Below are 56,441 nucleotides of genomic sequence, written 5' to 3' on the forward strand. Positions count from 1 at the left end.
CCCATCATCGCCTCAGTTTGTCGCCTCGCTTCGCAGCCAATCCAGAACTCAATCCGTCCCAGCCGCTCCATCCAGCCCCCCAACAGCACCTCAGCGCCGCCGGTGAGGGGCTATTTACGTACTCCCATCGAACCTTGCAACCCCTCTTTTCAAAAAAAACACAAAACATCGCAACCTCAGTTAAAATCATTATTTTTCAATCAGGTAAAAGAACTTCAGAAACCTGACGCCGGCAATAAAGCGCGAAACTTGATGAAAAAAGGAAAGCCAGCGCCGACTCGGCCACGCAAAGGCGGAATACGGTGCCTCACGCATATCGGCTTTTTGCGTTGCCGCAGCAAGCTCAACGGTGCTCATTGTCAATATACCTGTAGCGAGCATGGCAATTCAAAAGGCATGAATCCGCAGATCAAAGCCGTTCAACAACATCAAGAGTTTTCTCTCTGGCACTCGACCCATTCGTTCTTTCGTTTATCGGGCCTGGCTCAAATTCACCCGCGCCCACGCTTGCAGCCTCAAGGGCATGCAGCGCCACACGACCCAAATATCAGCTAGCGTCGCGAATATGCGGGAGACCAACATGAAACCGCTTGTCTCTGTTACGGGCCAGTACTATAGAGAGGCCCGGCGCGATCGCATCCGACTTGGAACAAGAAACTGCACATGATCAACGCCCGACTCGCCAAGGACAGATTTTGTCCGAGAGACAGGGCCACTGCTCAGCAGCCAGTGAAGATGGGAAGGCCGTACAAAAGGTTGCCGCTGTAGCTCAGCTGGTAGAGCACGTCATTCGTAATGATGGGGTCGGGGGTTCGAGTCCCTTCAGCGGCACCAGTTATTCCCTGAAAACAATAACTTAGAAAATGCGCGACGCTCATAGAGCGAAAGTTTCAATGTATCTACAATGAGGTGTGGCGCAGGTTCTAGGGCAACGGGGTGCACGTCTCCGTCTACCCCTTGCGCCAAGCCGCCCTTCGCCGGTCCCGAGGCGGTGCTGGCCTGTCTGTGCCGATACATCCATCGGGTGGCGATCTCAATTCAGCGCTTGATCTGCGCCGACGATGATACCGTGGCCTTCCGCTGGAAAGGCTACCGGATCAAATCGGGTGATTGCATGAAGGTCATGCGGCTCGACACGGGCGAGTTCATCCACCGGTTCCACATGCAGCCCTGCCCGATCGGTACCACCGCATCCGCCGCTACGGCCTGCTGGCAAGCGCCGCCCGCAAGGCCAACATCGCGAAGATCCGCACGTTGCTGGGCGAGGAAGCGACCGCGCAGGAAACAGGCCGCATGATGAAACGCCCGGCGATCCCATCCACCGCTCACCGGTTGCTTCGGTCAACTCGGCCGACCCCCCTTGTCCGCGGTGATGAGGAATGCCGCGCAGAAGGCGCCATCCCGCCTCTATCGCGCATAAATTCAGACCAGACCCACAGGCGGAACTCGCAGTCTGCTGCCTCAAGATCCAACACCATCGCCGCCTTCGCATTCACAGCCCCAGCCGACAGCGCTCTTTCCCCATTGGCAGAACCCAGACACTGCGGCTTCCTCCCTGAGAGGTTTGTCAACGCGAGCCGCGGTCAGTTCCAGCCAATCCCGCACGCAAGGGCCCGCGTCGAAAATCCTTCATTTTTCCAGACGTTTTTTGCATGCGCAGCCCCTTTTTGCCAGATGACCTGAAGGTCAAAGTCATCTGGCTTTCTCCTGCCTTACGGGATCAATCGTAGGACCAGATCCCCTGCCCCAGCGCTTCGATGGCGACGGTGATCCGTTCGAAACTGTCACGGGCGCGCCCGACGGAGGTTCGCGCCCGCAGATATCCGTGAACCAGCCCGGCTTCGTTGATCCACTGAACCAAACCGTCCGTTTCCTCGATCCGGTCCCGATAGGCTTTTCCATCGTCGCGGAGCGGGTCGCAATCGGCGGTGAAAATCACCGTGGACGGCAGGCCGGAATAGTCCTGATCCTGCAACGGTTCATAGGTCGGATCACCGGACGGTTCCGCGTCTTCGTGGCGGATGCTTTTGTAGAAAAGCACGTCGTCGCGCGTCAGCATCGGTGCTTGCGCATGTTCGATGTAGGAGCCGCTTTCAACATCTCCGCCCAAAAGCGGATAGATCAGGACCTGCCCCAGGATGCTGTCCAGACGCCCGCGCGCATGGTGGGCGACACAAGCCGCCAGAGTGCCCCCGGCGCTGTCACCGGCCAATATCAGCGGCTCTGCAAATTCGGAGGCGGCCCATTCCACCGCGGTCCAGCTGTCCTGAAACTGGGCCGGGTGGCGGTGTTCCGGGCACAGGCGATAGTCCACGGCGACCACCCGGTAACCGGTCTGGGCGCAGATATCGGCGCAGGTATCGTCGTGGCTGTCCAGCCCGCCCAAAACGAACCCGCCGCCATGGAAATAGACAACTGTCCTCGTCGGATCACCTGCCGAATAGACGCGAACCGGAACGCCATTTGCCGCCCGGTCCTCGGATTCGACGCCATAGGGGCGTTCCTGCCGGAACTGGCGGCACATCTCGTCATAGACGCGCCGCTGTTCGGCAATCGACAGAGTTGCCGCGTCTTCCGGGTAACTTTCGGCCGTTCGAGCGATGAAGGCCCAGGTTTCTTCGTCGATCAGACGCTCATAGTCCATTGCCCCTCCGCTCAGGCTGCCCATTCCCAAGGCCGGGTAAAGGTACCCAGAACCTTGTTGACATCGTCCTCGGAGGAGCCGTTCGCGTCAAGCAGCGCGACAAGGCCGCGTTTCTTGTCATCATCGACGGAGACGACGCGCGCGGCGACACCGGCCTTTTCGAGAGCACCATTGTAGACGCGGGTGATCGCCTGTTTGCGCAGTTCCGGCTTGAACACCTTGCCCACGGCGGTCTTGGGCAATTCAGGCAGGATGGTCATGTGCTTGGGATGCGCCGCGCGTTCGTGGACGTGGATCTTGCAGTATTCCAGCAATTCCGCTTCGGTCACGGTCTTGCCCTCGACAAGCTCGACAAAGGCGCAGGGCACTTCGCCGGAATGCGCATCGGGCTGTCCGATGGCGCCGGCAAAGGCCACCGTTTCGTGACCCAGCAGCGCCTCTTCGATATCGGCGGGATCGATGTTGTGGCCGCCGCGAATGATCAGATCCTTGGCGCGGCCGGTGATCCACAGGTAGCCGTCCCCGTCGAACCGGCCCAGATCGCCGGTGCGCAGGTATTTGTCGAAGTGATAAAGGTTCTTGTTCTTGTCGACCTCGGTATAGGTGTTTCCGGCATAGACACCGGGGTTTGACACACAGATCTCGCCCACCTCGTCCGTAGCGCATTCGCCCGGCCCGTCCGGTCCGTCCTTGAGGATCTTCACATCCGTGTAGGGGAACGGGATACCGATCGAGCCGATTTTCTTTTCACCATCCACCGGGTTGCACGAGACCAGGCATGTTGCCTCGGTCAGGCCATAGCCTTCGACGATGGTCACGCCGGTGGCCTGTTCGAATCGGCGGAAAAGTTCCACCGGCAGCGGCGCCGAGCCGGAGAAAGCGGTTTTCACGCTGGAGATATCGGCATCGACCGGGCGTTGCATCTTGGCCGAGATCGCCGTCGGGACGGTGATGATGAAACTGACCTTCCAGCGTTCGATCAGCTTCCAGAAATTGTCGAACACACCATCGCCGCGATACCCGGCGGGCGTCGGGAATACCACATGTGCACCCGAGGCGACGGCGGCCATGACGATGACGTGGCAGGCAAAAACGTGGAACATCGGCAGCGGGCACATGATGATGTCCTCTTCGGAGAACAAAAGCGTATGACCAAGCCAGCCGTTGTAGATCATGCCCGAATAAGTGTGCTGCGCCACTTTCGGCATGCCGGTTGTGCCGCCGGTATGGAAATAGCAGGCCACCCGATCCTGGGCGCTGTCCGCAAAACCGAGCGTCGTGGGTTGTTTCGCCAGTTCCTTGTTGAAATCCAGATAGTCGGCGTGGGCCAGATGTTCCTTGTCTTCCAGTTTCGGGCGGATGAAAGGCACGATCCAGGATTTCGGCGGCGTCAGGTACCGGTTCAGGTCGATCTCCAGCACCGTATTGACGTGCGGGGCGTGGCGCACCGCCTCGGCCACTTTTTGCGCCACATCCGTTTTCGGAAAGGGTTTCAGCGTGACCACGACCTTGGCATTGGTTTCGCGCAGGATGGCGGCGATCTGTTCGGGTTCCAGCAGCGGATTGATCGGGTTCACGATCCCGGCCACTGCGCCGCCCATCATGGTGATCAGCGTTTCGTTGCAATTTGGCAGGACATAGGCGACCACGTCCTTTTCGCCCACTCCGAGCGTGCGGAACAGGTTGGCGGCCTGATTGACCTTACCCAGCAGATCGAACCAGGTCAGCGTTTCGGCCTTGTCCTTTGCGCCGGACAGAATCTGGAAACTGATCGCCTTGTGATTGGGAAATTTGGCCGCTGTCCGCGACAGCAACTGGTGAAATGTCACCGGCAGATCACGGTCCTGCCACGGCATCTCGTTTTCAATACGTGCCTTGTCTTCCTTCCCAACGAATGCCATGCGGCTCCTCCCCTTATTGTCCCAGCCTGGCGCGGGTTTTCCACCCCAAGATGAGAGCAAATTCCCGCCAGTGCAAGCGAGGGTTAACGGGAGGGATTCGGGATGGATAGAATGACGCTGCGGCGATTGGCAAAGTGCCGGGGCGTCACCTTATTCAGCCGCGACACCATCGGTGAATTGCAGCCGCGCCAGCCGCGCATAGAGGCCGTCCTGCGCCACCAGATCGGCATGGGTGCCCTGCGCCACGATGCGGCCTTCCTCCATCACAACGATGCGGTCCGCCTTTTTCACGGTGGCCAGACGGTGCGCGACGATCAGCGTGGTCCGGCCCGCGCTGAGTTCATCGACCGCACCCTGAACCGCGCGTTCGCTTTCGGCATCAAGGGCTGAGGTCGCCTCGTCCAGCAGCAGCACCGGGGCGTCGCGCAGGATGGCGCGCGCGATGGCGATGCGCTGTTTTTGCCCGCCCGACAGCATCACCCCGCGTTCGCCGACGAAACTGTCATAACCTTCCGGCAGGGCGGCGATGAAATCATGCACTGCTGCTGCGCGTGCGGCATCTTCGACCTCGGTATCGGTTGCCTCGGGGCGGCCAAAGCGGATGTTTTCGCGCGCCGACGTTGCAAATATGACGGGGTCTTGCGGCACCAGGGCGATGTGACGGCGGAAATCCGATCGTGCAAGCGTGCGCAGGTCAACCCCATCCAGCGTCACCGCCCCCTGATCGGGATCATAGAAGCGCTGGATCAACTGGATCACGGTGGTCTTGCCAGCCCCGGATGGGCCGACGAAGGCCACGGTTTCCCCGGGATTGACGGCAAGGGTCATCTCGTCGAGCGCCGCCACCTCGGGTCGTGACGGATAGCGGAAGCTGACATTGTCAAAACCGATGGCGCCTTTGACAGGTTGCGTCAGCGAAACCGGGTTTGCAGGGTCGGTGACGGCATCCTGCGCGTTCAACAGTTCGACAAGGCGTTCCGTCGCGCCGGCGGCGCGTTGCAGCTCGCTCCAGATTTCGGACAGCGCGCCGACCGATCCGGCCATGATCACCGAATAGATCACGAACTGGATCAGCGTGCCTTCGGTCATGATCCCGGCGCGCACGTCGTTCGCACCCATCCAAAGGACGCCGACGATGCCGGTGAAGACCAGAAAGATCACGATGACCGTCAACACGGCTCGGGTATGAATTCGGCGCAGCGACACCGAGTAAGAGGTTTCGGTCAGGTCCGAGAACTGTTTGCGGCTGGCGGTTTCATGCGTGAAGGCCTGTACCGTCTGGACTGCGCCCAGCGCCTCGCCGGCATTGCCCGACGAGGCGGCGATCCAGTCCTGGTTTTCGCGGCTTATGCCGCGCAGGCGGCGGCCCAGAACGAGGATCGGCACCACCACGACCGGGATCAGCAGCAGAACCATCGCCGTCAGCTTGGCCGAGGTCAGCAGCATCAGCACCAGACCGCCCAGGAACATCAGCATGTTGCGCAGGGCGATGGAGACGGAAGACCCCAGAACCGACTGGATCAATGTCGTGTCGGTGGTGATCCGGCTGAGCACCTCGCCCGTCATGATCCGTTCGAAGAATTCGGGGCTCATCCCGATCACCCGGTCGAAAACGGCCTTGCGGATGTCGGCGACGACGCGCTCACCCAGCCGGGTGACAAGCATGTATCTGACCCCGGTGCCCACCGCGAGAATCGCGGCGATTCCCAGCGCGGCCAGAAAATACTGGTCCAGCAATTCGCCGTCTTCGATCCGGAAATGATCGACGACCCGCCGTACGGCCAATGGCAGCGTCAATGTCATGCTTGCGGTGACGACAAGCGCCACGGTCGCACCGAACATCAGCAACTTGTAGGGCTTCATGAACGGCCAGAGCGATGCCAGAACGCCCAGTTTTTTCGAGACGGCCCGCTCTTCGCTGGCGCCGGGTGCCGGGGTTGCTGCCGATTTTGCCGCGCGGTTCCTTGCCATGTCAGGCCCTTGTCGTCTTGTCCGTCATAATCGCATGCTTCATGGCCGCAGCGCCGCATGGGGTCAAGGCAAAGGGGGCGAATCCTCGATGCAAAGACCGTTTTTGCCGCAGCGAACTGGAAAGATGGGCTGAGTTGGAGCGGGTAGACGGAATCGAACCGACATAGCCTGCTTGGAAGGCAGGGGCTTTACCATTAAGCTATACCCGCTCAGCGTCTTGGCTGATTATGTCACCGCCATGGGATCGTCAAGCGGGAAATCCATCGCGCGCGTGCCTTCTTTCGATCCGGTTTGCGCGGCACTCTTAAGATGACAGAACGGGTCTCGTGTGTTCAGATGGGTTTCCAAGGAGCTACGATTTCTCACCAAGTCGATCTGCGGGCAATTCCATGAGCAAGCCGTTACCGCGCAAGACCCCTGAACCGAAACCGGCAAAACGGCGGTGCCACCGCTGTCACGGCTCGGGCCGGTCACCCTGTCAGATCTGCAGCGGTTCCGGTCAGGTTTTCAAAAGAAAGGATATTCAGGGCAAATCCCACTACGACCGCTGCACCGGATGTTTTGGACTGAAAATGACACGTTGCGTGACCTGCGGCGGTGAGGGGTTCCTCTGACGGCTGGTCAGGCGTTTCGGCAATGATCACGGTTTTGTGGTATCCTTGCCCATCCGCCGGTCGCGCAGCCAACAGGCCGCGTTTGCAGACTGGCCTTTTGTGGAGGCGCATATCATGACAGATTTTGATTTGGGAACCTATTCACGCAAGATCACCACCTCATCACCCGAAGCACAGCGATTGTTCGATCAGGGGCTGATCTGGCTGTATGGGTACAATCACGAAGCGGCGGCGGAGTGTTTTCAGAAGGCCGCCGATATTGACCCCGGCTGCGGCATCGCCTTTTGGGGCGTCGCTCATGCGATTGGCCCGAACTACAACAAGCCGTGGGAGTTCTTCGAGCCGGACGAGCGTGTTGCAACGCTGAAGCGGGCACATGAGGCGATTGCCGCCGCGATGGCGGCGCGTGACAAGGTTTCCCCGGTCGAGACGGCCTTGATCGAAGCGCTGGCAGACCGGTTTCCGACCGATCCGGAGATCGAGGATTACGGCCCGTGGAACGACGCCTTTTCGGATTCGATGCGTAAGGTTTACGCGGCGCACAACAAGGATCTCGACGTGGCCTGCATCTTTGCCGAGGCGCTGATGAACCGGACCCCCTGGCAGCTTTGGGATCTGGCCAAGGGCGAACCCGCCGAAGGTGCCTCGACCGTCGAGGCGCTGGCGGCGCTGGAAACCGCGTTTGACACCCTGCCCGGTGCCTGGGACCATCCCGGTCTGCTGCACATGTACATTCACCTGATGGAAATGTCGCCCACGCCCGAAAAGGCGCTGCGTCATGGCGACCGGCTGGTCGATCTGGTGCCCGACAGCGGGCATCTGGTGCATATGGCGACCCATATCGACGTGCTGTGCGGTGACTATCAGAACGTGGTCTGGCGCAATCACCGCGCGGCACAAGTGGATCGAAAATACGAAGCGATGGCGGGGGGTGAGAATTTCTATACCGTCTACCGCATCCACAATGTCCATTTCGAAGCTTATGGCGCGATGTTTCTTGGACAGCCGGATAAGGCGTTGGCCGCGTCCGAAGAGTTGATGCGAATGTTGCCGGACAATGTGGTGCGGTTTTTCCCGGACCTGTTCGAATCGTTTTATGGCAAGAAGATTCACGTGATGGTGCGGTTCGGGCAATGGCAGGACATCCTTGACGAACCCTTCCCCGAGGATCGTGAGCTTTACAGTTACACCACCGCCGCCATGCATCAGGCGCGGGCCATTGCGCTGGCCAATCTTGGCCGCGCGGACGAAGCCAAGGCAGAGCGCGAACGCGCGGTAGAGGCACGCAAGGCGGTGCCCGAGGGACGTCTGGTGTTCAACAACACCGCCGAGGACGTGCTGATGATCGGCGAAGCGATGATGGATGGCGAAATCGCGTTCAAGGCCGGGGACCGCGAAGGCGGGCTGGCGCACCTGCGCCGCTCGGTCAAGCTGGACGACAGCCTGGTCTATGACGAGCCGTGGGGCTGGATGCAGCCGACCCGGCATGCGTTGGGCGCGCTGTTGATGGAAGACCAGAAGTTCGAAGAAGCCGAGGCGGTTTACCGTGCCGATCTGGGGCTGGACGACACGCTTGCGCGCGCCTGCCAGCATCCGCGCAACATCTGGAGCCTGCACGGCTTGCACGAATGCCTTGTGCGGCGCGGCGAACTGACCGAGGCCAAGCATATCAAACTGCAGCTTGATCAGGCCGCGGCACGGGCGACCGTGCCGGTGCATGCCTCGTGTTATTGCCGCAGTCGAGCCAAAGCGGCCTAGGAGCCTTCCTGCCTTCCGATATGAAATGACCGCAATGCCGCCCCTTGTTCGGGGCGGTATCTTTTTCGGGCGACTGAAAAAACTGTGGAGCCCGGCAAAGCAATTGTCACTTGCCTGTTACACCCGTTCAACGAGTTGTCATACTCGCTCTCTACATCCTTGGCTCACCGACATATTACGCTAATTGGGAGGCATCCATGAAAGAAGTCGTTTCAAAAAACCTGTCTGCTGACGACTGGGACGAGATAAATTTTTCTCGCCCCGAAAAGAACGACTTTGACCGCGTCGTCGAAAGCGCGATTTCGCGCCGGGGCTTTCTGGGCGGCGTACTGGCCTTTGGGTCTGGTGCCGCGGCCATGGGCGCCGGGCTGTTGAAGCCAACGGCAGCCCATGCGGTTCAGGGGTCGCGCTTTGCCTTCACGCCGATCTCCGCGCAAACCGACGGAACCGTTCACGTGCCCGAGGGATATTCCTGGAAGGTTCTGATGCGCTGGGGCGACCCGCTGTTTTCCGAAGCGGACGGGTATGACATCACCGACGGCGGCCCGCTTGAGAACTCGGACAAGATTTTCGGTGAGAACACCGACGGGATGGAAACCTTTTCGTTTCAGGGGCGGGACCTGATCGCCATCAATCACGAATACCCGAATGAGGATATCAATCTCCCCGCGGCGCAGGATGGCAAGCCGATCAGTGCCCAGGATGTTCTGAAGCTGCAGAATATTCAGGGCGTGACCGTGATGGAGATTGCCGAAGGCCCTGACGGTTGGACCGTGGTCAGGGACAGCCCGTTCAACCGCCGCATCCATCACAACACGCCGATGAAGATCGTTGGCCCCGCTGCCGGGCATGACCTGTTGAAGACCAAGGCCGACCCGACCGGAACCAGGTCTCTGGGAACGATGAACAACTGTGGCGCAGGCAAGACGCCGTGGGGCACATACCTGACCTGTGAAGAAAACTTCAACGGATACTTCGGATCGTCTGACGAGCAGGCCGGGTATGCCCCGCAGGTCGCAAGCGGCTATGAACGCTATGGCATCAAGGCGAAAAGCCGGAACGGCTACGAGCTTTTCGATCCGCGGTTTGACACGTCGAAAACCCCCAACGAGCCGCACCGCGCAGGATGGATTGTCGAGATTGACCCTGCCAATCCCCAAAGCACGCCGGTCAAGCATACCGGCCTTGGCCGGTTCAAGCACGAAAACGCCGAGGTCGTGGTGGCGCCGGACGGTCGCGTCGTCGTCTATATGGGCGATGACGAGCGGGGCGAGTACCTGTATCGTTTTGTCTCCAACGGCACCTACCGGCCTGGCGGAACCACCGAAGGGCTGCTGGATGACGGCACGCTTTTTGTTGCCAGGTTCAACGACGACCAGACCGGCGAATGGCTGGCCCTGACGCCGGATACAACCGGGATGAATGCCGCCGAGATCGCGGTCTTTACCCGAATGGCCGCGTCCATCGTGGGCGGCACCACGATGGACCGTCCTGAGTGGGTGGCGGCGAACCCCGTGGCGGTCGAGGCCTATTGCTGTCTGACCAACAACAAGAATCGGGGCGTCAAACCAAATGCCGGTGGCGATGATACTTCGGCCAATGGCCCCAATCCGCGCGACACCAACCTCTATGGACAGATCGTGCGCTGGCGGCCCGCACAGGACGACCACGCGGCCGATACGTTCGAATGGGATCTGTATGTGATGGCGGGCAACCCGACGGTGCACAGTGATGCCTATGCCGGGTCGCCCAACGTGAACGCCGGCAACCTGTTCAACTCGCCCGACGGCATGGCCTTTGATACGACCGGGCTGGTGTGGATTCAAACCGATGGCGACGACGAAAACGAGGGCGATTTTGCCGGAATGGGCAACAACCAGATGCTGGTGGGTGATCCGGTAACCGGAGAGATCGCGCGGTTCATGACCGGTCCGAATGGATGCGAGGTCACGGGCCTTGCCTGGTCAAGCGACCGGCGAACGATGTTCGTGGGCATCCAGCATCCCGGCGGCAACTGGCCCGATGGCGGCACGCCGCGTTCGTCGGTGGTCGCGATCAAGCGCGACGACAACTCACCTATAGGCTGACCTGACCGTCATCCAAAGGAAACGCCCCCGAAACGCGGTTCCGGGGGCGTTTTGTTTCGGAGTGACTGAAATTATTCGGCGGCCTTCAGTTCCTTGCCTTGCGGAATGACCTCGTAACCGGGCTCTTCGGGTTCATCATCGACCATCTCGGGCGGGAAGCCCGGGGCGCGGATATCGAGGCCCGTTGCTTCTTCGAGGCGCTTGATGATGTTGGGAGACAACTCGCGGGGGCCAAAACGCGCGATCCCGTCGTTGAAGATGTCGATCAGAACCGGGTTGATCTCCAACGGCACGTTGGCGCGATCCGCAACTTCCTGGAACAGGCCGATGTCCTTTTTCACCAGATCCATTGTGAAGGAAATATCGCGCGAACCGTTCAGGATCACCTGGCTTTCGGTTTCATGCACGAACGAGGTGCCGGACGAGATTTTCATCGCCTCATAGGCGGTGTTCAGATCCATGCCCGCAGCCTTGGCAACAACCAATGCTTCGCAACAGGTCACAAGGTTTGCTGTCGCCAGATAATTGGTGAGAACCTTCAGAACCGAAGCCGACCCGAGGTCGCCAGTGTGCAGGATGCGGCGGCCCATCGTGGTGAGGAAGGGCAGGATACGTTCGAACGTCGCGCGGTCGCAGCCCGCGAAAATCGAGATGTTGCCGGTATCCGCCCGATGGCAGCCGCCCGAAACCGGGCAGTCCACCGCGGCGCCGCCGCGCTCGATCACCATGGCGCCGAGCCTTTTGACCTCGGCCTCGTCGGTGGTCGACATCTCCATCCAGATCTTGCCCGGCTTCACTTCGGGCAGCATCTGTTGCATCACCGCGTCCGAGGCCGCAGGCGATGGCAGGCAGGTGATGACGGCGTCACATTCGCGCATCAGCTGTGCCGGACCGTCCGCGCGTTTGGCGCCACGCTCGACGAACATGTCGACCAGATTTTCATTCAGGTCATGCACCGCCAGATCAATTCCGTTCCGCAAGAGCGAGCCTGACAGTTTGTGGCCCACATTACCCAGACCGATGAAACCAACTTTCATGGATTTGTCCTCCCCGGCGGGCGTATGCCCGCGTATACGATTCATGCGGTGACTATGAAGCTTTGAAATCGGCAAGAGAAACGAATAATAATGATCGCAATGGTCAAAAAATTTTGGTGATAAATGGACCGCCTTCCAAATCCGGCCTGGTTGCGAACGTTTGAGGCGGCGGCACGCCATCTGAACTTTACCACGGCGGCGAAAGAACTTGGGCTGACCCAGACGGCAGTGTCGCTGCATATCCGCTCGCTGGAAGAGGATTTGGGCGAAAAACTGTTTCTGCGCGCCGCGCGTCGGATCGAATTGACCGAACTTGGCCAATCCTATGCGCTGACCGTGCGGCGGGCGCTGTCGGATATCGCGCTCAGCACCAACAGCCTGTTTGGTCCGGCCACCCGCCAAAGCCTGACAATACGGGCAGCAATTTCGACCGCCACCTATTGGATCGCGGCGGAATTGCCTGATTTCAGCGCGCAATATCCGGAAATCCCTGTGCGGCTGGTGTCGCATATCTGGAATGACAGCGCCGCCCCTGCAGATGTCGATATCGAGATCCGGTTGGGATATGGCGATTGGCCGGGCGTCATGGCCGAGAAGTTGAGCGAGGAAACCATCGTTCCGGTCTGCCGTGCCGGTGACCCCGTTCCCACCATCCGGCAGATGCACAGCGGGCCGTTGATCCACATTCTCGGCTACGAGGACAACTGGGCGCGCTACCTTGAGGCGCACGGGCTTGACCACGACCCATCGGCAACCCGGCACGCCGTCGATACCACGGTCGCGGCGTTGCAACTGGTGATGGGAGGGGCGGGTTACGCCACCATCCTCGGCCGTTTTGCGCGCAATGCCATATCCCAGGGCGCACCGCTGCAAATTGCCGGGCCACCGATTCCCTTTGGGCAGTCGCATTACCTGATCCGATCCGACGCGGCGACATCGGTTTCCGGTTCAGCACGCCTTTTCGAGGCATGGCTGCGGGACAGGTTGGCTGGCGATGCCGCTGGTTAACGATGGCGGGTCGCTTTTTCACCCTGACGGTTCACAAGCCTGACGCCGCGCTTGACAAGTCCCCTGCCCTTGCCGCATGTCCGCGCTGTTGGTGTCTGCGCGAGCAGATGAAAAGGGAATGCGTCAGCGGTTCACCGTCAAACGCAGCCGCCCCCGCGACCGTGACCGGAGAGGGTGCCCAAATGCCACTGGCCGACAGGCCGGGAAGGCGGGACACCCGACAGGGACAAGCCCTGACATCCGTAAGCCGGGAGACCTGCCAGCGCCCGAAGACCAGACCGGACGGGGTGTTCCGGTGTCGGGCCGTGGCCCGCATGAAACCCCGTTCCCCGAAACCTGAATGGGGGGATGAGAGACGTGACCGAGCCTGCACCAGTCGAACTGCTGGTCTGCACCACCTGCCGCCGGGGTCTGCCCATCGAGGATGACGCCCAGCGCCCGGGCGCGCTGTTGCACAAGGCGCTGACCGAGGTCGAACTGCCCGATGGCGTTCTGCTGAAACCGGTCGAGTGTCTGTCGAACTGCGATCAGGGCTGTTCGATCGTGCTGCGTGGCGGGCCGTCGCGCTGGACCTTCGTCTATGAGAACCTGAGCGAAACAGACGATGTCGCGATCATCGTCGAAGGCGCGACCAAATACCTGGCCACCGAGGACGGGCTGGTAAAGTGGCGCGACCGCCCCGAACATTTCCGCAAGAACTGCGCCGCCCGCATTCCCCCGATTGGAGCCTGAGCCATGAGCACCCTTGAAAAACTTCCCGTCACCGTGATTACCGGCTTTCTGGGCTCGGGCAAGACCACGCTGATCCGCCACCTGATGCAGAACCCACAGGGCAAGCGGTTGGCCGTGGTGGTCAACGAATTCGGCGATGTGGGCGTCGATGGTGAGATCCTGAAAAGTTGCGCCATTCCGGATTGCCCGGCGGAAAACATCATGGAGCTTGCCAATGGCTGTATCTGCTGCACCGTGGCCGACGATTTCATCCCCACCATCGAGGCGCTGATGGCGCTGGAGCCGCGCCCCGATCACATCCTGATCGAAACCTCGGGTCTGGCGCTGCCGAAACCGTTGCTCAAGGCGTTCGACTGGCCCGACATCCGGTCGAAGATCACCGTGGACGGTGTGATTGCGCTGGCCGATGCCGAGGCGGTGGCCGCTGGTCGCTTCGCGCCGAACGTCGAAGCGGTGGACGCCCAGCGCATGGCGGACGAGTCCATCGACCACGAAACGCCGCTGTCAGAGGTGTTCGAAGACCAGATTTCCTGCGCCGATATCATCCTGCTGACCAAGCCCGACCTGGCCGGACCCGACGGCGTTGCGAAGGCCAGGGAAATCATCGCTGCCGAGGCCCCGCGCCCGCTGCCGGTGGTCGAGGTCGCCGAAGGGGCCGTGGACGTGCGCGTTATCCTGGGGCTGGAGGCCGCTGCCGAGGATGACATGGATGCCCGCCCATCGCACCACGACGGGGCGGACGATCATGAACACGATGATTTCGAAAGCGTCGTGATCGAGTTGCCCGAGCAATCCGATCCCGCCGACCTGATGGCCCGGATCGAACGTCTGGCAAACGAATTGAACATCCTGCGCGTCAAAGGGTACGCCGCCGTATCCGACAAACCGATGCGTCTGCTGGTGCAGGCTGTGGGCGCGCGTGTTCGCCACCAATACGACCGGGCTTGGAAACCGGGCGAAGAGCGCCGCTCGCGCCTGGTGGTGATTGCCGAGCATGACGACATCAACGAAGCCGCAATTCGCGGTATTCTCGAAGGTGTGGCCGAGGCCGCCGAATAAGGGACCGAGACGCCAATGCATGTCGTCTTTCGCGAAAGCCACGGTCTGGAAGAGACCGAAACACCGACCGATCTGGGCCAGAGCCCGGGCGATCTGGTGGTGCTGTCCTTTTCCGACAGCGACCTTGGCGCGTTCGCGGCGGGCTGGCATCGCGGCGGCGGAGCCGAGGGGCGGATGCCGTCATTGCGGCTGGCAAATCTGTCGGCGCTTAAGCATCCGCTGTCGGTCGATACCTATGTCGAACAGACGCTGGAGGGGGCCAAGGGCATCCTGATCCGGCTTATAGGCGGCGTGCCGTACTGGTCTTACGGGCTGCAGCAGGTTCATGCGCTGGCGCAATCGAAAGGGCTGGCGCTGGCTGTTCTGCCAGCGGACGGGCGTGAGGATACCCGGCTGGACGACTATTCCACCCTGCCGGTCTCGACCCTGCGCCGCCTTGCGCATCTGTGCGATACCGGCGGCGAGGTGGCGGCCCAGGCCGCGCTGGCACAGATGGCGCTGGCGACGGGATTGTATGCCGGACCGGTGATGGGGTCCAAAGCGCTGCCCGAATGCGGCGCGTGGTGCCCGGACCAGGGGGTAATCGCGGCAGAGACCGCCTTCGAAGATGGCAAGCCCCGCATCCTTGTCACGTTTTACCGCGCCTATCTCAGCGCGGCTGACACGGCGCCGATCGCCGCCTTGATCCGCGCGTTCCGGGCCCGCGGATATGATGCCGTCGGTCTGTTTGCACCGTCGCTGAAAGCGCCCGCATCGGCCAAATGGCTGGCAGAGCAGGTTGCTTCGCTGACACCTGCGGCCCTCGTCAACGCAACCGCCTTTTCCGGCAAGGGCGGCGGAGGCACATCGCCTCTGGATGCCGCGGGGGTACCGGTTTTTCAGGCCATGCTCGCCACCTCGAACCGCAAGGCGTGGGACGAGGCGGAACGGGGTCTGTCGCCTGCGGACCTGGCCATGCACGTGGTGCTGCCCGAAGTGGATGGCCGCATCACCGGCAGCGTGATCTCGTTCAAGGAGCCGGGGCAGCGCGACGCGCATCTGCAATTCGCACGTGCAATGCACGCACCCGAACCCGACCGGATCGGGGCGCTGGTGGATCGGGTGTCGGGTTGGCTTTGCCTGACGTCGAAACCCAAGGCAAAACAAGTGCCGGTGCTGGTGCTATCGACCTATCCCGGCAAGGACTGGCAGATGGCCCACGCGGTGGGACTGGATGCTCTGGCTTCGGCCGAAGCGATGCTGGAGGACCTGCGCGGCGAGGGGTATGACACCGCGCCGGCAGAGCCCATCGCCGATACCCTGCTTGACGCGCGGACAAGCTGGTCTTTGACAGATTACCGCGCGGCCCTGTCCACCTTGCCCGCTTCGCTGCGGCAAGATCTGGAGACCGTGTGGGGCAAGGCCGAAGACGACCCGGCTTTTGCCAACGGCGCCTTTCATTTTACTGCCCTGCGGCGCGGCAAGGCGATTGTCGCCCTGCAACCCGAGCGCGGCACGCCCGAGACGCGCGACGATGAATATCACGATCTCAGCCGGACGCCGCGCCATTCCTATGTTGCCTTCTACCTTTGGCTGCGCCATGCGGCGGGGGCCGATGCGCTCATCCATATCGGCGCGCATGGAACGCTGGAATGGTTGCCAGGAAAGTCGGTCGCGCTGTGCAAGGCCTGCTGGCCCGAGGCGCTGATCGGCGGTTTGCCTGTGATCTATCCCTTCATTGTCAATGACCCCGGCGAAGCGGCACAGGCCAAGCGACGCATCGGCGCCGTCACGCTGGGCCACGTACCCCCGCCGCTGCGCGAAAGCGGCACGCCGGATAGGATGGTGCGGCTGGAGTCGCTGTTGGACGAGTTTTCCAACGCCGACGGGCTGGATCCAAAGCGCCGCGACCGTCTGCAATCGGACATCCGCGACGAGGCACGGGTCATCGGGCTTGAGAACGATCTGGGCCTTGATCGCGCCACCAGTACCGCCGAAGCGATCACCCGGATCGACCGCTTTGTCTGTGACATCAAGGAAAGCCAGTTCGGTGACGGGCTGCACGTCTTTGGCCGGGTGCCCGAGGTGGCAGGCAATTTCGATATCACAGCGTCTGCCCATGCCGAGCGCGCCGCCTTGCTGGCCGCGCTGGCGGGCAAACGCATCGAGGCCGGCCCGTCGGGATCACCCTATCGCGGGCGTTCGGACGTGCTGCCTACCGGGCGCAACCTCTACACTACCGATCCACGCTCGGTGCCCACGCGGGCGGCCTATGCGCAGGGGGTGAAACTGGCCGAAGAACTGGTGCGGCGGCATCTGCAGGAAGAAGGCGATTACCCCAAAGGGTTGATCGTCGATCTGTGGGGGTCGGCCACCATGCGCACCGCCGGCGAAGAGTTTGCCATGGCCTTGCACCTGTTGGGCGTCAAACCGGTCTGGGATCAGGGATCCGAACGGGTATCAGGCATCGAGGTGCTGCCGATCACCGATCTGGACCGCCCGCGACTGGATGTGACCCTGCGTGTTTCGGGGCTGTTTCGCGACGTTTTCCCGACGCTCTCGGCGCTGTTCGGTCAGGCGGTGCGTGCGCTGTGCGCAAGGGACGAGGCGCCGGACTGGAACCCCTATGCCGGTCAGGAACCTGCGGCCCGTGTCTTTGGCCCCGCGCCGGGCAGCTACGGGCTGAACATGACGCATCTGTCCGAGACCTATACGGACGAGGCCCGCGCAGAGGCCGGGCAGGCCTGGCTTGACGCAAGCTCCTTCGCGCTGGAGGGCGAGCATATCGCGCACGATCGGGATGGCATCACGGATCGCGTCGCAAAGGCCGACAGTTTCGTTCACCTGCAGGACCTGACCGAAACCGATCTGCTGCTGGCCAACGACTATGCCACGCACGAGGCCGGGTTCGCGGCGGCCAAGAAGGTCACCGGTGGCAGCGCCCGGCTGTATCATCTGGACAACACCAACCCCGAAACCCCGCGGGCTCGAACCCTGCCCGAGGAAATCAGCCGCGTTGTTCATGCCCGCGCCGCCAATCCCGGCTGGATCGCAGGGATGCAGCGACACGGGTTCCGAGGCGCGGCCGAGATTGCGGCGACATTGGATCACATGGCCTCGTTCGCGCATCTGTCGGGCACCGTCGCGCCGCATCTGTTCGACCTGTATCACGACGCGACACTGGGCGACCCCGAAGTCGATGCCTTTCTGCAGGACGCCAATCCGCAGGCCCACAAGGCGATGCATGACCGGTTCCGGGCGCTTTTCGACGCCGGGCTGTGGAACACCCGGCGCAACTCGATCCGTGCGGATCTGGAGGGGCTGAGATGAGCGCGCCCATCGTCCAGGGATGGTGCCCCGGCGCGCACCGGCCGATGATGTCCGGGGACGGGTTGGTGGTGCGCGTGCGGCCCCGACTTGCGCGTCTTGAGGCCGGGCAGGTTCTGGGCCTGTGCAAGGCAGCGGACCGATATGGCAACGGCACGATCGACCTGACCAATCGTGCCAACCTGCAACTGCGCGGCGTCGCCGAGGCCGATCATTCGGCCTTGCTGGATGACTTGGCGGCGTTGGGCCTGCTGGATGCGGAACCGGGCATTGAGGTTCGGCGCAATATCCTTGTCACCCCGCTCTACCGTGAGAGAGACCTGACGGCACGGTTGACCCGAAAATTGATCGACCGGTTGGCGGACCTGCCCAGATTGCCTGCGAAGTTCGGGTTTGCCGTGGACACCGGCCCGGACCGCCTGCTTTCTGGTGACTCGGCGGATATTCGGTTGGAGACCGGACCAGATGGCCTGATCCTGCGCGCTGATGGTGCCGATACGGGGCGTGTGGTGCCGGAAAGTGAGGCCATCGACAGGCTGATCGAACTGGCCCGCTGGTTCGCGGACAACCACGGCCAGGAGACCCGCCGCATGGCGCGGCTGGTCGCAGCTATCCCTTTGCCACAGAAATGGCAGGGTGCGCGGCCGGGTCCGGTTGGCAAACGGATGCAACCGGGGAATACCCCGCTTGGCCCGGTTTGCGGCGCGGTCTTTGGTCAGCTGCCTGCAGCCGAACTGGCCCGCCTGATCGTGGACAGCAAAGCCCCGGCCCTGCGCGTCACCCCTTGGCGACTGATCCTGCTGGAAGGCGGGGAGGCGATCCGCGCTCCGGACTTTGTCACCCGGGCCGATGACCCGTTACTGACAACCGATGCCTGCCCCGGCGCGCCGTTCTGCCCGCAAGCGCAGGCTGAGACCCGCGCCATAGCCCGCACGCTGGCCCCGCGCGTCACTGGCAGCCTGCACGTTTCGGGCTGCGCAAAGGGCTGTGCCCGGATGAGCGCGGCGGATGTGACACTGGTCGGAAATGACGGAACATTCGATATCGTAAAACATGGCCGCGCGGGGGATGAGCCCTGTCAGCGTGGCCTCAGCCCCGAAACACTGAAGAGCATGGACCTGACCTGATGCCCTATGAATACGAAACCAACGGTGCGGCGATCTATAAGCAATCCTTCGCCACGATCCGGTCCGAGGCCGACCTGGCCCGGTTTGACGCCGACGAGGAACAGGTCGCGGTGCGGATGATCCACGCCGCCGGTATGGTCGGGCTTGAGGAATTTGTACATTTCTCGCCCGGCTTCGTGCAGGCTGCGCGCGCCGCACTGGAAAACGGTGCGCCGATCCTGTGCGACGCGCGCATGGTGTCGGAAGGTGTCACCCGCTTTCGCCTGCCCGCCGAAAACGAGGTGATCTGCACGCTGCACGACGAGCGCGTCCGCCCGCTGGCAGAGGAAATGCAGAACACCCGCTCGGCGGCGGCGCTGGAGCTGTGGCGGCCCGTGCTGGAAGGCGCGCTGGTCGCAATCGGGAACGCGCCCACGGCGCTTTTCCACCTGCTCAACATGCTCGAAGATCCCGACTGCCCCCGCCCTGCCGCCATCATCGGCTGTCCAGTGGGTTTTGTCGGTGCGGTCGAATCCAAAGATGCCCTTTGGGAGGCGCAGCCGGTGCCGTCCTGTATCGTCAAGGGCCGTCTGGGCGGCAGCGCCATCACGGTTGCGGCCATAAACGCCATCGCAAGCAGGGCAGAATGAAAATGGGAACCATATATGGCGTGGGTCTGGGCCCCGGCGACCCGGACCTGATGAGCGTCAAGGCCGACCGCCTGTTGCGCGGGGCACGGCACGTCGCCTATTTCCGCAAGCCGGGCCGTACCGGGCAGGCGCGCAAGATCGTCAACGGCATGATTTCGGGCGATGCGGTGGAATTTCCGATGGAATACCCGGTGACCACCGAAATCCCGGTGACCGATCCACGTTACAACGAGCTTTTGGCGGCGTTCTACGAGGATTGCACCAAGCGGCTGAAGGAGCTGTCTGCTCAGGGCGAGGATGTGGTTGTTCTGTGCGAGGGCGATCCGTTCTTCTATGGCTCTTTCATGCATCTTTACAATCGCTTGCGTGATCAGGCCCCGGTCGAGGTTGTGCCCGCGATCACCGGCATGTCAGGGGCCTGGACCGCAACGGGCGATCCGATCACCTGGGGCGATGATGTGCTGACGGTTCTGGTCGGCACCCTGCCCGAAGAGATGCTGGCCGAGCGCATGGCACAGACCGATGCGCTGGTGGTGATGAAGATCGGGCGCAATATTGACAAGGTGACACGGGCGCTCAAGACCTCCGGGCTCTATGACCGGGCCTGGATCGTGGAATACGCGCAGATGCCGAACCAGACGGTGACCAAGCTGAGCGAGGCCTGCGACAGGATCACGCCATATTTCTCGATCATCATCGTCCACGGTCACGGGCGGCGGCCATGAGCGGCTGGGTCAAGATCGCAGGCCTTGGGCCGGGCAACGAGGCGCTGATCACGCCCGAAGTGACCGAGGCGCTGGCCGAAGCGACCGATGTGGTGGGCTATATCCCTTATGTCGCACGGCTGGCCGAGCGCGCAGGGCTGACGTTACACGCCAGCGACAACCGGGTCGAAATCGACCGTTCGCAACATGCGTTGCAGATGGCGGCGGAAGGCAAGCGGGTGGTGGTGGTGTCCTCGGGCGATCCCGGCGTGTTCGCAATGGCCGCGGCCGTATTCGAGGCGATGGAAAATGGCCCTGTGGAATGGCGCGATCTCGATGTCTCGGTAATGCCCGGCATCACCGCGATGCTAGCGGCCTCGGCCCGCGCCGGTGCGCCCTTGGGCCACGATTTCTGCGCCATCAACCTCAGTGACAACCTCAAGCCGTGGGAATTGATCGAAAAGCGCCTGCGTCTTGCGGCGCAGGCCGATTTTGCCATGGCATTCTACAATCCACGCTCGAAGTCCCGGCCTGAAGGTTTTGCAAAAACGCTGGAAATCCTGCGCAAGGAATGCGAGCCAAAACGCCTGATCCTGTTTGCCCGCGCCGTATCACGCAAAGACGAAGCTCTGCGCATCTCGACCTTGGCCGAGGCGACACCGGAGATGGCGGATATGCAGACAGTTGTCATAGTGGGATCTTCGCGCACGCGGATCATCGAAAGGCAAGGCACGCCAATCGTTTACACGCCGAGGTTCACCCCGGAATGAGCCAACCAGTCCACAACCTGCGCCACATTCGAAAACTCGGTCCGCTGCGGCAGAGCGGGACGATCGATCATCAGCACCGGCAGGCCCAGTTCGCGCGCGGCGTCGAGCTTGGCGCGTGCGCCAGAGCCGCCGGCGTTCTTGGACACAACAAGTTCGGTGCCGTGGCGCCGCATCAGGGCCAGGTCATCCGCAAACGTGAACGGGCCGCGCGAGACCACCACGTCGCAATCGGGCAATGGCAAAGCGCCGGGTTGGTCCACCAGCCGCAGCAGATAGCGATGCTGGGGCTGGGCGGCGAAATCTTCCAGATGCATGCGGCCCACGGCAAGAAAAACCCGTCGAGAGGCGCCCGAAAGAGCGCCAACCGCCGCCGCGATATCGGGAACGTGGCGCCAATGATCGCCGTCTTGAGATTGCCATTCAGGGCGGGTCAACGCCGCCAGGGCGGCACCGGTTTCGGCACAGGCAGCAATTGCGTTGCGGCTCATTTGCGCAGCAAATGGGTGGGTGGCGTCGATCACGTGCGTGATGCCATGATCGTGGATAAAACGAACCAGCCCCTGAGAGCCGCCAAAACCGCCGACGCGTGTTGGCAGGGGTTGCGGACGGGGGGTCTCCACGCGGCCCGCGTAAGAATACGTTGCGGTCAACCCGAGTTCTGCGACGGCTTTGGCCAGCGCATTGGCCTCGGTCGTGCCGCCAAGGATCAGGAGATGGGACATGAGTGACGCTCCGTGGCTGACCGTTCTGGGTTTGGGCGAAGATGGACTGGATGGACTGACACCGGCAACCCGTCAAGTGCTGGATGCGGCGCAGGTCGTCATGGGGCCGCCCCGCCATTTGTCGCTGATCCCGGAATCCGGGGCCGACCGAATTGAATGGCCGGTGCCGTTTTCCGCCGGCCTGCCGCTGCTGCAAGGCTTGCGCGGGCGCCGCGTCGTGGTGCTTGCCTCGGGCGATCCGTTCTGGTTTGGAGCCGGTTCGGTGATCGCCCGACATTTCGATGCCGGTGAATGGACCGCCATTCCAGGCCAGTCGACCTTTTCCCTGGCAGCGGCGCGTCTGGCCTGGCCCCTGGAAGACACCCTGACATTCGGGCTGCATGCCGCGCCCCTGACACGTCTGCGCCCGCATCTGGCGCGGGGGTTGCGGGCGATTGTCCTGTTGCGCAACGGCGCTGCGGTGGCGGAACTGGCGACTTACCTGACCGAAACCGGCTTTGCCGACACCACGCTGCACATCCTCGAAGCGTTGGGTGGCCCGCGCGAGCGCATGCAGAAAGCCACGCTGACCGAAGCCTTGCTTGGCACATTCGCACATCCGATATGTGTCGCGCTGGAGGTGGCGGGCGCGGGTTTGGGCGTGCCCATGGCATCCGGAAAACCAGACGATATTTTCGAGACCGACGGGCAGATCACCAAACGCCCCGTTCGGGCGCTGACGCTGTCGGCGCTGGCGCCACAGCGGGGCGAACACCTGTGGGATATTGGCGGTGGCACAGGCTCGATCAGCATCGAATGGCTGATGTGCGATCAGACGCTGACCGCCACCACGATCGAACCGCGCGCCGACCGGGCCGACCGCATTCGCCGTAACGCCGACGCGCTAGGACAGGACCGCCTGAACGTGGTGCATGGCACCGCGCCGGATGCGTTGAGCGGATTGCCCAGACCGGATGTGGTTTTCATCGGCGGAGGGCTGAGCACCGCGCTTTTGGATTGGCTTGCCGCGAACCTGTCCAGGGGCACTCGGCTGGTCGCCAATGCGGTGACGCTGGAAAGCGAGGCGCTGCTGGCGCAGTGGCATGACAAGCTGGGCGGCGATCTGCTGCGGATCGAACTGGCGCAATCCGCCCCGCTCGGGCCGCGACGGGGCTGGAAATCGGCCTATCCGGTAGTTCAATGGAGCGTGACGCTATGATCGTTGCGGGGCTTGGATTTTCATCGACGGCAACGGCTCAAAGCCTGCGCGACGCCTATGACCGGGCCACCAAAGGGCAAACCGTCGCAGCCTTGGCAACGGTGGCGGACAAGGAGGGCCATCCTGCCCTGATCGAATTTGCCGCAACCTCTGCCCTGCCCCTCTATTTCGTTGCGCCTGCCGATCTGAGCGGCCAGCGCACGTTGACCTGCTCGTCCCGCAGCCGCGCCACTTATGGCACCGGAAGCGTGGCCGAAGCTTCTGCCCTCGTCGCCGCCGGAACAGGTGCCCGACTGGTTTCACCCCGACAGATCTCGACCGACCGCCTGGCCACCTGTGCGGTTGCAACTGGAGAGCCTAAATGACCGTTCACTTCATTGGCGCCGGACCGGGCGCCGCCGATCTGCTGACCCTGCGCGGGCGCGATATCATCGCCTCGTGCCCGGTCTGCCTTTATGCCGGGTCGCTGGTGCCCGAAGAAATCCTGGGCCACTGCCCCGAAGGTGCAAAAATCGTCAACACCGCGCCGATGGATCTGAATCAGATCATGGCCGAGATCGAAATCGCCCATCAGGCGGGCCACGATGTGGCGCGGCTGCATTCTGGCGATCTGTCGGTCTGGTCCGCGATGGGCGAACAGATCCGCCGCCTGAAACAGTTGGGCATTCCGGTCAGCGTGACGCCCGGCGTTCCTTCGTTTGCAGCCGCGGCGGCGGCCTTGGGCACCGAGCTGACCCTGCCCGGTCTGGCGCAATCGGTGGTGCTGACCCGCACGCCGGGCCGCGCCTCGTCGATGCCCGCTGGCGAGACGCTGGAAAACTTTGCCCGCACCGGCGCGACGCTGGCCATTCACCTGTCGATCGGCAATCTGGACAAGGTCATCGCCGATCTGGCCCCGCATTACGGAGCGGATTGCCCGGTGGCCGTGGTCTATCGCGCCAGCTGGCCGGACCAGCGAATCATCCGCGCAACGCTCGACACCCTGAAAGAAGCGCTGGACGCGAGCATCTCGCGGACCGCGCTGATCTTGGTGGGGCCAGCGCTGGCCGGCGAAGGGTTTGACGAAAGCTGCCTCTATTCCAAGGAATACGACCGGCGCTATCGCCCGCAGAGCGCGGACAGCCCGTGGTCGAGCTGGAGTCATGGCGATGACTAACCCGCCGGGAGTTCTGATTTCGGCGCCCTCGTCGGGTACCGGCAAGACGACGGTGATGCTGGGCCTGCTCAGAGCGCTGGCCGAGGACGGGCTGACCGTTCAACCGTTCAAGAGCGGGCCGGATTACATCGACCCGGCCTTTCACCGCGCGGCGGCGGGGCGTTCCTCGTTCAACCTGGACAGCTGGGCGATGGGCGAACCGCTGCTGGGCGCGATCTCGGCCCAGGCCGAGGGTGCGGACATCGTGGTGGCCGAAGGGTCGATGGGCCTGTTCGACGGCGTTGCCAAACCGGGCGAGCTGGGCCATGGGTCGAGCGCCGAAACCGCACTGCGGATGGGTTGGCCGGTGGTACTGGTTCTGGATGTGGGCGGTCAGGCGCAATCGGCGGCGGCCACGGCGCTGGGGTTCCGGATGTACAACCCTGACCTGCCCTTTGCCGGGGTGATATTGAACCGCTGCGCCAGCCCCCGACATGAACGCCTGACCCGGTTGGGGATGGAGCGTGCGGGTCTGCCGGTGCTGGGCGTACTGCCGCGCCGGGGCGATCTGACCTTGCCTGAACGGCATCTGGGCCTGATACAGGCGGTTGAACACCCCGATCTGGAAAGCGCGATTGCCGGTTACGCGGCGTTTTTGCGCGAACATGTGGATCTGGAGGCAATCAAGGCGGCGGCTTCATCAAGTCCGCAAGGGTCCTCGGCGTCGGCGCTGCCATTTCCCCCGGCGCAGCGCATCGCATTGGCGCGGGACGAGGCCTTTTCCTTTACCTATCCGCATTTGTTGGAAGGCTGGCGCGCGGCGGGGGCCGAAATCCTGCCGTTTTCTCCGCTGGCGGATGAGGCGCCGGCGGCGGATGCCGATCTGGTCTGGCTGCCGGGTGGTTATCCCGAATTGCATGCTGGCAAGCTGGCAACAGCCGACACGTTCCTGACCGGTCTGCGCAAACATGCCGAGACAAAGCCTGTACACGGTGAATGCGGCGGTTACATGGCCCTGGGCGAAGCACTGATCGACAAGGATGGGGTAGGCCACAAGATGGCCGGGCTGTTGGGTCTGGTCACGTCTTATGAAAAACGCAAGTTCAATCTGGGATACCGCAAGGCGCGTCTGATTGCGCCGATACCCGGACATGGCGCGGGCGCAATGTTGCGCGGGCACGAGTTTCACTATTCGTCGATTGTCGACCAACCGGACGCGCCGCTGGCGCAGGTCTTTGACGCTGAAGGGGTCGAAGGCCCTCAAACCGGCTCGGTACGCGGCAACGTTACCGGCACCTTTTTCCACCTGATTGCGGAGGCTTCGACATGAGCGGCTTTGTCTCTTTCATCGGCTCCGGTCCCGGCGATCCGGAACTTTTGACGCTCAAGGCGGTGGACCGGCTCGGCAAGGCCGACGCGGTGCTGTTCGATGATCTGAGCAGCGGTCCGATCCTGACACACGCGCGCGAGGATGCCGATCTGGTCGGTGTCGGCAAACGCGCCGGTCGCCCCTCGCCCAAGCAGGACCATGTCAGCCGTCTGCTGGTCGATTATGCCCAGACCGGACAGCGTGTCGTACGGCTGAAATCCGGTGATGGTGGTCTGTTCGGTCGGTTGGAGGAGGAAATCGTCGCCCTGCGCGAGGCCGGTATCGACTATGAGATCATTCCCGGCATCCCGTCGGCCATCGCGGCGGCGGCGGCGGCGGGCATTCCGCTGACCCGCAGGCTGACGGCGCGGCGGGTGCAGTTCGTCACCGGCCATGATGTCAGCGGCAAGCTGCCTCAGGATCTGAATTTACCTGCCTTGGCCGATGCTGGCGCGACCACCGTCGTTTTCATGGGCAAGCGCACGTTTCCATTGCTGGTCGAGGCTCTGAATGACCACGGGCTGCCGCTCGACACCCCGGCGCTGATGGCCGAATCCGTGTCGACGCCGGACCAGAAACTGCAACGCGCAACGATCGGAGCATTGGCGGAGCAACTGAAATCAGAGGTCGGCACCGCCCCCGCCCTGATCCTTTACGGCCCGTTGGCGGAGTTCGGGGATGTATGAGCTGAACCTGATCGGTATCGGCACCGGCAATCCCGATCACGTCACGTTCCAGGGGGCAAACGCGATACGGGCGGCGGACCTGATCCTGATCCCCCGCAAGGGCGAGAACAAGGCCGATCTGGCTGGACTGCGGGAGGAGATCATCGCGCAAGTGGCGGACGCGGCACCTCAGATCGCCTATTTCGATATCCCCAGGCGCCGCGCCGATAACGGCTATTTACGCGGCGTGGACGAATGGCATGACGCTATCGCCCTGCGCTGGCAGGAGACGATCGCCGGGTTTCCGCAGGCCCGGCAGGTGGCGCTGCTGATCTGGGGTGATCCATCGCTTTATGACAGTTCGCTGCGAATTGCGTCGCGGCTGGACCCGCAGCCGGTCACACGGGTGATTCCCGGCATCACCGCGCTGCAGGCACTGACGGCCGCCCATGCGATTCCGATCAACGACATCGGCGCGCCCTATGTCGTCACGACCGGCCGCCGCATCCGGGACGAGGGCTGGCCTGACGGTGCCGACAAGGTTGCGGTCATGCTGGACGGCGAATGCTCGTTTCAAAGCCTTGATATGATGGCGTTCGACATTTGGTGGGGCGCGTATGTGGGCATGAAGGAAGAAATCCTGGTCAAAGGCCCTCTGGCGGACGTTGCGGACAAGATTCTTGAAACCCGTGCCCGGGCACGCGCCGATCATGGCTGGATCATGGACATCTATTTGCTGCGCAGGCGCGAAAAATGACCGAATGGGTCGCAAATGGGAATTGCGCGAACGACTGCATCGCGGCTAAATGAAAGGGTCTGGTCCTGCCGGAGAATTCCGGTGCTAAGAGGGAATTTGGTGCGGCCATCCCGGTGGTCAAATCCAAAGCCGCCCCCGCGACTGTAAGCGGTGAGCTTCTGTTCAACCAGCCACTCCCGGAACTGTCCCGGGGGGAAGGCGAACAGAGGCACCGACCCGCAAGCCAGGAGACCTGCCAGGCAAGAAACGAAACACCGGCCGTCGGGTGCGGCGGCTCAGGAGGACTAAAATGACGACCAAAACGCTCAAGGCATCTGCTGCCGGTTCGGCCATCCTTCCGGCTCTGTTTGCTGTTGTTCTGGGTCTGGGGATCATCACCCTGACCGGCCATGTTCAGGCATCCGCCCTGCACGACGCCGCTCATGATGTGCGCCACTCAACCGGCTTCCCCTGCCACTGACCCATGTTCAGTCGCATTCTGACCAGCGCGTTGTTCGCTGGCGCTGCAGCAGGGCTGATCACCGCCCTGCTGCAGCTCGTATTTGTGCAGCCCGTCCTGCTTCACGCTGAACTCTACGAGTCCGGCGAATTGGTGCATTTCGGAGCAGCCGCCGTTTCGGCACATCCGGATCTGCCGGGGTTCGACCTGATGCGCGATGGGCTGAGCATCGTGTTCACCATGCTGACCTATACCGGCTATGCGCTGGTGCTGGTGGCCCTGATGTCGATGGCAGAACGGATGGGCCATGAGGTCAATGCCCGCACCGGCATCCTGTGGGGGTTGGCGGGCTTCATCACTTTCCACTTCGCGCCCGGACTGTCCTTGGCGCCTGAGGTGCCCGGTGTGGCCTATTCCGACATCACCGCGCGCCAGATCTGGTGGACCGGAACCGTGGCAGCGGCAGGTGTCGCCATGTGGCTGATCGCGTTCGGTGGCAATCTGATCAGCTACCTGATCGCGACCGTGCTGCTTTTGGCGCCGCACCTGATCGGAGCCCCCGAACCCGACAGCTTTACCGGCCCGGTTCCGACCGAACTGGGCGCCCTGTTCGCGGCGCGCGCCTTTGGTGTCGGTATGGCCGCCTGGGTTCTGGTGGGCACGTTTGCCGGATATTTCTGGCAGGCCGAAGGAAAACGCGCCGAAGCCAACGCGTAATCGTTTGCTGATGCATCCCGCCGGGCCAGACGCCCGGCGGGATTATTTATATCAAAAGGATTCGAGATGTTCCGATCTCTCGCACTTTTCGGCATCGGCCTGATCTTTGGCGCTGGCGCAGGTTTCGTGACGGCGGCGGGTTATGGCGTGACATTTGAAGGCCACGATCACGGCGACCCGGCCCAACACGGCGAAGCCGGTTCACATGATCATGCCACAACCATAAATTTTTCATCGGGCGCGGACGCACCGGGACTTGAGGTCATGCTTGCCAAGGATCCGATGGCCGGTTGGAATCTGCATGTCATTCCGCGGAATTTCCGCTTTTCCCCGGAAAATGCCTCGCTGGCGGACAGGCCGGGCGAAGGCCATGCGCATGTCTATGTCAATGGTGCCAAGCTGGCGCGCCTTTATGGCGAGTGGATGCATATCGACGAATTGCCCAAAGGCGAGGTCGAGATCGAAGTCTCTCTGAACGCCAACGATCACAGCCAGCTGACCGTGGATGACGTGCCCGTCGCCGCCTCGGTCGCGGTTCAGGTCGACTGAATCGCCGGTATCCGCGCGCGCAGGCACAGGCGAAGCCGCCCGCATGGTCGGGCGTCTTCGATCCAGCCCGAGGCGCTGTCCAGATAAGTCTGGCAAGTGGCGGCGATGTCGTCAGCATCCTTGACCGGATCAAGGTCGGAAAAGACATACGAGGCCAGTCCCTGCCCCTGCAACCCCAGGGCAACCGGTTGCTCGCATGCGCTGAAACAGGCGTGTTGCGTAAGTTCGACCCGATCGGAAAGCCCGGCCTTTGCAAGCGCATCTGTCACGGCATCACGCTCGGCCTCGCGATCCCGCGCTCCAAGGCAGCTGGAACAGATCAGCAATCGAATACGTTGGGTGGTCATGTATGGCCCATGCTTGCGTCGGGCCGTTATTGCGGGTTTCGACCTGCATGCGCAAGCCGGGTTTGATCGGATGGACACGGGATTGTGACACCGGACATATGCAAAATCTGGCATCACAGTCTTGTCAAACCAACCGGAGCTGGAACGATGAAACGTCTGTGGACAATCCTTTGCCTTGCCGCCCTGCCCGCTTGGGCCGGTGATCTGGAACCCCGCGAAGGATGGGAAGTTCATCAATCTACCAAGACCTATGAAGATCTTGTCTCCGACACCGCGGCGGCGATCAAGGGCAACGGCCTGATCGTAGTGACGCAGGCGGGGCCGACCAAGGCTGCGGCGGCGCGCGGCATCACCATCCCCGGCAACCGTGTCATGGGGGCGTTCAATAACGACTATGCCGTGCGCGTGCTGGAGACATCGACGGCAGCCATGATCGAGGCGCCGATCCGTTTCTACGTCACAGAAAACGCGGACGGTACCGCAACGCTGTCCTACAAGACGCCAAGTTTCGTCTTTGCGCCCTATCTGGACGAGGGCGGCGATGAACTGGCCGCCATTGCACAGGAATTGGACGGAAAGTTCCAATCCGTGGCGGAATCGGCAGTAAAATAGTCACACCGGCGTGAAGGCGCTTGCACCTTCCTGCTCACTCCGCAATCTGCCTGTCGAAAACGAACGGAGCGTTTGAGATGCAGGAAATCGTGCCCCGCGCAGCGGATCTTTTGGCAAGACGGCTATACGAGGCCGGCTGCCGCCACGCCTTTGGCATGCCGGGCGGTGAGGTTCTGACCCTGGTCGACGCGCTGGAACAGGCTGGGATTCAGTTTCATCTGGCCAAGCATGAAAATGCTGCCGGGTTCATGGCCGAGGGGGTCCACCACCGCGACGGCGCGCCCGCCATTCTGGTTGCTACATTGGGTCCGGGCGCGATGAATGGCATCAACGTGGTCGCAAATGCGTTTCAGGACCGGGTGCCGATGATCGTGTTGACCGGTTGCGTCGATGCGGATGAGGCGCTGACCTATACGCATCAGGTGATGGATCACGCGCAGGTCTATCGCTCGATCACCAAGGGAACCTTCGTGCTAACGCCCAACGGGGCCGACATCGTTGCCGACAAGGCGGTTTCCTTGGCAACACAGGCCCGCCCCGGTCCGGTGCATATCGACGTGCCGATCTCGGTGGCCGATGCGCGCGTTTCGGTTCCGAGATTGCGGCGGCTGGCCGCTGCCGCGCCGGTGACGCCGCAGGGAACCTGCCTGGAAAAGGCCCGCCACTGGATGGCCGAGGCCGAGCGCCCCGTTGCGATCATCGGCCTCGATACGCTTTATGACGGGTCGCACCGGGTACTCAGGGCATTTCTTGAGCATTTCGGAATTCCTTTTGTCACCACCTATAAAGCCAAGGGCATTCTGCCCGAGGATCACCCGTTGTGTCTGGGCGGTGCCGGGTTGTCGCCGCTAGCGGACAAACACCTGCTGCCACTGGTGGAAAAATCCGACCTGATTTTCTGTATCGGTTATGACCCGATCGAAATGCGCCCCGGCTGGCGCGAAGTTTGGGACCCGAATGAACAGCGCGTCATCGACATCTCGGCGGTGCAGAACGATCACTATATGCATCAGGCGAGCCTGAGTTTTGTCGCCGACACCGCAGCGACGCTGGAAGCAATGGCCAAGAGCGTCCCGGCACGAGAGACTTGGCCGGACGGCAACCCGGAGCAGGTGCGCAAGGCACTTGCGCTGGCTTTCCCGTCCGACGACGAATGGGGGCCTGCAGCCGTCATCGCCGAGACGCGCGCTGTCATGCCCGGCAATACGCTGGCCACGGCCGACAGCGGCGCGCATCGCATCCTGCTGAGCCAAATGTGGGAATGCTTCGAGCCGCGCGGGCTGATCCAGTCTTCGGCGCTGTGCACCATGGGCTGCGCCGTGCCGATGGCGATCGGGCTGAAACTGGCCGAACCGGATCGACCGGTGATCAGCTTTTCCGGCGATGCCGGTTTCCTGATGGTGGCCGGAGAGTTGGCGACCGCCCGCGAAATGGGTGGAAATCCGATCTTTCTGGTCTTCGTCGATGCGTCGCTGGCACTGATCGAGTTGAAACAGCGCAGCCGTCAGATGGCGAACCGGGGCGTGGATTTCGAACACCACGACTATGCCGCGATGGCGCATGCCTTTGGTGGGTACGGCCACACCGTGCATAACCGGGCCGAGTTGCGGATCGCGCTTGAGGAAGCCGTGCAAGCGGACCGGTTTACGGTCATTGCGGCGGAAATCGAACGGGGGGGCTACGATGACCGTATCTGAAGGACCGCTGACAGGCGTCAAGGTGCTGGACCTCAGCCGCATTCTGGCCGGCCCTACCTGCACCCAGTTGCTGGGGGATCTGGGCGCAAACGTCATCAAGATCGAAAACCCCGCGACCGGGGGCGACGATACCCGTCAATGGGGGCCTCCCTATGTCGAGGATGGCGAGGGAAACCGCAGCGACCTCAGCGCCTATTTCATGTCCGCCAACCGAAACAAGAAATCCGTGGCCATCGACATAGCAACGCCCGAGGGGCAGGTGGAAATCCGGCGGCTGGCAGCGCATGCCGATATCCTGATCGAGAATTTCAAACCCGGCGGGCTGGCGAAATACGGTCTGGACTATGACACGCTGTCCAAAGATCTGCCCGGTCTCGTTTACTGTTCCATTTCCGGCTATGGGCAAACCGGGCCGAACTCGGCCAAGCCGGGATATGATCTGATGGCGCAAGGCTATGGCGGGATCATGTCATTAACCGGCGAACCGGACGGCGCACCGATGAAAGTGGGCGTCGGAATCGCCGACGTGATGTGCGGGATGTACGCCACCGTCGGCATTCTGGCAGCTCTGCGGCACAAGGAACGCACCGGTGAAGGACAACAGATCGATCTGGCGCTGGTCGACGCGCAGGTTGCTTGGCTGATCAACGAGGGCGTGAACTATCTGACATCGGGCCAGGTTCCGCAACGGCGCGGAAACGGGCATCCGAACATCGTACCCTATGACGTGTACGAAACTTCGGACGGGCATGTAATCCTTGCCGTGGGGAACGACAGTCAGTTCAGACGGTTCTGCGGTTATGTCGGGCTGGACGCCCTGCCCGACGACCCACGTTTTGCCACCAATCCGGCGCGGCTGGAAAACCGCGATGCGCTGAACGCGTTTCTGCGACCTGCCTTGGTGCAACGGCAGACCGCGGATGTCATCACCGGCCTTGAGGGATTGAAGGTTCCGGTTGGTCCGGTCCGGTCGCTGGATCAGGTTTTCAGCTCGGATCAGGTTGCGGCCCGGGACATGCAGATCGACATGCAGGCGGTGCCCGGCGAGGTGCATCTGATTGGCAATCCTCTGAAGTTTTCGCGTACACCGGTGAGCTATCGCCACGCCCCGCCGGTTTTCGGAGCTGACACAGATCGCGTTCTGAGTGCCGATGACCCATTCAAAAACTGAAACACATCACGCCCGATAAGCAGGGGTTTGCTGAAACATGCCGTTGAATCGGCGGATTATTTCGCGAAATCGACACACTTCCCTTCACCAATTCGCGAGCACCGTCGATACTGGTACGGGGGTCCAATAGAGTTTGTTAAGTCAAGCGCAGACCTAACACCCAATGGATTGGACCCACGCATGAAACAAGACGTATTCGGACAAATGAACAGCCTGTACCACGCGGACAGTGTCGAGGCGTGGGATGGCGTTCTGCTGGGGTTCATGGCGCATTCCGCAGTCACGCCGCAACATTTGGGCAAAGTACTGGAACTGGAACCCGGATTTGCCCTTGGGCATGCTGTCAAAGGGCTGTTCATGCTGCTCCTGGGGCGGCGCGAATTGTTCTCCATCGCCTCCGATGCGCTGGCGTCGGCCGAAGCGGCAATGGCAGAACAACCGATCTCGAAGCGCGAGCGCCATTTTGTCGAGGCGCTGCGTCTGTGGCTGGCCGGCAGCCCGACGCGATCGATTCAGGAGTTCGAAGCCATCCTGCGCGATCACCCGCAGGATACGCTGGCGATGAAGCTCAGCCACGCGGTGAGATTCGTTCTGGGCGACCCCGAAGGCATGCGGCGGTCGATCGAGCGTGTGATGCCCGCCTATGAACCGGATCATCGGGGCCGAGGGTATCTGCTGGGGTGCCACTCCTTTGCGCTGGAAGAAACCGGCGCTTACGAAAAGGCGGAAATCGCGGGCCGTCAGGCGCTGTGGATGGTGTCGGACGATGCGTGGGGTCTGCATGCGGTCGCCCATGTCCACGATATGACAGGAAATGCAGCGCAGGGTCTGGAATGGTTATCCGGACGCGAGGATGCCTGGAAGCACTGTAACAACTTCCGCTATCACGTCTGGTGGCACAAGGCGCTGATGCATCTGGATCTCGGCCAGATCGACCAGGCCCTGGATCTTTATGATCAGGAGGTTCGCAAGGACCGGACCGACGACTATCGCGATATCTCGAATGCGACCTCGCTGTTGAGCCGACTGGAGCTGGAAGGCATCGACGTAGGCGACCGTTGGCAAGAATTGGCCGACCTGAGTGCCGCCAGAACGGAAGATGGCTGCCTGATCTTCGCAGACCTGCATTATTTGCTTGCTTTAACAGGCGATAATCGTGATAGCGCAATCTCGAAAATGCTTCAGCGAATCCACCGAGATGCAAAGCTGGCCAATGATGATACAACACGCCGTATGGCAGACCCGGGAGTCGCGGCAGCGCATGGGTTGGAAGCTTTTGGTAACGCCCAATACGGGGTTGCCTTCGATCATCTGGCGGCCGCCCGTGGTTCGATGATACTTGCGGGCGGGTCGCATGCTCAGCGGGATGTGTTCGAACGGATCACCATCGACGCTGGAATTCGAGCAGGCAGACTGGATGCGGTCGAGCGTATTCTTGACGACCGCCGCGCCAAAAGATCAGGGGGTGAGGACAATTACGCCCTTGCCCGCCGCGCCTTGATCGACGCGGCACGTGGCGGAGAAGGCGCGCAAAGCGTTCCCGCCGAATAAACCAAAGAACCTGGAAGGACAGAAAACGCATGGCGACAATTTCGCCCGCAACTGATTTTGCACCGGCGGTGGCCAGATCCAAGGCCGCCGTGGGAACACGCGATCCGCGACTGGATTTCTATCGCGGCATCGCGATGTTTATTATCCTGATTGCCCATACGCCGAATGATCCTTGGGCAAAATGGATTCCGGCGCGGTTCGGGTTCTCGGACGCCACCGAGATCTTTGTGTTCTGTTCAGGCATGGCCTCGGCCATCGCCTTTGGTGGCGCGTTCGTACGCAAGGGTTGGTGGATGGGAACCGCGCGCGTCGCGTTCCGCACCTGGCAGGTCTACTGGGCGCATATCGGTCTGTTCTTCTTTGTCGCCATGTCCATGGCCGCGCTGGACATGTCCGGATATTTTGACAAAAGTTATGTTGCATCTCTGAATCTGCAGCATTTCTTCAACGATCCGATGCCGCAGATTGTCGGGATGTTCACCCTGACTTATGTGCCGAACTATTTTGACATCCTGCCGATGTATCTGGTGGTTCTGGCGATGATGCCGCTGATGATGGGGCTGAAACAGATCGGGTTCTGGGCAGTCGCAGCCGCGTCCCTCGGCATCTGGATGATCGCTCAGACCGGCGCCTTGGCGCTTCCAGCCGAGCCATGGTCGGACCGTCAGTGGTTCTTCAATCCCTTCGCCTGGCAGTTGCTGTTCTTTACCGGCTTTGCCTTCATGCGCGGCTGGATTCCAGCCCCCCCGGTATCGAAAACCCTCATGTGGATCTGCGTTCTGTTTGTGGTCTTGTCCGCTCCGTTCGGGTCGTGGAAAGTGTTCCTTTGGGTCGATGCCTGGAACAGCGATGTCGCAGACCAGATCCGCAAGACCTGGCCGCTGACCGAGGAGCTGCGTAGCAAGACCGAATTCGGCTTGTTGCGCTATCTGCATTTCCTTTCGCTGGCCTACATCGGCTGGGTAGTCGCGGGCGAGCATGGCTCGCGCCTCGTTGCCGAGGGCGAAGGGTTTGGAGCCCAGGTCTGGCGCTTTTTGCTGACCGTCATCACCAAGGTTGGACAGCAATCCCTTGCAGTGTTCGTGTTTTCCATGGCCGCCGCACGCCTGATCGGGGTGGTTTTGGAACATGTCGAACGCGATGTCGTCACCGTCTTTGTCATTAACATGATCGGCTTTGCCATGCTGATCGGCGTTGCCTATGTGGCGGGCTGGTTCAAGTCGCATCCCTGGAAGTCTCAGAAATGAAATTCACACGTCGCGCATTTCTTGCATCAACTTCGGCCCTGGCATTGACGCCCGCCGCATTTGCGACCGGGTCGGCAGTTCCGTTCAGCCATGACATGGTCATCGCCGAGGCCCGTGACCTGGCGAGCCGCCCCTATGCCGAACGCGAGTCGGTGCCCGAAGCGTGGCGCAACCTGACCTATGAGCAATATCGCTCGATCCGGTTCCGGATCGAAAAGGGCCTGTGGTACGGCACGGAAACCCCCTATTCCATCGATTTCTTTGCGCCGGGGCTCTATTTCCCGCGCTCGGTCCAGGTGTTTTCGGTCCAAGGCGGAATGGCAACGCCGGTGGGGTTCGATCTGTCGATGTTCGACAAGTCCGACGAAGTCCCTGAACTGCCTGTCGGCGATACGCTCGGCTTTTCCGGCCTGCGCCTGCGCACTGAAATGCACCGGCCCGGCAAGACCGATGAGTTCTGCGTGTTTCAGGGCGCCAGCTATTTCCGCGCAATCGGCCTGCACGAGGCGTACGGCCTGTCCGCACGTGGTCTTGCGCTGAAAACTGGTGACCCGGATGGCGAGGAATTCCCTGAATTCATCCAGTTCTGGCTGGAGCGCCCCGCCGTGGGACAGCGCAACATGATCGTGCATGCGCTGATGGACAGCCCCAGCGTGACCGGGGCATACAGGTTCGACATCACGCCCGGGCAGGATTGTGAAATGGACATGCAGGCGACGTTGTTCCCGCGCGAGGAACTGCCCCACGTGGGCATCGGTCCTCTGACCTCGATGTTCCTATATGATCAGACCAACCGCACGCGGTTCGACGATTTCCGCCCCGCCGTTCACGACAGCGACGGGCTGATGATCCGCAACGGTGCCGGAGAGGTGATCTGGCGCCCGCTCGCCAACCCGAAAACCCTGCAGGTTTCGTCCTTTGTCGACCAAAACCCGCGTGGATTCGGCCTGATGCAGCGAGCGCGGGAGTTCTCGGATTTCGCAGATCTTGAGGCGCATTATCACAGACGCCCCGGTGTCTGGGTCGAACCCAAGGGGGATTGGGGCAAGGGAACCGTGACGCTGGTCGAAATTCCGGCGGATCAGGAAATCTATGACAATATCGTCGCCTATTGGCGCCCTGCGGAAGCCTATGCACCGGGCAGCCAGATCGACCTGGCCTATCGTCTGTTTTGGGGAGAGGAACCCAAGCGCACACCGATGCCGCGCGTCATCAACACCGCGATGGGTGACAAGACATTCGGGTCTGGTCGGCTGGTTGTGATCGATTTCGAGGCCAACGAAGTGTTCGACGATCTGGACGCGCTGACCGTCATCGTTCAGTCGCCCCATGTCGAAACCACACCCCCGGTTCTGCAACGCAACCCAGATACCGGCGGCGCACGACTGGCGTTTTCCTTTGAACCGGGCGAACGCGACCATGTAGAGCTGCGCGCGCAATTGCGCAGCGATGGCGAGCCTGCTTCCGAAGTCTGGCTGTACAGGTGGACTGCATGAACCGCGATCTGCACATCATGCCGCCCGAAGCACCGCTGGCGATGCCGGCGCAGGATTTCGGGTGTGAGTTCCGGGATGCCAAGGCACCCGGCACGCAGCCCGCGCAGTCTATTACCCTTTGGCGAGCGCTTGCTTTTTCGCCCGCGATGGCAGCAACCCTGTTGTTGTTGTGGGTGATGCAGGACTGGTTTTCAGGCGACGGTTTCAGTGTGATCGAGGCTGTTCTGCTGGCCCTGATCTCGTTCAATTTCTTCTGGATCGCCTTTACCGTCAGCACCGTCGTCCTGGGCATGGTTTCGCTGTCGCGCCAGGGGAAACCGGAGCGTCAGGCCAAATCTCAGCCCCTTCGCGTGGCGCTGCTGATGCCGGTCTACAACGAGGTTCCGTGGTATGTGCTGGGCAATGCCCGCTCGATGCTGGAAGAATTGCACGCACGCGGCGGGGCACATCGCTATGCGATGTTCATCCTGTCCGACACGCGCGACCCCGCCATTGCCGCCGAAGAGCAGGCCAGTGTAGAAGCGCTGCGCACTACGCTCGCCCCCGATCTTGAGCTTTATTATCGCCGCCGTGAACAGAATACCGACCGCAAGGTCGGCAACATTGCCGACTGGGTCAGCCGTTGGGGTGGCGACTGGGATGCGATGCTGGTGCTGGATGCCGACAGCCTGATGACGGGCCGCGCAATCACCCGGCTGACCGATGCATTGTCCCGCGATCCGGGTGCAGGCCTCATCCAGAGCTTTCCGCAACTGATCGGCGCACAGTCGATGTTTGCCCGGATGCAGCAGTTCGCCAACGGTGTCTATGGCGTGGCCTTTGCCGAGGGGCTGTCGCGCTGGTGCGGACAAGAGGGCAACTATTGGGGCCACAACGCGATTATCCGGACCGAAGCCTTCGCCAGCAGTGCCGGATTGCCAAAGCTGCGCTCGCTGACCGGCGGTGAAAAGCTGATCATGAGCCACGATTTCGTCGAGGCTGGCCTGTTGCGCCGCGCCGGGTGGACCGTACGCTTTCTGCCGCGCATCCGTGGCTCGTACGAAGAAACGCCCCCGACCCTGATCGACCATATTCTGCGTGACCGCCGCTGGTGTCAGGGCAACCTGCAACACCTGAAACTGCTGAACTCGCGCGGATTCCGCCCGATTTCACGCTTTCACATGTTCCACGGCGCGGTCGGATACCTGATGTCGCCGCTGTGGTTTGCCCTGCTGTTGATGTGGGCGCTGATCGGTGAGGGCAAGGACGCGTCTGTCCTGCACTACTTCAGTCCCGACAATCCGCTTTTCCCGCAATGGCCCGAGATGTCCGAGACGCGTCATGTGCTGATCATTCTGGTTATGTATGCGATGTTGCTTGCCCCCAAGCTGCTGGGTATCGCCGCCCTGCCGCTGAGCGGAGCGCGCTATGCCGATTTTGGCGGCGGCTGGCGTTTTGGCGTTTCGTTCGTGTCGGAATTGATCCTGTCGATCCTCTATGCTCCGATCCTGATGGTACAACAGATGATCGCCGTGTTTCGTACCGCGCTTGGCCTGCAAAAGGGCTGGTCGCCCCAGGCTCGCGACGGAGGACGTTACAGCCTGACGACATTGGTCGTCTGCCATGCGCTGGAAACCGTCAGTGGTCTGGCACTGGGCGCGGGAATTTTCTTTGGTCTGGTCTCGGTTTGGCTGGCGCCCATCGCCATCAGCCTGGCGCTTGCCGTGCCTCTTTCGGCGCTCAGCGGAGTCTCGGCGGGCGCGGCGCGACGTTTGCTTGGTATGCGTGAAGAGTTCCGCGAACCCGCAATCACCCGCACCGCTCGCCGCCACCGTGGCGAACTCAAGGCGCTGCTGGAGGGCAAGGGTAACATGACCCCGGCGGAATGATCAGCCGCCGGGCAGCCCTTCGTACCAATCGACCATCATGTCGGCCCACCCACTGGGAACATTGTGCCCACCGGAATGCAGCGCAAATTCCAACGCGCTGCCATCTGAACAGCGGGTCCATTTCCGGCGCATGAACTGATCGTTGTTGCCGATGCTGTCGGGGATGTTGTCGACACATCCGTTTGCCGCACGCCAGATCTCCAGCCCGGCAAAGATATCCCCCTGCTGAAAGCGTCCGCCGCCCAGAAACCTGCCCTCAAGCGGGACCACGTTATCCGCCCAACCGTGGGTGTGAAACAGCTTTACCGGCCCTTTGCAGCTTTGCGGGTGCGGACGCCAGAATCCGCCGGACACCGGTGCATAGGCCGAAAACGCGTCTGGCGCGTCGCAGGCCAGGTAGTTGACCAAAAAGCCGCCTGCGGAAAACCCGGCCAGCACCACACGTTCCCCATCGACACCGAACCGTTGTGCGGCATCCTCGACAACCGAGGTCAGAAAGGCGGTCTCGTCGCGCCCTTCGCGGTCGCGGCCGGGATAAAAGTTCCAGCTGCGCCGCCGGTTGGGCCGCACCTCGCCCATGGGCGCCATCACCGCATATCCTCGTGCCAACAGCGGCTCGACCATGGTCCGGTTCTTCATTGTGCTTTCGCCGCTGCCGCCATAGCCGTGCAGGAAGATCACCAAGGGCGGATTGGTCTGCTCGGGCAGTTCGATGTGATATTCGCCCATGGCGGTTTCACATACACCCGCATCAGGGCCGCACATGGCGGATACCGCTGAGGCTGATGTCGCAAGGCACATGGCCAGACCAAGGGCTCGGATCATCCCGTCTCTCCGTCATACTTGAACACCGGCAATCCGGTTCTGACCCAACCGGGTCCGGCACGAGAGCCAAGCATGCCCTCGGGTACGTCGATAATAGCGGAAAACCCGGCCTGGGTCAGCTTGTTGCTCAGCCGGGCCGAGCGCACACCGCGCGCGCAAATCAACGCGATGGGGCGGCTGGTGTCGCCCCCGACAATACTTGTCAGAGCGTCGATGAAATCCTCGCGCCGCATGTCGAGTGGTTTGGCACCTTCCCCGACGCCGGATGCGCGCCACTCCTGCGGTGTTCGGATATCGATCAGCAATATCTCGTTGTCCGTCGCTTTTTGGTGAGCTTCGGATACGCTGAGACGCCCACCGCCATAGTCTTCGGGAATCAGCCTGTATTCACGGACGCCCCAGCCGACTGCCAGTGCAGCGGCCGCCATCAATACAAGGCGGCGTGACAACTTTGGGGATCTGCTCAACTCAAAACCCATATATGAAACTCGACTTTTCCAAAAACACTTTTACCACAACCTGACGCCGCCCGCGCCCGTACTTTGCCGGGCCACGATCAAGAATGCGTCAAGACGCGCTTGGACTCATTTTCCTGCCTCCTTGGCCCTAGAAAAACCGGAAATTCCCTTCGAAACTGGACACTCGGGCAAAAATCCTTACTGATTTCCTTTAATTTGCGCGCAACACCCGGAGGCTACCGTTGTCACTCTTCCTCATCGCGGCCCTTCCCTTTATCGGAGCTGTCTTTCCCGCCCTGCTGATCCGCGCCGGCCGAAACGCCGCTGCATCGAGCGCCGGACTGACCAGTTTTCTGGCCCTCGCAGGGTTGTTGATTCACGTGCCTTCGGTGATGAGAGGCGAGTTGGTGACAGCCCGGTTCGACTGGATACCGGGTTTGGGTCTGAACGCGAATTTCATGCTGGACGGGCTGGGATTGCTGTTTGCCTCGCTCATTCTCGGAATCGGGCTTCTGATCATCCTATACGCACGTTTTTACCTGTCACGCGAAGACCCGATGGGCCAGTTCTATTCCTACCTTCTGCTGTTTCAGGGCGCCATGGTGGGCATCGTTCTGAGCGACAACATATTGTTACTTATAGTATTTTGGGAGCTTACCTCGCTGAGCTCCTTCCTGTTGATCGGGTACTGGAAGCACCTGCCCGAAGGCCGTCAAGGCGCGCGCATGGCCCTGGCGGTGACCGGGTCGGGTGGATTGGCGATGATCGCGGGCATGCTGATTCTGGGCAATATCGTGGGGTCCTATGACCTGAGTACGATCCTGCAGAACAAGGACATCATCCAGTCCTCGCCGCTATACCTACCTGCGCTGATTCTGATTCTGCTCGGTTGCTTTACCAAATCGGCGCAGTTCCCGTTTCATTTCTGGCTGCCGCACGCGATGGCGGCACCCACACCGGTTTCCGCCTATCTGCACTCGGCCACGATGGTCAAGGCGGGGCTGTTTCTGATGGCGCGGATGTGGCCTGCGCTGGCGGGCACTTCCGAATGGTTCTACATCGTCGCCACCACCGGGTTGGTGACGATGGTGATCGGCGCGGTCATCGCGCTGTTCAAGGACGACCTCAAGGCGCTTCTGGCTTTCTCCACCGTCTCCCATCTGGGCCTGATCACCATGCTTTTGGGCTTTGGAACCCAGATTGCCGCCGTGGCGGCAGTGTTTCACATCATCAACCACGCCACGTTCAAGGCCGCGCTCTTCATGACCGCAGGTATCGTCGATCACGAGGCGCATACACGCGACATCAAACGATTGGGCGGGTTGCGGCACCTGATGCCGATCACGTTTACCATCGCCACCATCGCCGCGTTGTCGATGGCGGGCCTGCCGCCGCTGAACGGCTTTCTCAGCAAGGAGATGATGCTGGAAGAGACTGTGCACACCGTCTGGAACCACTCACACTATCTGGTTCCGGGCCTCGCACTGCTGGGTTCACTGTTTTCGGCGGCCTATTCGTTCCGCTTCATCGCGCATGTATTCCTGGGTCCCAAACGCGACGATTACCCGGCCACACCGCATGATCCCGGCGTCGGCATGTGGTTGTCGCCGGCGTTTCTGGTGATGCTGGTGCTCGCCATCGGTCTCTTTTCCAAAGCGATTGTTGGTCCGCTGGTTGCAATTGCCTCGACTGCCGTCATTGGCGACGACCACCTGCCCTATTACTCGCTGAAGATCTGGCACGGCTTCACCCCTGCGCTGTACATGTCGGCAGTGGCAACCGTCGGCGGACTTGTCCTGCTTTGGCAGCGCGGAACGCTGGAGCGGATCTGGAACAGCCTGCCGCGCCCCGAAGCAAAGACCATCTTCGACGCGATTATCGGCGCCTTTACTGCCCTGAGCCGCTGGATCACCGACAGCCTGCATAACGGTGTACTCAGCCGCTATGCCGTCATTTTCGTCGCGTTCACCGTGGGTCTTGGGTATTACGCCTATTCCAGCGGCAGCATCGGCGCCCCCACGCGCGTTCCCCTGCCCGCCCCGATCATCCCGATCATCGGCTGGATCTGTCTGGTCGGCGCGACGATGGCGATCATGTATTTCCACCGAAACCGCCTGCTGGCACTGGTCCTGATTGGCGTTGTCGGGCTGATCGTGTCGATGGCCTTCAACTATCTTTCCGCCCCCGATCTGGCGCTGACCCAGATCTCGGTCGAAGTGGTGACCATGATCCTGCTGTTGCTGTCACTGAACTTCATGCCGACCGTGACACCGTGGGACAGCTCTCCGCAGCGGCGATGGCGGGATGCAGCTATTTCTGTCGTGGCCGGATTGGGAACCGGCGGCCTGATCTATGCGATGATGATGCGGGATTTCGCCTTTCCGACCATCTCGGATTTCCACCTCGCCAACTCCTACAAGGGCGGTGGCGGCACCAACGTGGTAAACGTCATCCTCGTGGACTTCCGCGGCTTTGATACCTTTGGCGAAATCATCGTTCTTGGCATCGCGGCCCTGGTGATCTTTGCCCTGACCGAGGCTGTTCTCGCGACCAAGGTTCGCGCCTATCTGCTGAACCGCAAACCGCACTGGCCGCAGTCGGGAGATTCGCACCCGCTGATGATGGTTGTCGTCACCCGCGTGATGATGCCCATTGCCCTTATGGTCGGCGCCTATATCTTTGTGCGCGGACACAACCAGCCGGGCGGCGGGTTCATCGCGGGCCTGATCGTGGCCATAGCCTTCCTGATGCAATACATGGCCAGCGGTTTCACCTGGGCCGCCGAGCGGCAGCGGTTCTATTACCACGCCACCATCGGCTGGGGCGTGCTGATCGCGGCGGCCACCGGCCTTGGCGCCTGGTTCAACGACATGCCGTTCCTGACCAGCGACTTCGGCTACCTCCATTGGCCGCCTCTGGAAGAGTTCGAGTGGGCCACCGCGATGCTGTTCGACACCGGTGTGTTCCTCGCCGTTCTGGGTGCGGTCATGCTGGCGCTTGAAAGCCTGTCGAGATTTGCCTGGCAGCCGGGCATTGCCCAGAAATACCCGATGGATATCAACCCGATGCGCGATAATCTGGATGAAGCCGAAGGAACCGGCGAAAGGGAGGAGGCCTGATATGGAAGCTTTGGTTGCATCCGCCGTTGGCATCATGACCGCCGCCGGGATTTTCCTGATCCTGCGTCGCCGCACCTTTCCCATGATCCTCGGGCTGTCGTTCCTGAGTTATGCGGTGAACGTGTTTCTGTTCGCCACCGGGCGGTTGGCCACGAACGCGCCTCCGGTTCTGAACAAGTACAAGGAGGTCGCTTATACCGATCCGCTACCACAGGCGCTGGTGTTGACGGCTATCGTGATCTCGTTCGGGATGACGGCGGTGATCGTGATCATCTCGCTCGGCGCCTATTTGTCATCCAAGGACGATCACATAGACATGACCGCCCACGACAGCGTGGATGAGGCAGGAGAAGAGGCATGAACCACTGGATCGTCGCCCCGATCGTTCTGCCCGCGATCCTGGCCCCGTTCATCGTCATGGTCCTGCGCCATCATCTGGACCTGCAGCGCATCTTTTCCGTCGCAGGCGCGGTCGGCTTGCTGGGCGTCGCCCTGACGCTGACGGCGCAAGCCGCGACCGGGGACATACAGATATACGAACTTGGAAACTGGCCGGCACCGTTTGGCATTGTTCTTGTGCTCGACCGTATGTCGGCCATGATGGTGCTGCTGACGGCGATTCTGGCGCTGCCGGTCCTGCTTTACGCCATCGGATCCGGCTGGGACAAACGTGGCAGGCATTTCCACCCATTGCTTCAATTCCAGTTGATGGGGGTCTGCGGCGCATTCCTGACAGGGGATGCCTTCAACCTGTTTGTGTTTTTCGAGGTTCTGCTGATCGCCTCCTACGGTTTGATGATCCACGGTGGTGGGTCGGTGCGGCTGAAGGCGGGCGTGCAGTACGTCACCTATAACCTGCTGGGATCCACCCTATTCCTTTTTGCTCTGGGCACGCTGTATTCCATCACCGGAACGCTCAACATGGCTGATCTGGCGGTGAAAGTTGCGGAACTGCCTACCGAGGACACCGCTTTGTTGCGCGTCGGCGCGGTGTTGCTGCTGCTGGTTTTCTGCATCAAGGCCGCAGTCCTGCCGCTGCATTTCTGGCTGCCCGCCAGTTATGCCAACGCGCCGTTGCCGGTTGCAGCACTTTTTGCGATCATGACCAAGGTGGGCGCCTACTCGATCCTGCGGATGTATACGCTGGTCTTTGGTCCCGATGTCGCGATATCGCACGGGCTGGTCGGGGATTGGCTGTTGCCTGCGGCGGTTCTGACGCTGGCGGTCGGCACCATCGGCATTCTCGGCGCACAGCACATTGCCCGTCTGGTCGCTTTTGCGGCCATCGCGTCCATGGGAACGTTGCTGATCGCGATTTCGCTGTTCAACGTCGAGGCGGCGGCCTCGGCGCTTTATTATATCGTGCACTCGACCTTTGCGACCGCCCTGCTTTTCCTCATCGCCGATCTGGTTATGGAGCGCCGCGGCGGCGCTATCGAGAGCAAACCACCGATGGCACAAAACGGCCTGATCGCCACGTTGTTCTTTATCGGCGCAATTGCTGCTGCCGGGATGCCGCCGCTGTCGGGTTTCGTGGGTAAGCTTCTGGTGCTGGATGCGGTGCGCGACGCCACCGATTATGCGCTGATCTGGGCGGTTATCCTGATCAGCTCTTTCGTCACCATCGTGGGACTGGCGCGGGCAGGGTCGCTGATCTTCTGGAAAAGCTACGAGGCGCAAAGCCCCTTGGAACCTGCATCGGATGCTGAGCCGGAAGATCCTGCACCGGTCGCGTCACCATCCGGGCTGGCCTTCACCGCCGTCTTCGGGGTTGTGGCCGGTCTGGTCCTGCTGACCCTCTTCTCGGGACCGGCATTGGAGTATGCTTCGGCCACAGCGGCACAACTCTTTGCGCCGCAAACCTATATTGATGCTGTTCTGAGCGGAGGACAGGGATGAAACTGATACGCCGGGTTTTCCCGCACCCTCACATGTCAGTGCTTTTGACTGTCGTCTGGTTGTTGCTGGCCAACGCACCTTCACTGAACTCTTTGGTATTCGGTTTGTTCCTGGGGATTGTCATCCCGTTTGTCACCCAACCCTACTGGCCCGACCGTCCCAAGCTGCGGAACTGGCCGATGGTGGCGGAATACATCCTGGTCGCGCTATACGACATCATCGTCGCCAATATCGCCGTGGCCCGGATCGTTCTGTTCAAACGCGATGCCGACCGGCAGCCCGCCTGGATCAGCATTCCGCTGGAACTGCGCACGCCCGAAGCTATTACTGTTCTGGCCGGCACCATTACCATGACCCCTGGCACCGTCAGCGCAGATCTGTCGGCACAGGGGCATTATTTGCTGGTGCACTGCCTTGACGCGCCCGATCCGGACGCTGTGCGCGACGAGATCAAGCACCGGTACGAACGCCGCCTGAAGGAGATTTTCGAATGATCACCTACGCGATCTATTTCACCTTTGCCTGTTTCGGAGCGGCCATCATCATGTGTCTATGGCGCATCATCACCGCCGACGGCGTCGGAACTCGGGTTCTGGCGCTGGACACAATGGTCATCAACACCATCGCCTTGCTGGTACTCTACGGGCTGTTCATCGGCACCGAAATATTTTTCGAAGCCGCGATGATCATCGCCATGCTGGGCTTTGTATCGACCGTGGCCTATGCGCGCTTCATGCTGCGCGGCAACATCATCGAGTGAGGGCGACATGGAAATTCTGTTCGAACTCCTGATCAGCTTTTTTCTGATCGTCTCGGGTATTTTCGGTTTTGTCGGCTCGTTCGGGATGATCAAGCTGAAGGACCCGATGTCGCGCCTGCACGCCCCAACCAAGGCAACAACGCTTGGGGTTGGCGGCGTTCTGCTTGCCTCGATAGGCCATTCCGTCCTTATCGAGCATCACTTGTCGCTGCATGAGCTGTTGATCACCCTGTTTCTGTTTCTGACTGCCCCGATCACGGCCCTGTTCATTGCCAAATGGCACATTCACCGTCATGTACGCCCCGAAGACCTGCCAAGTGTTGGCGAGGATGGCGTCTGGGCCACCCATGCCACCCCGCAGGACGAAGACGCACAGGACCCGACGACCAACTGACGCCCATGCAAACACCGCACCTGCCCCTGACCCGCGATCTGGTACTGATTGGCGGCGGACATACCCATGCCCTCGTTCTACGCAAATGGGGCATGAACCCTTTGCCAGGTGCGCGGCTTACCGTCATCAACCCCGGTCCGACCGCACCTTATTCCGGCATGCTGCCCGGTTTCGTGGCGGGGCACTATGACCGGTGGGAACTGGATATCGATCTGGTTCGACTTGCCCGGTTCGCCAGGGCGCGCGTGGTTCTGGGCATGGTCGAGGGCATCGATCTTTCCCGGCGCGAGGTGCTTGTACCCGGCCGGCCGCCCATCGGGTTCGACGTGGCATCGGTGAATGTCGGCATCACCTCGGACATGCCGGCGCTGCCCGGTTTCGCCGAGCACGCGATACCGGCCAAGCCGCTTGGTCCGTTCGCCGCGCGTTGGGCCGGATATCTGAATGGGGCGGGCCCTGCTTCGGTCGCGGTGATCGGCGGCGGCGTGGCCGGGGTCGAACTGGTGATGGCGATGGCGCATGCCCTGCGCAGTCGCAGCCGCGCGGCGCGGGTGACGCTGATCGACGCGGCAACGGCCCTGACCGCCACGCGCTCTAAAGCTGCCGCGCGGATCAGGCGGGCGATGGCGGACCTGGGTATCGACGTGATCGAGAATACCGGTGTCGAAAGCATCGAACTCGGATGCCTGACGCTGACGGATGGACGCCGGATCGAAGCCGAATTCGTCACTGGCGCTGCGGGTGCGCGCGCCTATGACTGGATCGCTGAATCCGGTCTGGCACTGCATGATGGCTACATCTCGGTGAACGGCTGTCTGCAATCCAGCGACCCGAATGTCTTTGCCGCGGGCGACTGCGCTCATCTGGCCGAAGATCCGCGCCCCAAGGCCGGGGTCTATGCGGTGCGCGAGGCACCGGTTCTGTTCGACAATCTGCGCGCCGCGCTGGGGTCGGGCCGAATGCGCCGCTATGTTCCGCAAAAGGACTATCTGAAACTGGTGAGTTTGGGCGGAAAATCCGCGCTCGGCGAACGGTTCGGAACATCTTTCAGCGGTCCGCTGATGTGGCGGTGGAAAAACCACATCGACCAGAAATTCATGAACCGGTTCCGCGACCTGCCCCGGATGTCGCTGCCGCCCCTGCCCCGCCACCATGCGGCAGGCCTGCGCGAGGCACTGGGCGACAAACCGATGTGCGGAGGGTGCGGCGCCAAGATCGGGCGAGGCGCGTTGCGCGAAGCGCTGGCTGCCCTGCCACATCACGTACGGGCAGATGTGACACCGCTGCCGGGCGACGATGCCGCCCTGCTCAGGACCGGCGGGGTGCGTCAGGTCATGACCTCGGACCATTTGCGCGCGTTGGTGGCTGATCCGGTCCTGATGTCCCGTATTTCAGCGGTGCACGCACTGGGCGACATCTGGGCAATGGGCGCACAGCCACAGGCGGCAACCGCGACCCTGATCCTGCCACGCATGTCGGTCGACTTGCAGCGGCGCACCATGGCCGAGATCATGTCCGCCGCGAACAGCGTAATGCGTGCGGCCGGGGCGGAAATCATCGGTGGCCACAGTTCGATGGGCGACGAAATGACTATCGGCTTCACCGTAACAGGTCTGTGCGACCGCGACCCGATCACCCTGTCGGGCGGCATGGCGGGCGACAGCCTGATTCTGACCAAACCATTGGGCAGCGGTGTTCTGATGGCCGCCGAGATGGCCGGACAGGCAGACGGCGCCTGGATCGCCGCCGCGTACGAACATATGGTTCAGCCCCTAGGCGATGCATCTGCGATACTTTCGCAGGCTCATGCAATGACCGACGTGACCGGATTTGGCCTTGCCGGACACCTGCAAGGCCTGTGCGAGGCGTCAGGATGCGGTGCTGAACTCGATCTGGATGCGATTCCGGTCATGGCAGGAGCGTTGGACCTGGCCGAAAAAGGCGTGCGATCCACCCTGTTCACGGACAACCGGGGGCTGACACCCGAGTTGCCCGAAGGTGGCAAGACCGATCTGTTGTTCGACCCGCAGACTGCAGGTGGCTTGCTGGCGGCTGTCTCCCCAAAGGATGCCGAAAAACTATTGCAAGAGTTACGAAACGCCGGATACCCGGCCGTAGTCATCGGTCGGTTAACCGACAGGCCCGGTCTGACCCTTCAGAGCTGAGACAGAATCCATTCGATCTGTGCCACAGCGTGATCCAGGCCCGTACTATCCAATGATTGCGCGGTGACGCGCGCCAGCGGTTCGGCCGCACGCGCCCTGCGCGACCTCGTGTAGGCCGGGTCATAGTGCTGCTCCATCAGCAAGCGGGTCAGCCCTTGCTTGTCCCCGGCTTCAATCAGACCGAACCAGGTATCCACCACATCGTGTCCCCTATGAAACCGTAATGGGTTCAACCGGTCGCGCAACCGGTCGCCATCCGAAAGGATGTCATCATAAGCACGAACGAGATACGCCGCCCGCGCCTCGATCGGGGCGGAGAGTTCGATCCGGGGTGCCACACAGAGTGATGACCACAGACTGGGCGGCAGGATGCGTTCACCCACCTTCGATGATTCCGCCTCGACCACGACGGGCCGTGCGGGATCAAGCGCGCAAAGCACCCCGGCAAGGGCCGATTCAAACGCTTTCTGGCTGGGTTGCCCGCCAGGCATTTCCCCCAATAGCGAGCCGCGATGATTGGCCAGCCCCTCCAGGTCTACCACCTGTGCACCGCGCGCACCGAGGCGCTCCAGAAGCTCGGTCTTGGCGGTTCCGGTATACCCATCCAGCGCAATGAAACGATGCGGCAGGGGATCGTCATAGAGATACCGGTTCACCAGCCGCCGATAGGTACGATACCCGCCCTCGATCACGTCAGCGCGCCAGCCGATCTGTTGCAGCATCCATGTGAACGATCCGGAGCGCTGCCCGCCGCGCCAGCAATAAACCAGTGGCCGCCAGTTGCCATCATGGTGGCTAAGGTGCTGTTCCACGTGACCCGCGGCGTTTCGGAATACCAGCGCGGCCCCCAGTTTGCGGGCCAGAAACGGGCTTTGCTGTTTATAGATCGTACCCACCCGCGCGCGTTCCTCGTTGTCGAGAACCGGCAGGCTGATTGCTCCGGGCAGATGATCCTCGGCGTATTCCGCCGGGCTGCGCACGTCGATCACGGTGTCGAAACCGTGGGCGTAAAGCTCGGGTAAGGTGTTGAAATTCAGTGCCATGATGACCGTCTATCCCGCCCGCAGACAAAGGGAAAGAGGCCGTAGGCATACATCAATCAGCGCCAGTGGCCAGGGGTTCGATCAGATCCGGCCCGCTGGCCCGGTTGGAATTGACGGCAACGCCAACCCGATGAAATCCCAGAACATCTTCACCTCCCGGCTGCATCAGGCGCGCTGCCCCCTTGCCCGCTTCTCCGAGCCACAAAGGCCAGTTTTCACTTTCCAGAACAAGCGGCATCCGGTGGTGAACGGCGCTCATCCTCTGATTGGCCTGCGTGGTCACGATGGCGCAGGTGGTTTCGCGGGCACCCTCAGGCCCCCAATCCTGCCAGACCCCGGCAAAGGCGATGGGGGCGTCGTCGCCGCGACGGATGTACCAGGGCAGTCGTTGACCTTGATCCGACTTGGTCCATTCATAAAAACCGGTGGCCACGATCATGCAGCGGCGCTCGCGGCAGGCGGCGCGAAAGGCCGGTTTCTCGGCGATGGTCTCGGCACGGGCGTTGATCAGCAGCGGACCCGAGTTGTGCGATTTGTACCAGTGTGGGAGGAAACCCCACCGCATTTGTACAAGTTGTCGACCGGTTTCTGCCGCGCGGATCACATGCACCTGATTGGTCGGACAGACGTTGTAGTTGGGCACCGGCGGCAAAGCATTCGCTGGCTGCGCTGCAAACAGCTGCGCCATCGCGTCGCTTGGCAGGGTTATGGCAAATCGACCGCACATCCCCGCAGCTTAGGGCCGGAAATGACGAATGCAATTCCCCGGCTCACAGGATTTCTCTTGCACCTGTCCGTGATTGCCGGTGTAACCCGTGTCATGACACTCGAAAACGATCTGAAATCCACGGTGATGCTGCTCAATCAGGGGCGGCTCAAACCCGCTCTCAAGGGGGCGAAGGCGGGTATGAAACGGCACAAGTCCCATCCGGCCTTTCCCAATATCGCGGGCATCTGCCTGTCGGGTCTGGGCAAGCACAAGGATGCGGTGCCCTATTTCAAGAAGGCGCTCAGCCTTGATCCCGGGTTTCAGGACGCGCGCAAGAACATGGCGCAGACACTGGTGTTTCTGGGTCGGGCCGACGCGGCGATGCCGATGCTCGACAAGGTGTTGCAGGCTCATCCCAAGGATATCGGCGCGCTTTACATCAAAGCGCAGGGATTGATGGCACAAGGGGACAATGACGGCGCGATGGACTGCGTCTCGGAGGTACTACGCCTCGAAAAACGGAACTATCGCGCCTTGCGGCTGCGGGGTGTGTTGCGCAAGGCTGTTGGTGACTATGAGGGTGCCGTTGCGGATTTCGAGGCGTTGTTGGCGATGAACGCTAATGACGTGGAAACGCTGGTCGATATCAGCCTGCCACTTGCCCGCCTGATCCGCAGCGACGATGCGACGGCGGCGGCGCGCAAGGCCGTGGCGCTGGCCCCCGACAACGCCGAGGCGCGGCACCGCCTGGCGACGCAGTTGCTGTCGAACGGGGACAGCGAAGGCGCTCGGTCAGAATGCGAAGCGGTTCTGGCACTGGTTCCGGGGGATCCGGTGGCGCTGGAAACGCTGGCACGGATGAACAGCGCTGAGCAGAACGCCGATCTTGCGCCCCGGGTCGAACAGGCGCTCAAGACCTTGCCCAAGGATGCGCCGGACCGGACCTATCTGCATTTTGCCCGCGCGCGAGTTGCCCAACAGGCGGGTGACATGCCGGGCTTTGCCGAACATCTGGGCAAGGCCAACGCAGCGATGGCGGCAAAGGCCCCCTATGACGCAAATGAGACGGCGCAATCACTGACATCGGTGCAAGTTCGGTTTCCGGATGAGAATTCCGTGACTTCGCCACTCGAACCCGCGTCGCCACGCCCGATCTATGTCGTCGGCATGCCGCGTTCGGGCACGACCCTGACCGAAGTACTGCTGTCGGCGCATCCCGATGTGGTGTCTTTGGGAGAGCGCGCGGTGCCCGCCTTGCTGCTCGATCACTATCTGACCGACAACACGCCCTATGACACGGGTGCCGCGCGTGCCTATGCCGAGGCAGACCGTGCGCGTCTGCCGGAATTTGCACGCAAGGCGCAGGCTTATGTTGACAAGATGCCCGAGAATTACCGGTTGCTGGGCTTCCTGTCCAAGGCGCATCCCGAGGCGCGCATGGTCCAGCTCAGGCGCGATCCGCGCGATGTCGCCCTGTCGATCTGGCAGGCCCATTTTGCCGGGGGGTCGATGACCTATGCCTATGATCTTGCGGCCATGGCCGACCGGTTCAATTTTCACGCCCGCGTCATGGCGCATTGGCACAAGGTGATGCCGGGGCGGGTATTCGAACTGCGTTATGAAACCCTGGTTTCGGACATTGAGGGCGAGACGAAGAAGCTGGCAGAGTTCTGCGGCCTCGACTGGGTCGAGAATATGGCGCACCCCGAACGCCATGAGGGACAGGTTCTGACCTTCAGCGACACGCAGTTGCGCCAGAGCGTGCATTCCCGCTCGATCGGGAAGTGGCGCAAGCACGCCGAGATGCTGGCGCCGTTCATCGACGGGCTGGACCCCGGGCTGTGGCCCGAGATCCGCGACTGATCATTTCTGGATGATGCGGCCGTCCACGTAAGGTTGATAGGGCGCGTTTTTCGCCAGGTATTCCGCGGTGACATCGGCCAGGTCAGGACCGAAGTCATAGGCGTTCTTGTCGTCACCCGCGAACACGTCATAGCCGTCGCCGCCATTGCGGACATAGTTGTTGGTCACCACAAGATAAGTTGCCGCCGGGTCGATGGGCACGAAACCATCGTCGCTGGCGACCATCACCTCGACCACCCGGCCCTCGTTCGGTGCGATCGACGGGTCCCAGGTAAAGGTCATGCCCGCCACCTGCGGGAAGCGGCCCTTGACCTCTTCGACCTGGCTGACGCCGTTTTCCAGCGCGTCGATTATGCCCTGACCGCTGATCTGGAAGGTCGATAGCGTGTTCTGAAACGGCAGCACCGTCAGGACCTCGCCCATCGTCACGTCGCCGGGATCGATCGAGGCGCGCAACCCACCCGAGTTGGCGATGGCGATTGTCACGCCCTGATCCGCTACCCGATCCAGCATTGCGTCGGCCACCAGGTTGCCCATCTCGCATTCCTGCACGCGGCAAACCGAGCGGTCGCCCTGAATCGGAGCAGCGGCGTTGGCGACAACCTTGTTGCGGATCTCGTCCAACGGCTGCGCCAACTCGTCGATACGCGCAACGGTAGCTTCGTCCTCGGTCACCGTGGCGTTCATGATCAGCGGCTCGCCCTCGGCGACGATGACGTTGCCGTCGTCATCGAAGGTGACGTTCAACTCGCCCAGGAACTTGCCATAGGCATAGGCCTGAACGATCGGCACTCCGTTGACCATGGTCGGATAGGGGCCGACCGCGTCTTCGAGCACGTTGGACAGAAGCGTATTGGAATGCCCGCCCACAATCACGTCGACACCCGAGGTTTCGGCGGCAATGCGTTTGTCGGCGGCATAGCCGGAATGGCTGAGCACGACGATCTTGTTGATGCCCTCACCCGTCAGCTTGTCGACCTCGGCCTGTACGGCGGGCACCGGATCGGAGAAGGTGACGTTGGGACCGGGCGAGGCGATTTCCGGCGTGTCGACGGGTGTAAGGCCGATCAGGCCGATCTGTTCGCCGCCCACCTCGATCACGGTAGATTTATTGAGCACACCTTCGAGCAGTTCCTCGCCACTGAAATCGGCGTTCGACATCAGGATGGGAAAGTCGATCGCGTCGATGAAGCCGCGCAGAACCTCGGGGCCGTCGTCGAATTCGTGATTGCCCACGGTCATCGCGTCATAGCCCAGCTTGTTCATCATCTCGGCCGCGACCTTTCCCTTGTAATAGGTATAGAACAGCGAGCCCTGGAACTGGTCGCCGCCGTCGACAAGGATCGAGTTGCCGGCTAGCGCACGCGCGTCCTCGATCGCGGACACAAGCCGCGCGGTGCCGCCAAAGCACTTGCCCTCGGCGTCGTCCTCGGCATCGCAGGCGCTATCGTATTTGTTGATCGGCTCGAAGCGGGCGTGGAAATCATTGGTATGCAGAATGGTCAGCTTGTATTCGGCCACCGCCGCGCCGGCGGTCAGGCCAAGCGCGGCAACCGAGGTCAGAAATCGGGTAAACATCTGGTTGACTCCCTAAAGTTGTTTTTCTTTGGATCGTGCGCCGGGTCTTTGGCAGAGTCAAAGGGTCTGTGCAGGCGACGTAGGGGGAATTGCGGCTTGATATTGCCCCGGCCCCGAGGCATCTGGGCGTTATGCTGATCTACAAGATTTTCCGGGCGGACGAATGGGCCGTATTACAGACGCAGGGCGAGACCACTGGCGCGCCGGTCGATGTGGCCGACGGGTTCGTTCATTTCTCGACCGCCGAACAGGCTGCCGAGACCGCCGTCAAGCATTTTGCGGGGGCCGATGGGCTGACCGTGCTGGCCTGCGATGGCGACGCGATGGGCGATGCGCTGAAATGGGAAGTGTCTCGCGGCGGTGCATTGTTTCCTCATCTTTACCGCAACTTGCGGCTGTCGGACGTAGTCTGGGCCAAGCCGCTGCCGCTGGTGGACGGGCAGCACCGCTTTCCGGATGAGATGGTATGAGCGGGTATGTCGATCCCGAGCGGGAGCAGTTCGAGGCCTTCAAGGCACTTGACCGTGATCACCCCATCGAAATGCTGAACCTTGTGAAATTTCGCGACAGGGCGGTTTACCCCGAAGGTCACGAACTGGCGGGCGCGGGGTTGACCGGGGCCGAGGCGTACCAAAGGTACGGGGCCGAAACCGCGCCGATCATTGCGCGGCTCGGGGCCGCGATCGTCTGGCGCGGGGCGTTTCAATCCGTTCTGATCGGACCTCAGGAAGAGGCTTGGGACGAGGTGTTCGTTGCTCGCTATCCTACGGCACACACGTTTCTTGAGATGGTGACCGATCCGGTTTACAGGCAGGCCGTGGTGCACCGGCAGGCGGCGTTGGCGACCTCGCGCCTGATCCGCTGCGCCCCGGCCCAAAGTGGAAAGACATTCGGATGAAGATGATCGAAAAACTGGGGTTGGCCGCCCTGCACCGGATGGATCCGGAAGCGGCGCACGGGCTGTCCATAAGAGCCCTGAAGATGGGGCTGGCGCCCGCGCTGGGGCCTGTGACTTCACCCCGGTTGCGTACCACCGTCGCCGGTCTTGACCTGCCGAACCCTGTAGGGCTGGCGGCCGGGTTCGACAAGAACGGCGAGGTCCTGGGGCCGCTTTCGCGCGCCGGGTTCGGGTTTATCGAGGTTGGCGCGGTCACCCCGCGCCCGCAACCTGGCAATCCCAAGCCACGACTCTTCCGGCTAAGCGAGGATCGCGCGGCAATCAACCGGTTCGGTTTCAACAATGACGGCATGGAGGTCATGGCCAAGCGGCTGGCGGGCCGTCCCAAAGATGCGGTGATCGGTCTGAACCTCGGTGCCAACAAGGACAGCGACGACCGGCCCGGCGATTTCGCCAAGGTGCTGGCTCATTGCGCCGAATACCTTGATTTCGCCACAGTCAACGTCTCGTCCCCCAATACAGAAAAGCTGCGTGATTTGCAGGGCAAGGCGGCATTGGGCGCGCTGCTGTCCGGTGTGATCGAAACCCGCGACGGCCTGCCGCAGCGTTTGCCGGTGTTTCTGAAGATCGCGCCGGACCTGACAGACGACGAATTACAGGACATTGCCGATGTGGCGCGCGATACCGGAGTGGATGCGGTGATTGCCACCAACACCACCCTGTCGCGCGATGGTTTGCGAAGTGTCCACAAGGGCGAGGCAGGCGGCTTGTCGGGTGCGCCCTTGTTCGAAAAATCCACGCGGGTTCTGGCTCGTCTCAGCCAATTGACCGAAGGCAGCCTGCCGCTGATCGGGGTTGGTGGCATCAGCACCGCCGAACAGGCCTATGCCAAGATCTGCGCGGGTGCCTCGGCGGTTCAATTCTATACCGCGATGGTTTATGGCGGTTTGTCGCTGGCCGCCGATATAGCGCACGGGCTGGACGACTTGCTGAAGCGCGACGGGTTAGACACTGTGGCGCAGGCTGTGGGCAGCAAAAGAGAGGACTGGCTGTGATCGAATATTGGCACAATCCCCGTTGTTCGAAATCCCGCGCGGGACTGGCGCTTTTGCAAGAGCGCGGCGCAACGATCACCGTGCGCAAGTACCTAGAGGATGCTCCCAGCCTTGAGGAGTTGAAGGCGGCCCAAGCCGCGCTGGGGCTTCGCGCGGTAGAGATGATGCGCACCGGCGAGAAGGTGTTCAAGGAGCTTGAGCTGTCGAAAACGGACGCAGACGAGGTTCTGCTGGCCGCTATGGCCGCCCATCCGATCCTGATCGAACGCCCCATCGCGTTGTGTAACGGCAAGGCCGCGATCGGTCGCCCGCCCGAGGCTTTGCTGGACCTTACCTAGGTCGACCTGGAGCCCGGCGGGTCCCATCGCACAAGCTCTGTCGGTTTTTTTTGCTCGTCGCGGTCACAAACAGTGCTCCTGTTTCGTCATAAAGGCGAAGGGAGACATCTATGACAAAATCCATCCTCGTCGGATTGGCGGCCTATTTCTTGCTGTTGGCCGCCGGTCTGGTCATTGCACCTGCTGAATTCTATCGCTCGGTTCCTGGCGTCTCGTCCACCGGGCCTTTCAACGACCATTTTGCCCGGGATATCGGCTTTGCTTTTTTCGTCAGCGCGACCGGTCTGTTTCTTGGCGCGCGCCGTGGCGACCGGACGCTCGTAGTGCTTGGCGCGGCATTCCCATCCTTGCATGCCGCATTTCACGTCGCCTCATGGGGCCACCATGCATCGCCTGACAGCGCCACGGTTTTGTTCGACATAGCTGCCAATACCATTCCCGCCGCCGTCG

The 56,441-nt window shown here is 61.7% G+C and carries 52 protein-coding genes, 2 tRNA genes, 1 pseudogene and 2 riboswitches (1 of these 57 running past the window's edge); of the genes and pseudogenes, 42 read left to right on the top strand and 13 right to left on the bottom strand.

Annotation, left to right across the window (positions count from 1 at the left end; genetic code table 11):
* From AC2FMY_RS15560 to AC2FMY_RS15570, 3 genes and pseudogenes are all read left to right on the top strand, one after another.
* A partial coding sequence (locus AC2FMY_RS15560; protein WP_496807676.1) for a hypothetical protein occupies positions 1-555 on the top strand: 555 nt, incomplete at its 5' end.
* 203 nt (positions 556-758) lie between these two features.
* Positions 759-834 (top strand) — tRNA-Thr (locus AC2FMY_RS15565).
* Between the two features lie 127 nt (positions 835-961).
* Positions 962-1,284, top strand: a pseudogene (locus AC2FMY_RS15570) (transposase); the annotation flags it as partial.
* A gap of 436 nt (positions 1,285-1,720) precedes the next feature.
* On the opposite strand, the gene AC2FMY_RS15575 reads toward AC2FMY_RS15570, so the two are convergent.
* From AC2FMY_RS15575 to AC2FMY_RS15595, 5 genes are all read right to left on the bottom strand, one after another.
* Positions 1,721-2,644, bottom strand: a complete 924-nt coding sequence (locus AC2FMY_RS15575) for an alpha/beta hydrolase (protein WP_496807677.1) — start codon at positions 2,642-2,644, stop codon at positions 1,721-1,723.
* A gap of 11 nt (positions 2,645-2,655) precedes the next feature.
* Positions 2,656-4,545 carry an acyl-CoA synthetase gene (locus AC2FMY_RS15580; protein ID WP_496807678.1) on the bottom strand — a complete coding sequence of 630 codons (1,890 nt, stop codon included), beginning with the start codon at positions 4,543-4,545 and terminating at the stop codon, positions 2,656-2,658.
* Positions 4,546-4,695: 150 nt separating this feature from the next.
* Entirely contained in the window at positions 4,696-6,516 is a 1,821-nt protein-coding gene (locus AC2FMY_RS15585) for an ABC transporter transmembrane domain-containing protein (protein ID WP_496745659.1), read from the bottom strand.
* A gap of 135 nt (positions 6,517-6,651) precedes the next feature.
* Positions 6,652-6,725: transfer RNA gene (locus AC2FMY_RS15590), tRNA-Gly, on the bottom strand.
* Positions 6,726-6,986: 261 nt separating this feature from the next.
* Positions 6,987-7,202 carry a hypothetical protein gene (locus AC2FMY_RS15595; RefSeq protein WP_496807679.1) on the bottom strand — a complete coding sequence of 72 codons (216 nt, stop codon included), beginning with the start codon at positions 7,200-7,202 and terminating at the stop codon, positions 6,987-6,989.
* Between the two features lie 42 nt (positions 7,203-7,244).
* On the opposite strand from AC2FMY_RS15595, the gene AC2FMY_RS15600 reads away from it, so the two are divergent.
* Together AC2FMY_RS15600 and AC2FMY_RS15605 are read left to right on the top strand one after the other, a co-directional pair.
* A complete protein-coding gene (locus AC2FMY_RS15600; protein ID WP_480751316.1) occupies positions 7,245-8,888 on the top strand; it encodes a tetratricopeptide repeat protein in 1,644 nt (547 codons plus the stop codon).
* 197 nt (positions 8,889-9,085) lie between these two features.
* Positions 9,086-10,975, top strand: coding sequence for a PhoX family protein (locus AC2FMY_RS15605; protein ID WP_496807680.1), 1,890 nt, complete (start codon positions 9,086-9,088; stop codon positions 10,973-10,975).
* A 71-nt stretch (positions 10,976-11,046) separates the two neighbouring features.
* Here the strand turns inward: AC2FMY_RS15605 and AC2FMY_RS15610 are convergent, their stop codons facing one another.
* Positions 11,047-12,057: an NAD(P)-dependent oxidoreductase gene (locus AC2FMY_RS15610; protein ID WP_496745661.1), complete on the bottom strand. Its 1,011-nt coding sequence runs from the start codon at positions 12,055-12,057 to the stop codon at positions 11,047-11,049.
* A 78-nt stretch (positions 12,058-12,135) separates the two neighbouring features.
* Between AC2FMY_RS15610 and AC2FMY_RS15615 the strand changes: the two genes are divergently transcribed.
* The 8 genes from AC2FMY_RS15615 (at position 12,136) to cobJ (ending at position 21,347) form a co-directional block, all read left to right on the top strand.
* The gene (locus AC2FMY_RS15615) at positions 12,136-13,020 is read left to right on the top strand and encodes a LysR family transcriptional regulator (protein ID WP_496745663.1); all 885 of its coding nucleotides are present in this window, start codon (positions 12,136-12,138) and stop codon (positions 13,018-13,020) included.
* A gap of 71 nt (positions 13,021-13,091) precedes the next feature.
* A riboswitch (cobalamin riboswitch) is annotated at positions 13,092-13,298 on the top strand.
* A gap of 70 nt (positions 13,299-13,368) precedes the next feature.
* Positions 13,369-13,752: a DUF1636 family protein gene (locus tag AC2FMY_RS15620; protein ID WP_496745665.1), complete on the top strand. Its 384-nt coding sequence runs from the start codon at positions 13,369-13,371 to the stop codon at positions 13,750-13,752.
* Positions 13,753-13,755: 3 nt separating this feature from the next.
* A complete protein-coding gene (gene cobW, locus AC2FMY_RS15625; RefSeq protein WP_480751308.1) occupies positions 13,756-14,811 on the top strand; it encodes a cobalamin biosynthesis protein CobW in 1,056 nt (351 codons plus the stop codon).
* 15 nt (positions 14,812-14,826) lie between these two features.
* Complete coding sequence (gene cobN / locus AC2FMY_RS15630) at positions 14,827-18,120, top strand: cobaltochelatase subunit CobN (protein ID WP_496807681.1); 3,294 nt, start codon at positions 14,827-14,829, stop codon at positions 18,118-18,120.
* Positions 18,117-19,244, top strand: coding sequence for a precorrin-3B synthase (gene cobG / locus AC2FMY_RS15635; RefSeq protein ID WP_496745669.1), 1,128 nt, complete (start codon positions 18,117-18,119; stop codon positions 19,242-19,244). Before cobN ends, cobG begins: the two co-directional genes overlap by 4 nt.
* Entirely contained in the window at positions 19,244-19,873 is a 630-nt protein-coding gene (locus AC2FMY_RS15640) for a precorrin-8X methylmutase (RefSeq protein WP_480751303.1), read from the top strand. Before cobG ends, AC2FMY_RS15640 begins: the two co-directional genes overlap by 1 nt.
* Entirely contained in the window at positions 19,870-20,598 is a 729-nt protein-coding gene (locus AC2FMY_RS15645; RefSeq protein ID WP_480751302.1) for a precorrin-2 C(20)-methyltransferase, read from the top strand. The genes AC2FMY_RS15640 and AC2FMY_RS15645 overlap by 4 nt, the downstream gene beginning before the upstream one ends.
* The gene (gene cobJ / locus AC2FMY_RS15650; RefSeq protein ID WP_496745671.1) at positions 20,595-21,347 is read left to right on the top strand and encodes a precorrin-3B C(17)-methyltransferase; all 753 of its coding nucleotides are present in this window, start codon (positions 20,595-20,597) and stop codon (positions 21,345-21,347) included. The genes AC2FMY_RS15645 and cobJ overlap by 4 nt, the downstream gene beginning before the upstream one ends.
* Here the strand turns inward: cobJ and AC2FMY_RS15655 are convergent.
* Positions 21,320-22,069, bottom strand: coding sequence for a cobalt-precorrin-6A reductase (locus AC2FMY_RS15655; RefSeq protein WP_496745673.1), 750 nt, complete (start codon positions 22,067-22,069; stop codon positions 21,320-21,322). The two genes, cobJ and AC2FMY_RS15655, sit on opposite strands and share 28 nt — an antisense overlap.
* Between AC2FMY_RS15655 and cbiE the strand changes: the two genes are divergently transcribed.
* The 9 genes from cbiE to AC2FMY_RS15700 all read left to right on the top strand — a co-directional run bounded on the left by cbiE (position 22,068) and on the right by AC2FMY_RS15700 (position 28,898).
* Complete coding sequence (gene cbiE / locus AC2FMY_RS15660; RefSeq protein WP_480751298.1) at positions 22,068-23,267, top strand: precorrin-6y C5,15-methyltransferase (decarboxylating) subunit CbiE; 1,200 nt, start codon at positions 22,068-22,070, stop codon at positions 23,265-23,267. The genes AC2FMY_RS15655 and cbiE overlap by 2 nt on opposite strands.
* A complete protein-coding gene (locus tag AC2FMY_RS15665) occupies positions 23,249-23,632 on the top strand; it encodes a cobalamin biosynthesis protein (protein WP_496745675.1) in 384 nt (127 codons plus the stop codon). The genes cbiE and AC2FMY_RS15665 overlap by 19 nt, the downstream gene beginning before the upstream one ends.
* The gene (gene cobM / locus AC2FMY_RS15670) at positions 23,629-24,423 is read left to right on the top strand and encodes a precorrin-4 C(11)-methyltransferase (protein WP_496745677.1); all 795 of its coding nucleotides are present in this window, start codon (positions 23,629-23,631) and stop codon (positions 24,421-24,423) included. Before AC2FMY_RS15665 ends, cobM begins: the two co-directional genes overlap by 4 nt.
* The gene (locus tag AC2FMY_RS15675; protein WP_496745679.1) at positions 24,410-25,732 is read left to right on the top strand and encodes a cobyrinic acid a,c-diamide synthase CobB; all 1,323 of its coding nucleotides are present in this window, start codon (positions 24,410-24,412) and stop codon (positions 25,730-25,732) included. The genes cobM and AC2FMY_RS15675 overlap by 14 nt, the downstream gene beginning before the upstream one ends.
* The gene (gene cobA / locus AC2FMY_RS15680; protein ID WP_496807682.1) at positions 25,729-26,457 is read left to right on the top strand and encodes a uroporphyrinogen-III C-methyltransferase; all 729 of its coding nucleotides are present in this window, start codon (positions 25,729-25,731) and stop codon (positions 26,455-26,457) included. Before AC2FMY_RS15675 ends, cobA begins: the two co-directional genes overlap by 4 nt.
* Positions 26,450-27,193 (top strand): precorrin-6A synthase (deacetylating), encoded by a 744-nt coding sequence (cobF, locus tag AC2FMY_RS15685; protein ID WP_480751290.1) that lies wholly within the window; start codon positions 26,450-26,452, stop codon positions 27,191-27,193. Before cobA ends, cobF begins: the two co-directional genes overlap by 8 nt.
* Before the next feature lie 43 nt (positions 27,194-27,236).
* Positions 27,237-27,447: riboswitch (cobalamin riboswitch) on the top strand.
* A gap of 35 nt (positions 27,448-27,482) precedes the next feature.
* Positions 27,483-27,653: a CbtB domain-containing protein gene (locus tag AC2FMY_RS15690; RefSeq protein ID WP_480751289.1), complete on the top strand. Its 171-nt coding sequence runs from the start codon at positions 27,483-27,485 to the stop codon at positions 27,651-27,653.
* Positions 27,654-27,656: 3 nt separating this feature from the next.
* Entirely contained in the window at positions 27,657-28,349 is a 693-nt protein-coding gene (locus tag AC2FMY_RS15695) for a CbtA family protein (RefSeq protein WP_496745683.1), read from the top strand.
* Positions 28,350-28,415: 66 nt separating this feature from the next.
* The gene (locus tag AC2FMY_RS15700; protein ID WP_496745685.1) at positions 28,416-28,898 is read left to right on the top strand and encodes a hypothetical protein; all 483 of its coding nucleotides are present in this window, start codon (positions 28,416-28,418) and stop codon (positions 28,896-28,898) included.
* On the opposite strand, the gene AC2FMY_RS15705 is transcribed toward AC2FMY_RS15700, so the two are convergent.
* Positions 28,886-29,245, bottom strand: a complete 360-nt coding sequence (locus tag AC2FMY_RS15705) for a DUF1636 family protein (protein WP_496745687.1) — start codon at positions 29,243-29,245, stop codon at positions 28,886-28,888. The genes AC2FMY_RS15700 and AC2FMY_RS15705 overlap by 13 nt on opposite strands.
* Positions 29,246-29,392: 147 nt before the next feature.
* Here AC2FMY_RS15705 and AC2FMY_RS15710 point away from each other — a divergent pair, with 147 nt between their 5' ends.
* The 7 genes from AC2FMY_RS15710 (at position 29,393) to mdoH (ending at position 38,887) form a co-directional block, all read left to right on the top strand.
* Positions 29,393-29,857 (top strand): DUF302 domain-containing protein, encoded by a 465-nt coding sequence (locus tag AC2FMY_RS15710; protein WP_480751282.1) that lies wholly within the window; start codon positions 29,393-29,395, stop codon positions 29,855-29,857.
* A 77-nt stretch (positions 29,858-29,934) separates the two neighbouring features.
* Positions 29,935-31,554, top strand: a complete 1,620-nt coding sequence (locus AC2FMY_RS15715) for a thiamine pyrophosphate-binding protein (protein ID WP_496807683.1) — start codon at positions 29,935-29,937, stop codon at positions 31,552-31,554.
* Positions 31,541-32,725 carry a CaiB/BaiF CoA transferase family protein gene (locus AC2FMY_RS15720; RefSeq protein ID WP_496745691.1) on the top strand — a complete coding sequence of 395 codons (1,185 nt, stop codon included), beginning with the start codon at positions 31,541-31,543 and terminating at the stop codon, positions 32,723-32,725. The genes AC2FMY_RS15715 and AC2FMY_RS15720 overlap by 14 nt, the downstream gene beginning before the upstream one ends.
* 180 nt (positions 32,726-32,905) lie before the next feature.
* Complete coding sequence (locus tag AC2FMY_RS15725; RefSeq protein WP_480751278.1) at positions 32,906-34,276, top strand: tetratricopeptide repeat protein; 1,371 nt, start codon at positions 32,906-32,908, stop codon at positions 34,274-34,276.
* A gap of 29 nt (positions 34,277-34,305) precedes the next feature.
* Positions 34,306-35,523 carry an OpgC family protein gene (locus AC2FMY_RS15730; protein ID WP_496807684.1) on the top strand — a complete coding sequence of 406 codons (1,218 nt, stop codon included), beginning with the start codon at positions 34,306-34,308 and terminating at the stop codon, positions 35,521-35,523.
* On the top strand, positions 35,520-37,019 hold the full coding sequence (locus AC2FMY_RS15735) for an OpgD/OpgG family glucan biosynthesis protein (protein ID WP_496745695.1): 1,500 nt from the start codon (positions 35,520-35,522) through the stop codon (positions 37,017-37,019). Before AC2FMY_RS15730 ends, AC2FMY_RS15735 begins: the two co-directional genes overlap by 4 nt.
* On the top strand, positions 37,016-38,887 hold the full coding sequence (mdoH, locus tag AC2FMY_RS15740) for a glucans biosynthesis glucosyltransferase MdoH (RefSeq protein WP_496745697.1): 1,872 nt from the start codon (positions 37,016-37,018) through the stop codon (positions 38,885-38,887). The genes AC2FMY_RS15735 and mdoH overlap by 4 nt, the downstream gene beginning before the upstream one ends.
* Here mdoH and AC2FMY_RS15745 read toward each other — a convergent pair whose 3' ends face one another.
* Positions 38,888-39,712: a CE1 family esterase gene (locus tag AC2FMY_RS15745; RefSeq protein ID WP_480751271.1), complete on the bottom strand. Its 825-nt coding sequence runs from the start codon at positions 39,710-39,712 to the stop codon at positions 38,888-38,890. It abuts the gene before it with no gap.
* Entirely contained in the window at positions 39,709-40,179 is a 471-nt protein-coding gene (locus tag AC2FMY_RS15750) for a rhodanese-like domain-containing protein (RefSeq protein ID WP_496807685.1), read from the bottom strand. The genes AC2FMY_RS15745 and AC2FMY_RS15750 overlap by 4 nt, the downstream gene beginning before the upstream one ends.
* 233 nt (positions 40,180-40,412) lie before the next feature.
* Here AC2FMY_RS15750 and AC2FMY_RS15755 point away from each other — a divergent pair, with 233 nt between their 5' ends.
* The 7 genes from AC2FMY_RS15755 to selD are packed head-to-tail and all read left to right on the top strand — an operon-like array spanning position 40,413 to position 48,507.
* Entirely contained in the window at positions 40,413-43,289 is a 2,877-nt protein-coding gene (locus AC2FMY_RS15755) for a monovalent cation/H+ antiporter subunit A (protein WP_496807686.1), read from the top strand.
* Position 43,290: 1 nt separating this feature from the next.
* The gene (locus AC2FMY_RS15760) at positions 43,291-43,650 is read left to right on the top strand and encodes a Na+/H+ antiporter subunit C (RefSeq protein WP_480751267.1); all 360 of its coding nucleotides are present in this window, start codon (positions 43,291-43,293) and stop codon (positions 43,648-43,650) included.
* Positions 43,647-45,188, top strand: a complete 1,542-nt coding sequence (locus AC2FMY_RS15765; protein ID WP_496745701.1) for a monovalent cation/H+ antiporter subunit D — start codon at positions 43,647-43,649, stop codon at positions 45,186-45,188. Before AC2FMY_RS15760 ends, AC2FMY_RS15765 begins: the two co-directional genes overlap by 4 nt.
* On the top strand, positions 45,185-45,682 hold the full coding sequence (locus tag AC2FMY_RS15770) for a Na+/H+ antiporter subunit E (RefSeq protein WP_480751263.1): 498 nt from the start codon (positions 45,185-45,187) through the stop codon (positions 45,680-45,682). Before AC2FMY_RS15765 ends, AC2FMY_RS15770 begins: the two co-directional genes overlap by 4 nt.
* Entirely contained in the window at positions 45,679-45,948 is a 270-nt protein-coding gene (locus AC2FMY_RS15775; protein ID WP_480751261.1) for a K+/H+ antiporter subunit F, read from the top strand. The genes AC2FMY_RS15770 and AC2FMY_RS15775 overlap by 4 nt, the downstream gene beginning before the upstream one ends.
* A 7-nt stretch (positions 45,949-45,955) precedes the next feature.
* Positions 45,956-46,342 (top strand): Na+/H+ antiporter subunit G, encoded by a 387-nt coding sequence (locus AC2FMY_RS15780; protein WP_480751259.1) that lies wholly within the window; start codon positions 45,956-45,958, stop codon positions 46,340-46,342.
* A gap of 5 nt (positions 46,343-46,347) precedes the next feature.
* The gene (gene selD, locus AC2FMY_RS15785) at positions 46,348-48,507 is read left to right on the top strand and encodes a selenide, water dikinase SelD (protein ID WP_496807687.1); all 2,160 of its coding nucleotides are present in this window, start codon (positions 46,348-46,350) and stop codon (positions 48,505-48,507) included.
* On the opposite strand, the gene mnmH is transcribed toward selD, so the two are convergent.
* Positions 48,498-49,550 (bottom strand): tRNA 2-selenouridine(34) synthase MnmH, encoded by a 1,053-nt coding sequence (gene mnmH, locus AC2FMY_RS15790; RefSeq protein ID WP_496807688.1) that lies wholly within the window; start codon positions 49,548-49,550, stop codon positions 48,498-48,500. The genes selD and mnmH overlap by 10 nt on opposite strands.
* A 52-nt stretch (positions 49,551-49,602) precedes the next feature.
* Entirely contained in the window at positions 49,603-50,277 is a 675-nt protein-coding gene (locus tag AC2FMY_RS15795; RefSeq protein WP_496807689.1) for an SOS response-associated peptidase, read from the bottom strand.
* A gap of 21 nt (positions 50,278-50,298) precedes the next feature.
* On the opposite strand from AC2FMY_RS15795, the gene AC2FMY_RS15800 reads away from it, so the two are divergent.
* Positions 50,299-52,122, top strand: a complete 1,824-nt coding sequence (locus AC2FMY_RS15800; protein ID WP_496807690.1) for a tetratricopeptide repeat-containing sulfotransferase family protein — start codon at positions 50,299-50,301, stop codon at positions 52,120-52,122.
* Here AC2FMY_RS15800 and AC2FMY_RS15805 read toward each other — a convergent pair whose 3' ends face one another.
* Positions 52,123-53,700, bottom strand: coding sequence for a bifunctional metallophosphatase/5'-nucleotidase (locus AC2FMY_RS15805; RefSeq protein WP_496807691.1), 1,578 nt, complete (start codon positions 53,698-53,700; stop codon positions 52,123-52,125).
* Between the two features lie 131 nt (positions 53,701-53,831).
* On the opposite strand from AC2FMY_RS15805, the gene AC2FMY_RS15810 reads away from it, so the two are divergent.
* The 5 genes from AC2FMY_RS15810 to AC2FMY_RS15830 all read left to right on the top strand — a co-directional run.
* Positions 53,832-54,170 carry a DUF952 domain-containing protein gene (locus tag AC2FMY_RS15810; RefSeq protein WP_480751324.1) on the top strand — a complete coding sequence of 113 codons (339 nt, stop codon included), beginning with the start codon at positions 53,832-53,834 and terminating at the stop codon, positions 54,168-54,170.
* Complete coding sequence (locus AC2FMY_RS15815; protein ID WP_496748537.1) at positions 54,167-54,598, top strand: DUF1330 domain-containing protein; 432 nt, start codon at positions 54,167-54,169, stop codon at positions 54,596-54,598. Before AC2FMY_RS15810 ends, AC2FMY_RS15815 begins: the two co-directional genes overlap by 4 nt.
* A complete protein-coding gene (locus AC2FMY_RS15820) occupies positions 54,595-55,653 on the top strand; it encodes a quinone-dependent dihydroorotate dehydrogenase (protein ID WP_496807692.1) in 1,059 nt (352 codons plus the stop codon). Before AC2FMY_RS15815 ends, AC2FMY_RS15820 begins: the two co-directional genes overlap by 4 nt.
* The gene (gene arsC / locus AC2FMY_RS15825; protein WP_480751249.1) at positions 55,650-55,991 is read left to right on the top strand and encodes an arsenate reductase (glutaredoxin); all 342 of its coding nucleotides are present in this window, start codon (positions 55,650-55,652) and stop codon (positions 55,989-55,991) included. Before AC2FMY_RS15820 ends, arsC begins: the two co-directional genes overlap by 4 nt.
* A 110-nt stretch (positions 55,992-56,101) precedes the next feature.
* Positions 56,102-56,441: the 5' portion of a hypothetical protein gene (locus AC2FMY_RS15830; RefSeq protein WP_496807693.1), read on the top strand. The gene runs 41 nt beyond the window's last position; only the first 340 of its 381 coding nucleotides appear in the window; its start codon is at positions 56,102-56,104; its stop codon lies off the right edge, out of view.

Source organism: Ruegeria sp. YKSE079 (assembly GCF_059612845.1).

What these genes read in the sequence shown, in the direction of transcription:
- AC2FMY_RS15575 (WP_496807677.1), bottom strand. Translation starts at nt 2,644, where the DNA reads ATGGACTATGAGCGTCTGATCGACGAAGAAACCTGGGCCTTCATCGCT.
- AC2FMY_RS15580 (WP_496807678.1), bottom strand. Translation starts at nt 4,545, where the DNA reads ATGGCATTCGTTGGGAAGGAAGACAAGGCACGTATTGAAAACGAGATG.
- AC2FMY_RS15585 (WP_496745659.1), bottom strand. Translation starts at nt 6,516, where the DNA reads ATGGCAAGGAACCGCGCGGCAAAATCGGCAGCAACCCCGGCACCCGGC.
- AC2FMY_RS15600 (WP_480751316.1), top strand. Translation starts at nt 7,245, where the DNA reads ATGACAGATTTTGATTTGGGAACCTATTCACGCAAGATCACCACCTCA.
- AC2FMY_RS15605 (WP_496807680.1), top strand. Translation starts at nt 9,086, where the DNA reads ATGAAAGAAGTCGTTTCAAAAAACCTGTCTGCTGACGACTGGGACGAG.
- AC2FMY_RS15610 (WP_496745661.1), bottom strand. Translation starts at nt 12,057, where the DNA reads ATGAATCGTATACGCGGGCATACGCCCGCCGGGGAGGACAAATCCATG.
- AC2FMY_RS15615 (WP_496745663.1), top strand. Translation starts at nt 12,136, where the DNA reads ATGGACCGCCTTCCAAATCCGGCCTGGTTGCGAACGTTTGAGGCGGCG.
- AC2FMY_RS15620 (WP_496745665.1), top strand. Translation starts at nt 13,369, where the DNA reads ATGAGAGACGTGACCGAGCCTGCACCAGTCGAACTGCTGGTCTGCACC.
- cobW (WP_480751308.1), top strand. Translation starts at nt 13,756, where the DNA reads ATGAGCACCCTTGAAAAACTTCCCGTCACCGTGATTACCGGCTTTCTG.
- cobN (WP_496807681.1), top strand. Translation starts at nt 14,827, where the DNA reads ATGCATGTCGTCTTTCGCGAAAGCCACGGTCTGGAAGAGACCGAAACA.
- cobG (WP_496745669.1), top strand. Translation starts at nt 18,117, where the DNA reads ATGAGCGCGCCCATCGTCCAGGGATGGTGCCCCGGCGCGCACCGGCCG.
- AC2FMY_RS15640 (WP_480751303.1), top strand. Translation starts at nt 19,244, where the DNA reads ATGCCCTATGAATACGAAACCAACGGTGCGGCGATCTATAAGCAATCC.
- AC2FMY_RS15645 (WP_480751302.1), top strand. Translation starts at nt 19,870, where the DNA reads ATGAAAATGGGAACCATATATGGCGTGGGTCTGGGCCCCGGCGACCCG.
- cobJ (WP_496745671.1), top strand. Translation starts at nt 20,595, where the DNA reads ATGAGCGGCTGGGTCAAGATCGCAGGCCTTGGGCCGGGCAACGAGGCG.
- cbiE (WP_480751298.1), top strand. Translation starts at nt 22,068, where the DNA reads ATGAGTGACGCTCCGTGGCTGACCGTTCTGGGTTTGGGCGAAGATGGA.
- AC2FMY_RS15655 (WP_496745673.1), bottom strand. Translation starts at nt 22,069, where the DNA reads ATGTCCCATCTCCTGATCCTTGGCGGCACGACCGAGGCCAATGCGCTG.
- AC2FMY_RS15665 (WP_496745675.1), top strand. Translation starts at nt 23,249, where the DNA reads ATGGAGCGTGACGCTATGATCGTTGCGGGGCTTGGATTTTCATCGACG.
- cobM (WP_496745677.1), top strand. Translation starts at nt 23,629, where the DNA reads ATGACCGTTCACTTCATTGGCGCCGGACCGGGCGCCGCCGATCTGCTG.
- AC2FMY_RS15675 (WP_496745679.1), top strand. Translation starts at nt 24,410, where the DNA reads ATGGCGATGACTAACCCGCCGGGAGTTCTGATTTCGGCGCCCTCGTCG.
- cobA (WP_496807682.1), top strand. Translation starts at nt 25,729, where the DNA reads ATGAGCGGCTTTGTCTCTTTCATCGGCTCCGGTCCCGGCGATCCGGAA.
- cobF (WP_480751290.1), top strand. Translation starts at nt 26,450, where the DNA reads ATGTATGAGCTGAACCTGATCGGTATCGGCACCGGCAATCCCGATCAC.
- AC2FMY_RS15690 (WP_480751289.1), top strand. Translation starts at nt 27,483, where the DNA reads ATGACGACCAAAACGCTCAAGGCATCTGCTGCCGGTTCGGCCATCCTT.
- AC2FMY_RS15695 (WP_496745683.1), top strand. Translation starts at nt 27,657, where the DNA reads ATGTTCAGTCGCATTCTGACCAGCGCGTTGTTCGCTGGCGCTGCAGCA.
- AC2FMY_RS15700 (WP_496745685.1), top strand. Translation starts at nt 28,416, where the DNA reads ATGTTCCGATCTCTCGCACTTTTCGGCATCGGCCTGATCTTTGGCGCT.
- AC2FMY_RS15705 (WP_496745687.1), bottom strand. Translation starts at nt 29,245, where the DNA reads ATGACCACCCAACGTATTCGATTGCTGATCTGTTCCAGCTGCCTTGGA.
- AC2FMY_RS15710 (WP_480751282.1), top strand. Translation starts at nt 29,393, where the DNA reads ATGAAACGTCTGTGGACAATCCTTTGCCTTGCCGCCCTGCCCGCTTGG.
- AC2FMY_RS15715 (WP_496807683.1), top strand. Translation starts at nt 29,935, where the DNA reads ATGCAGGAAATCGTGCCCCGCGCAGCGGATCTTTTGGCAAGACGGCTA.
- AC2FMY_RS15720 (WP_496745691.1), top strand. Translation starts at nt 31,541, where the DNA reads ATGACCGTATCTGAAGGACCGCTGACAGGCGTCAAGGTGCTGGACCTC.
- AC2FMY_RS15725 (WP_480751278.1), top strand. Translation starts at nt 32,906, where the DNA reads ATGAAACAAGACGTATTCGGACAAATGAACAGCCTGTACCACGCGGAC.
- AC2FMY_RS15730 (WP_496807684.1), top strand. Translation starts at nt 34,306, where the DNA reads ATGGCGACAATTTCGCCCGCAACTGATTTTGCACCGGCGGTGGCCAGA.
- AC2FMY_RS15735 (WP_496745695.1), top strand. Translation starts at nt 35,520, where the DNA reads ATGAAATTCACACGTCGCGCATTTCTTGCATCAACTTCGGCCCTGGCA.
- mdoH (WP_496745697.1), top strand. Translation starts at nt 37,016, where the DNA reads ATGAACCGCGATCTGCACATCATGCCGCCCGAAGCACCGCTGGCGATG.
- AC2FMY_RS15745 (WP_480751271.1), bottom strand. Translation starts at nt 39,712, where the DNA reads ATGATCCGAGCCCTTGGTCTGGCCATGTGCCTTGCGACATCAGCCTCA.
- AC2FMY_RS15760 (WP_480751267.1), top strand. Translation starts at nt 43,291, where the DNA reads ATGGAAGCTTTGGTTGCATCCGCCGTTGGCATCATGACCGCCGCCGGG.
- AC2FMY_RS15765 (WP_496745701.1), top strand. Translation starts at nt 43,647, where the DNA reads ATGAACCACTGGATCGTCGCCCCGATCGTTCTGCCCGCGATCCTGGCC.
- AC2FMY_RS15770 (WP_480751263.1), top strand. Translation starts at nt 45,185, where the DNA reads ATGAAACTGATACGCCGGGTTTTCCCGCACCCTCACATGTCAGTGCTT.
- AC2FMY_RS15775 (WP_480751261.1), top strand. Translation starts at nt 45,679, where the DNA reads ATGATCACCTACGCGATCTATTTCACCTTTGCCTGTTTCGGAGCGGCC.
- AC2FMY_RS15780 (WP_480751259.1), top strand. Translation starts at nt 45,956, where the DNA reads ATGGAAATTCTGTTCGAACTCCTGATCAGCTTTTTTCTGATCGTCTCG.
- selD (WP_496807687.1), top strand. Translation starts at nt 46,348, where the DNA reads ATGCAAACACCGCACCTGCCCCTGACCCGCGATCTGGTACTGATTGGC.
- mnmH (WP_496807688.1), bottom strand. Translation starts at nt 49,550, where the DNA reads ATGGCACTGAATTTCAACACCTTACCCGAGCTTTACGCCCACGGTTTC.
- AC2FMY_RS15795 (WP_496807689.1), bottom strand. Translation starts at nt 50,277, where the DNA reads ATGTGCGGTCGATTTGCCATAACCCTGCCAAGCGACGCGATGGCGCAG.
- AC2FMY_RS15800 (WP_496807690.1), top strand. Translation starts at nt 50,299, where the DNA reads ATGACGAATGCAATTCCCCGGCTCACAGGATTTCTCTTGCACCTGTCC.
- AC2FMY_RS15805 (WP_496807691.1), bottom strand. Translation starts at nt 53,700, where the DNA reads ATGTTTACCCGATTTCTGACCTCGGTTGCCGCGCTTGGCCTGACCGCC.
- AC2FMY_RS15810 (WP_480751324.1), top strand. Translation starts at nt 53,832, where the DNA reads ATGCTGATCTACAAGATTTTCCGGGCGGACGAATGGGCCGTATTACAG.
- AC2FMY_RS15815 (WP_496748537.1), top strand. Translation starts at nt 54,167, where the DNA reads ATGAGCGGGTATGTCGATCCCGAGCGGGAGCAGTTCGAGGCCTTCAAG.
- AC2FMY_RS15820 (WP_496807692.1), top strand. Translation starts at nt 54,595, where the DNA reads ATGAAGATGATCGAAAAACTGGGGTTGGCCGCCCTGCACCGGATGGAT.